At 72.9% G+C, this 56,948-nt stretch carries 49 protein-coding genes (2 of these 49 only partly in view); 15 read left to right on the top strand and 34 right to left on the bottom strand.

The annotated features are described in order from the left end of the window. From AC3IYI_RS30695 to AC3IYI_RS30685, 3 genes are all read left to right on the top strand, one after another. A protein-coding gene (locus tag AC3IYI_RS30695; protein ID WP_489406726.1) for a MarR family winged helix-turn-helix transcriptional regulator crosses the window boundary here: on the top strand, positions 1-210 show its final stretch. The gene continues 282 nt to the left of window position 1, outside the view; the window shows 210 of its 492 coding nt (coding positions 283-492); its start codon lies off the left edge, out of view; it ends in the stop codon at positions 208-210. Positions 211-277: 67 nt separating this feature from the next. Then, a complete protein-coding gene (locus tag AC3IYI_RS30690) occupies positions 278-1,807 on the top strand; it encodes a helix-turn-helix domain-containing protein (protein ID WP_243331486.1) in 1,530 nt (509 codons plus the stop codon). A gap of 245 nt (positions 1,808-2,052) precedes the next feature. Further along, a complete protein-coding gene (locus tag AC3IYI_RS30685) occupies positions 2,053-2,931 on the top strand; it encodes a trypsin-like serine protease (protein WP_489406725.1) in 879 nt (292 codons plus the stop codon). A 62-nt stretch (positions 2,932-2,993) separates the two neighbouring features. Here AC3IYI_RS30685 and AC3IYI_RS30680 read toward each other — a convergent pair whose 3' ends face one another. Further along, entirely contained in the window at positions 2,994-3,632 is a 639-nt protein-coding gene (locus AC3IYI_RS30680) for an ADP-ribosyltransferase (RefSeq protein ID WP_489406724.1), read from the bottom strand. A gap of 308 nt (positions 3,633-3,940) precedes the next feature. On the opposite strand from AC3IYI_RS30680, the gene AC3IYI_RS30675 reads away from it, so the two are divergent. Further along, complete coding sequence (locus AC3IYI_RS30675) at positions 3,941-4,516, top strand: excalibur calcium-binding domain-containing protein (RefSeq protein ID WP_489406723.1); 576 nt, start codon at positions 3,941-3,943, stop codon at positions 4,514-4,516. Positions 4,517-4,649: 133 nt separating this feature from the next. Then, complete coding sequence (locus AC3IYI_RS30670; protein WP_489406722.1) at positions 4,650-6,086, top strand: cytochrome P450; 1,437 nt, start codon at positions 4,650-4,652, stop codon at positions 6,084-6,086. 20 nt (positions 6,087-6,106) lie between these two features. On the opposite strand, the gene AC3IYI_RS30665 is transcribed toward AC3IYI_RS30670, so the two are convergent. Further along, positions 6,107-7,660 carry an MFS transporter gene (locus tag AC3IYI_RS30665; protein WP_489406721.1) on the bottom strand — a complete coding sequence of 518 codons (1,554 nt, stop codon included), beginning with the start codon at positions 7,658-7,660 and terminating at the stop codon, positions 6,107-6,109. A gap of 111 nt (positions 7,661-7,771) precedes the next feature. Between AC3IYI_RS30665 and AC3IYI_RS30660 the strand changes: the two genes are divergently transcribed. Further along, complete coding sequence (locus tag AC3IYI_RS30660) at positions 7,772-9,889, top strand: S9 family peptidase (protein ID WP_489406720.1); 2,118 nt, start codon at positions 7,772-7,774, stop codon at positions 9,887-9,889. A gap of 35 nt (positions 9,890-9,924) precedes the next feature. On the opposite strand, the gene AC3IYI_RS30655 is transcribed toward AC3IYI_RS30660, so the two are convergent. Together AC3IYI_RS30655 and AC3IYI_RS30650 are read right to left on the bottom strand one after the other, a co-directional pair. Beyond that, entirely contained in the window at positions 9,925-10,587 is a 663-nt protein-coding gene (locus AC3IYI_RS30655) for a response regulator (protein WP_489406719.1), read from the bottom strand. Next, entirely contained in the window at positions 10,584-11,732 is a 1,149-nt protein-coding gene (locus AC3IYI_RS30650; protein WP_489406718.1) for a sensor histidine kinase, read from the bottom strand. Before AC3IYI_RS30650 ends, AC3IYI_RS30655 begins: the two co-directional genes overlap by 4 nt. Positions 11,733-12,032: 300 nt before the next feature. On the opposite strand from AC3IYI_RS30650, the gene AC3IYI_RS30645 reads away from it, so the two are divergent. After that, positions 12,033-13,499, top strand: a complete 1,467-nt coding sequence (locus AC3IYI_RS30645; RefSeq protein ID WP_489406717.1) for an alpha/beta hydrolase family protein — start codon at positions 12,033-12,035, stop codon at positions 13,497-13,499. A 172-nt stretch (positions 13,500-13,671) separates the two neighbouring features. Here the strand turns inward: AC3IYI_RS30645 and AC3IYI_RS30640 are convergent, their stop codons facing one another. The 14 genes from AC3IYI_RS30640 to AC3IYI_RS30575 all read right to left on the bottom strand — a co-directional run bounded on the left by AC3IYI_RS30640 (position 13,672) and on the right by AC3IYI_RS30575 (position 30,493). After that, the gene (locus tag AC3IYI_RS30640; protein WP_489406716.1) at positions 13,672-14,697 is read right to left on the bottom strand and encodes an ABC transporter ATP-binding protein; all 1,026 of its coding nucleotides are present in this window, start codon (positions 14,695-14,697) and stop codon (positions 13,672-13,674) included. Next, positions 14,694-15,728: an ABC transporter ATP-binding protein gene (locus tag AC3IYI_RS30635; protein WP_489406715.1), complete on the bottom strand. Its 1,035-nt coding sequence runs from the start codon at positions 15,726-15,728 to the stop codon at positions 14,694-14,696. Before AC3IYI_RS30635 ends, AC3IYI_RS30640 begins: the two co-directional genes overlap by 4 nt. Continuing rightward, positions 15,728-16,714: an ABC transporter permease gene (locus tag AC3IYI_RS30630; RefSeq protein WP_243331502.1), complete on the bottom strand. Its 987-nt coding sequence runs from the start codon at positions 16,712-16,714 to the stop codon at positions 15,728-15,730. The genes AC3IYI_RS30635 and AC3IYI_RS30630 overlap by 1 nt, the downstream gene beginning before the upstream one ends. After that, the gene (locus AC3IYI_RS30625) at positions 16,711-17,682 is read right to left on the bottom strand and encodes an ABC transporter permease (protein WP_489406714.1); all 972 of its coding nucleotides are present in this window, start codon (positions 17,680-17,682) and stop codon (positions 16,711-16,713) included. Before AC3IYI_RS30625 ends, AC3IYI_RS30630 begins: the two co-directional genes overlap by 4 nt. 2 nt (positions 17,683-17,684) lie before the next feature. Next, positions 17,685-19,436 carry an ABC transporter substrate-binding protein gene (locus AC3IYI_RS30620; RefSeq protein WP_489406713.1) on the bottom strand — a complete coding sequence of 584 codons (1,752 nt, stop codon included), beginning with the start codon at positions 19,434-19,436 and terminating at the stop codon, positions 17,685-17,687. Between the two features lie 199 nt (positions 19,437-19,635). Then, on the bottom strand, positions 19,636-20,346 hold the full coding sequence (locus AC3IYI_RS30615) for a GntR family transcriptional regulator (protein ID WP_489406712.1): 711 nt from the start codon (positions 20,344-20,346) through the stop codon (positions 19,636-19,638). 74 nt (positions 20,347-20,420) lie between these two features. Then, on the bottom strand, positions 20,421-21,380 hold the full coding sequence (locus AC3IYI_RS30610) for an ornithine cyclodeaminase family protein (RefSeq protein WP_489411737.1): 960 nt from the start codon (positions 21,378-21,380) through the stop codon (positions 20,421-20,423). A gap of 23 nt (positions 21,381-21,403) precedes the next feature. Next, the gene (locus AC3IYI_RS30605) at positions 21,404-22,435 is read right to left on the bottom strand and encodes a proline racemase family protein (protein WP_489406711.1); all 1,032 of its coding nucleotides are present in this window, start codon (positions 22,433-22,435) and stop codon (positions 21,404-21,406) included. Next, positions 22,432-23,436, bottom strand: a complete 1,005-nt coding sequence (locus AC3IYI_RS30600) for a proline racemase family protein (RefSeq protein ID WP_489406710.1) — start codon at positions 23,434-23,436, stop codon at positions 22,432-22,434. The genes AC3IYI_RS30605 and AC3IYI_RS30600 overlap by 4 nt, the downstream gene beginning before the upstream one ends. A 20-nt stretch (positions 23,437-23,456) precedes the next feature. After that, a complete protein-coding gene (locus AC3IYI_RS30595; protein ID WP_489406709.1) occupies positions 23,457-24,386 on the bottom strand; it encodes a dihydrodipicolinate synthase family protein in 930 nt (309 codons plus the stop codon). A gap of 112 nt (positions 24,387-24,498) precedes the next feature. Continuing rightward, positions 24,499-25,893 (bottom strand): FAD/NAD(P)-dependent oxidoreductase, encoded by a 1,395-nt coding sequence (locus AC3IYI_RS30590; protein ID WP_489406708.1) that lies wholly within the window; start codon positions 25,891-25,893, stop codon positions 24,499-24,501. Further along, positions 25,874-26,209, bottom strand: a complete 336-nt coding sequence (locus tag AC3IYI_RS30585) for a (2Fe-2S)-binding protein (protein ID WP_489406707.1) — start codon at positions 26,207-26,209, stop codon at positions 25,874-25,876. The genes AC3IYI_RS30590 and AC3IYI_RS30585 overlap by 20 nt, the downstream gene beginning before the upstream one ends. A gap of 630 nt (positions 26,210-26,839) precedes the next feature. Then, complete coding sequence (locus AC3IYI_RS30580) at positions 26,840-27,988, bottom strand: NAD(P)/FAD-dependent oxidoreductase (protein ID WP_489406706.1); 1,149 nt, start codon at positions 27,986-27,988, stop codon at positions 26,840-26,842. A gap of 48 nt (positions 27,989-28,036) precedes the next feature. Then, positions 28,037-30,493 (bottom strand): collagenase, encoded by a 2,457-nt coding sequence (locus tag AC3IYI_RS30575; RefSeq protein WP_489406705.1) that lies wholly within the window; start codon positions 30,491-30,493, stop codon positions 28,037-28,039. A gap of 170 nt (positions 30,494-30,663) precedes the next feature. Between AC3IYI_RS30575 and AC3IYI_RS30570 the strand changes: the two genes are divergently transcribed. Further along, entirely contained in the window at positions 30,664-32,046 is a 1,383-nt protein-coding gene (locus AC3IYI_RS30570) for an aminopeptidase P family protein (protein ID WP_489406704.1), read from the top strand. 36 nt (positions 32,047-32,082) lie between these two features. Here AC3IYI_RS30570 and AC3IYI_RS30565 read toward each other — a convergent pair whose 3' ends face one another. From AC3IYI_RS30565 to AC3IYI_RS30555, 3 genes are all read right to left on the bottom strand, one after another. Next, the gene (locus AC3IYI_RS30565; RefSeq protein ID WP_489406703.1) at positions 32,083-32,454 is read right to left on the bottom strand and encodes a hypothetical protein; all 372 of its coding nucleotides are present in this window, start codon (positions 32,452-32,454) and stop codon (positions 32,083-32,085) included. Positions 32,455-32,626: 172 nt separating this feature from the next. Further along, on the bottom strand, positions 32,627-33,025 hold the full coding sequence (locus tag AC3IYI_RS30560; protein WP_489406702.1) for a RidA family protein: 399 nt from the start codon (positions 33,023-33,025) through the stop codon (positions 32,627-32,629). Further along, positions 33,022-34,236 carry an acyl-CoA dehydrogenase family protein gene (locus tag AC3IYI_RS30555; protein ID WP_489406701.1) on the bottom strand — a complete coding sequence of 405 codons (1,215 nt, stop codon included), beginning with the start codon at positions 34,234-34,236 and terminating at the stop codon, positions 33,022-33,024. Before AC3IYI_RS30555 ends, AC3IYI_RS30560 begins: the two co-directional genes overlap by 4 nt. 162 nt (positions 34,237-34,398) lie before the next feature. Between AC3IYI_RS30555 and AC3IYI_RS30550 the strand changes: the two genes are divergently transcribed. Genes AC3IYI_RS30550 through AC3IYI_RS30530 form a run of 5 tightly spaced genes read left to right on the top strand, consistent with a single transcriptional unit; the run spans position 34,399 to position 38,643 of the window. Then, the gene (locus AC3IYI_RS30550) at positions 34,399-36,060 is read left to right on the top strand and encodes an AMP-binding protein (protein WP_489406700.1); all 1,662 of its coding nucleotides are present in this window, start codon (positions 34,399-34,401) and stop codon (positions 36,058-36,060) included. 4 nt (positions 36,061-36,064) lie between these two features. Beyond that, positions 36,065-36,874, top strand: coding sequence for a PaaX family transcriptional regulator (locus AC3IYI_RS30545; RefSeq protein WP_489406699.1), 810 nt, complete (start codon positions 36,065-36,067; stop codon positions 36,872-36,874). Positions 36,875-36,900: 26 nt separating this feature from the next. Continuing rightward, positions 36,901-37,293: a hypothetical protein gene (locus tag AC3IYI_RS30540; RefSeq protein WP_489406698.1), complete on the top strand. Its 393-nt coding sequence runs from the start codon at positions 36,901-36,903 to the stop codon at positions 37,291-37,293. Positions 37,294-37,351: 58 nt separating this feature from the next. Next, the gene (locus AC3IYI_RS30535) at positions 37,352-38,191 is read left to right on the top strand and encodes a GNAT family N-acetyltransferase (RefSeq protein ID WP_489406697.1); all 840 of its coding nucleotides are present in this window, start codon (positions 37,352-37,354) and stop codon (positions 38,189-38,191) included. Continuing rightward, on the top strand, positions 38,188-38,643 hold the full coding sequence (locus AC3IYI_RS30530; RefSeq protein ID WP_489406696.1) for a hypothetical protein: 456 nt from the start codon (positions 38,188-38,190) through the stop codon (positions 38,641-38,643). The genes AC3IYI_RS30535 and AC3IYI_RS30530 overlap by 4 nt, the downstream gene beginning before the upstream one ends. A gap of 11 nt (positions 38,644-38,654) precedes the next feature. Here AC3IYI_RS30530 and AC3IYI_RS30525 read toward each other — a convergent pair whose 3' ends face one another. Then, positions 38,655-41,021, bottom strand: coding sequence for a bifunctional salicylyl-CoA 5-hydroxylase/oxidoreductase (locus tag AC3IYI_RS30525; protein ID WP_489406695.1), 2,367 nt, complete (start codon positions 41,019-41,021; stop codon positions 38,655-38,657). A 19-nt stretch (positions 41,022-41,040) separates the two neighbouring features. Continuing rightward, positions 41,041-41,868: an enoyl-CoA hydratase family protein gene (locus AC3IYI_RS30520; RefSeq protein WP_243331536.1), complete on the bottom strand. Its 828-nt coding sequence runs from the start codon at positions 41,866-41,868 to the stop codon at positions 41,041-41,043. 249 nt (positions 41,869-42,117) lie between these two features. Here AC3IYI_RS30520 and AC3IYI_RS30515 point away from each other — a divergent pair, with 249 nt between their 5' ends. Beyond that, entirely contained in the window at positions 42,118-42,537 is a 420-nt protein-coding gene (locus AC3IYI_RS30515; RefSeq protein WP_489406694.1) for an ATP-binding protein, read from the top strand. A gap of 38 nt (positions 42,538-42,575) precedes the next feature. Here the strand turns inward: AC3IYI_RS30515 and argF are convergent, their stop codons facing one another. The 10 genes from argF to AC3IYI_RS30465 form a co-directional block, all read right to left on the bottom strand. Next, positions 42,576-43,586 carry an ornithine carbamoyltransferase gene (argF, locus tag AC3IYI_RS30510; protein ID WP_489406693.1) on the bottom strand — a complete coding sequence of 337 codons (1,011 nt, stop codon included), beginning with the start codon at positions 43,584-43,586 and terminating at the stop codon, positions 42,576-42,578. A 174-nt stretch (positions 43,587-43,760) separates the two neighbouring features. Continuing rightward, positions 43,761-44,990 (bottom strand): arginine deiminase, encoded by a 1,230-nt coding sequence (locus AC3IYI_RS30505; RefSeq protein WP_489406692.1) that lies wholly within the window; start codon positions 44,988-44,990, stop codon positions 43,761-43,763. 106 nt (positions 44,991-45,096) lie between these two features. Then, complete coding sequence (locus AC3IYI_RS30500) at positions 45,097-45,594, bottom strand: hypothetical protein (protein ID WP_489406691.1); 498 nt, start codon at positions 45,592-45,594, stop codon at positions 45,097-45,099. A gap of 169 nt (positions 45,595-45,763) precedes the next feature. Next, a complete protein-coding gene (locus AC3IYI_RS30495; protein WP_489406690.1) occupies positions 45,764-48,358 on the bottom strand; it encodes a polynucleotide kinase-phosphatase in 2,595 nt (864 codons plus the stop codon). Further along, a complete protein-coding gene (locus AC3IYI_RS30490) occupies positions 48,355-49,869 on the bottom strand; it encodes a 3' terminal RNA ribose 2'-O-methyltransferase Hen1 (protein WP_489406689.1) in 1,515 nt (504 codons plus the stop codon). Before AC3IYI_RS30490 ends, AC3IYI_RS30495 begins: the two co-directional genes overlap by 4 nt. 57 nt (positions 49,870-49,926) lie before the next feature. Continuing rightward, positions 49,927-51,714, bottom strand: a complete 1,788-nt coding sequence (locus AC3IYI_RS30485; protein ID WP_489406688.1) for a hypothetical protein — start codon at positions 51,712-51,714, stop codon at positions 49,927-49,929. Next, entirely contained in the window at positions 51,707-51,937 is a 231-nt protein-coding gene (locus AC3IYI_RS30480; RefSeq protein ID WP_489406687.1) for a hypothetical protein, read from the bottom strand. Before AC3IYI_RS30480 ends, AC3IYI_RS30485 begins: the two co-directional genes overlap by 8 nt. A gap of 96 nt (positions 51,938-52,033) precedes the next feature. Beyond that, complete coding sequence (locus AC3IYI_RS30475; RefSeq protein ID WP_489406686.1) at positions 52,034-53,941, bottom strand: hypothetical protein; 1,908 nt, start codon at positions 53,939-53,941, stop codon at positions 52,034-52,036. Between the two features lie 124 nt (positions 53,942-54,065). After that, a complete protein-coding gene (gene mmuM / locus AC3IYI_RS30470; protein WP_489406685.1) occupies positions 54,066-54,989 on the bottom strand; it encodes a homocysteine S-methyltransferase in 924 nt (307 codons plus the stop codon). Between the two features lie 14 nt (positions 54,990-55,003). Then, the gene (locus AC3IYI_RS30465) at positions 55,004-55,927 is read right to left on the bottom strand and encodes an LLM class F420-dependent oxidoreductase (RefSeq protein ID WP_489406684.1); all 924 of its coding nucleotides are present in this window, start codon (positions 55,925-55,927) and stop codon (positions 55,004-55,006) included. A gap of 202 nt (positions 55,928-56,129) precedes the next feature. Here AC3IYI_RS30465 and AC3IYI_RS30460 point away from each other — a divergent pair, with 202 nt between their 5' ends. After that, the gene (locus AC3IYI_RS30460; RefSeq protein ID WP_489411910.1) at positions 56,130-56,417 is read left to right on the top strand and encodes a hypothetical protein; all 288 of its coding nucleotides are present in this window, start codon (positions 56,130-56,132) and stop codon (positions 56,415-56,417) included. Positions 56,418-56,567: 150 nt separating this feature from the next. On the opposite strand, the gene AC3IYI_RS30455 is transcribed toward AC3IYI_RS30460, so the two are convergent. After that, positions 56,568-56,948: the 3' portion of a DUF6099 family protein gene (locus AC3IYI_RS30455; protein ID WP_489406683.1), read on the bottom strand. Its footprint extends 105 nt past the window's final position; 381 of the gene's 486 nt are visible here — the last part of the coding sequence; the start codon falls outside the window, past its right edge; it ends in the stop codon at positions 56,568-56,570.

Genomic DNA, 56,948 nt, shown 5'->3' with positions numbered 1-56,948 from the left:
GACCCCGCCGACCGGCGGCGCAACGTCATCACCCTCACGGCCGCCGGCCGGCGCCGCCTGCGCAAGCTGGAGCAACTGCTCGCCACCGCCCAGGAGGAGCTTCTGTCCCCTTTGTCCGTACCGGAGCGCGAGCAGCTCGTCGGACTGCTCTCCCGCCTCGTCGAGCACCACGCCCACTCCGGCCCCACGATGGGAACTGACGACCGGTAACACGCGCCGCCACCCGTCTGCCACACCCACCGCGAGCAACATCTCATATCTGAGATACGGTGCATCCATGGCAGACGACTACCTCGTACGCATCGGCAAGCTCATCCGTGACGCCAGGCAGCACCGTGGCTGGACACAGAGTCAGCTCGCGGACGCTCTCGGCACCAGCCAGAGCGCCGTGAACCGGATCGAGCGCGGCAACCAGAACATCAGCCTTGAGATGATCGCCCGCATCGGGGAAGCCCTCGACAGCGAAATCGTCTCCCTGGGCTACGCCGGTCCGATGCACCTGCGCGTGGTCGGCGGCCGCCGTCTGTCCGGCGCGATCGACGTCAAGACGAGCAAGAACGCGTGCGTGGCCCTGCTCTGCGCCTCACTGCTCAACAAGGGCCGTACGGTCCTTCGCCGGGTCGCCCGCATCGAGGAGGTCTACCGCCTCCTGGAGGTCCTGAACTCCATCGGCGTCCGCACCCGCTGGATCAACGACGGCGTCGACCTGGAACTCGTACCGCCGGCCCGCCTCGACATGGACGCCATGGACGCGGACGCGGCCCGCCGCACCCGCAGCATCATCATGTTCCTCGGTCCCCTCCTCCACCGGATGGACCACTTCAAGCTGCCCTACGCGGGCGGCTGCGACCTCGGCACCCGCACCATCGAGCCGCACATGATCGCCCTGCGCCGCTTCGGCCTGGACATCACCGCGACCGAGGGCATCTACCACGCCCAGGTCGAGGCGGGGATCTCCCCGGACCGCCCGATCGTGCTGACCGAGCGCGGGGACACCGTCACCGAGAACGCGCTGCTGGCCGCCGCCCGGCACGACGGCACCACCGTCATCCGCAACGCCTCCTCCAACTACATGGTCCAGGACCTGTGTTTCTTCCTGGAGGCGCTGGGCGTCCGGGTCGACGGCGTCGGCACCACGACCCTGACCGTCCACGGCGTCCCGAACATCGACGTGGACGTGGACTACTCCCCCTCGGAGGACCCGGTCGAGGCGATGAGCCTGCTGGCCGCGGCGGTCGTCACGGAGTCCGAACTCACCATCCGCCGGGTCCCGATCGAGTTCATGGAGATCGAGCTCGCGGTCCTGGAGGAGATGGGCCTCGACCACGACCGCTCCCCCGAGTACACCGCCGACAACGGCCGCACCCGCCTGGTGGACCTCACCGTCCGCCCGTCGAAGCTCGAAGCGCCGATCGACAAGATCCACCCGATGCCCTTCCCCGGGCTGAACATCGACAACGTCCCCTTCTTCGCCGCCATCGCGGCCGTGGCCCAGGGCCAGACCCTGATCCACGACTGGGTGTACGACAACCGCGCCATCTACCTCACGGACCTCAACCGCCTCGGCGGCCGCCTCCAACTCCTGGACCCCCACCGCGTCCTGGTCGAGGGCCCCACCCGCTGGCGCGCGGCGGAGATGATGTGCCCGCCGGCCCTGCGCCCGGCGGTGGTCGTCCTCCTGGCGATGATGGCAGCGGAGGGCACCTCGGTCCTGCGCAACGTCTACGTCATCAACCGCGGCTACGAGGAACTGGCGGAGCGCCTCAACTCGGTGGGCGCACAGATCGAGATCTTCCGCGACATCTAGGACCTGAGCCGACCTGAGCCCCCGTCACTCCTTACAGGGAGCGGCGGGGGCTCGGGCGTGGGCCGCCTCCCCCAGGCGCTGCCGCAGAGCGGACCGCACATCCTCCCGACTTTCCGTCACCCAACAGGAGATGGGTCAAGCAACAGCCAAAAACCCCGGCACTCTTGCCGCCCGCCCGCCCACACGCTTCACTGTCGATCACCCCACAGGAGAACCCAAACCCCCACGACATCGAAGGGTTTCCCTTGACTGCCGTACCCATACGCCTGAGCGCCGTCACCGGCGCGGCCTGCGCGCTCGTCCTCGCCGCAGCCCTGCCGTCCTCGGCGATCAATACGTACAACGCGACGCCCGCGCCGGAACGCACCGAGGTCGGCGCCCTCGTCGCCACCTGGGACAACGACGACGACCCCGCGACCCCGGACCGGGTGGACTGGGTCTGCTCCGGCACCATGATCGACGCGGACACGTTCCTGACGGCCGCGCACTGCACCACCGACTGGCCGGCGAACGTGAAGTTCTACGTCTCGCTCGACCAGGACGTGCAGGTCGGTCTCGACAAGGCCGCCGCCGCGCACCCCGGGGACCCCGCCGCCGTGGCGAAGGCCGTCGCCGTACAGGGCGTCGCCCACAGCCACCCCGACTACCCGGGCCCGGCCTCCGACGGCCACGACATCTCGGTCATCGAGCTGCCCGCCGCCCAGGTGAAGGCCCGCTGGAGCTTCACCCCGGCCACCCTCCCCAAGGCCGGCGCACTCGACGCGCTGGGCCCGCGGGGGCTCAACGACACCTCGTTCTCCGTCACGGGGTACGGAACCGAGGAGGCCCTGCGCGGTCCGGGCGGCCACACCCACCCCGGCGGCGGCGTGCGGATGAAGGCCCCCGTCGGCTTCAACGCGCTCAACAACACCTGGGTGCGCCTGGCCATGACCGAGCCGCAGGGCAACGGCGGTGCTTGCTACGGAGACTCCGGCGGCCCGAACTTCGCCGTGCTGAACGGCAAGTTCACCCTGGTGGCCACCACCATCACGGGTGACGGCCCGTGCTACGCCACGAACGTCTCCTACCGCCTGGACGCTCCCGGCGCCCGCGCGTTCCTCTCCCCGTTCGCCAAGCTGCCGTAGCCCGAGCCGCTTCCACGTCGAGTGCCGTCGGGCTCCCCGCCCGGCGGCCCCGGCATGGGTGATCAGCCGGGGAAGTCGGTGCGCCAGGGTTCGTAGTGCGGGTTGTCCTGGCATTCCTCCATGATCTCGATCTTCTTCACCGTGTCCACCGGGCAGACGGCCACGATGAACGAGCGCGCGACGCCGCCGGGGAAGGCCACCTCCACCTGGGAGGCGTACTTGTGGGTGTCGCCGATGGTCTGGTTGACGTCCACCCCGCCCGGGGCGTCGATGTAGTAGTTCCAGCCACTCTTCCAGGACTTGTACAGGTCGTGGTTGTACGTGGTGGAGACGTACGGGGAGGGCTGGTTGACCAGGACGTAACTCTCGATGTCGTACTGGCCGTTCAGGGTGTCCTTGGGCAGGAAGCCCTCCTCGAAGACCACCGACGGCGGGCGGCCGTCCGAGCGGTAGAGCTGCTTGCAGTTGATCCGCCAGGACGGTGAGGGGGTGATGCGCTCCACCTCCACGCGTTCGTCGGCGGCTGCGAAGAGGTGGTCCTGGACCCGGGGGCAGGAGTTCGCGGGAGCGGCCGCGGCCGCGTGGAGCGATCCGGGGGTGGAGGCGGGGGCCGATGCGGAGGCCGAGGCCGGGGGGAGCAGGGCTGCGGCGAGGGCGGTCGCGAGCACGGCGGCGCGACGGCGCAGGGCGGGGATGATCATGCGCCCACCCTCGCGCTCCGGTGGCGGCCGCGCGGGCATCGTCACTCGATGGTGAGCGTGTCGGCGATCGCGCCGACTGCCTTGGCAGTCGGGCGAGTTGAGGCGTAACGATCCTTCGGCGGGCGGCCGTCCCGCGCACCCTCGATCCGCTGCGGGCCTGCCCCGGAGCGGAACCCCGAGACCCGGTTCCCGGTTCGGCCTACACACGCGGGGATGATCAACGTATTCTGCGGCGGTTCGCCTCAACAACGACCACGGGGGGTCATATGTTCCAGCGAAGCACGCACCACAGACGCAGGGGTGTCGCCATGACGGCGATGGCGGGCGCGGTCGTCCTGTCCCTCGCCGGCTGCGGGGGCACGGCCACGAAGAGTTCCGACAAGCCCGGCTCGACGCCCGTGATGCCCGCGCTCGTCGGCAAACCGGCCTTCGAGGCCGAGAACCTCGTCAACAAGCTGTTGACCAAGCCGGTCGAGGTCCGCAGCGCCTACTCCGACGTCGAGGTGCCCACCGTCCACTTGGTGTGGCGGGTCTGCTTCCAGACCCCGGCGGCAGGGGCCCCGCTGCCGCCCAGGAGCGCCGCCGAGATCTCGCTCACCGACTCGGTCACCCCGTGCCCGGAGAAGGCCGGAGCCGCCCTGAAGCCCGTCAGCACGCCGGCGCCGACCCAGACCCCGGGCTCCGGCAAGACCCCGGCCCCCGCCGCGACGGGCAAGGCGAAGCCGCCGGCGTCCTCCCCGACCCCGGCCCCCGCGCCCAAGGACGTCTACTACAAGAACTGCACCGAGGCCAAGGCCGCCGGCGCCGCCCCGATCCGGCGCGGCCAGCCCGGCTACGGCAAGCACCTCGACAGGGACAACGACGGCATCGCCTGCGACAAGTAGGAGGGGGAGGGAAAGGGCCGCGCCGCCGCCCCGCGCTGCGGCGATATTCGGCCTGGTGCCCCGGCAGCCCCTCGCCTCCGGTGGGCGGCCGCCCTCAGAATCGCCCTGTCGGCACAGTTCTGAGGGCGGAGCCATGGCAACAGCGCAAGCACCACGAGCAGGCAGCAGCGACCGTACGGGGATACCCCGGCTGGAGGGTGCCCCGCTGCTCGGGTCGCTCGCCGACCTTCAGTCGGATGCTCTCGGTACGTACCGGCGGGCGCAGCACCTGCACGGTGACGTCGTGCGGATCACGGCCGGTCCGCCGGGGCTGCGCACCGAGCTGCACTGTGTGTTCTCGGCGGAGGGGGCGCAGCAGGTCCTGGCCTCGCAGGCGGCCAACTTCCGCAAGGACAACGCCCTGTACCAGGAGATCCGCGACGCCCTCGGCAACGGTCTGCTCACCAGCCAGGACGAGGATTACCTGCGCCAGCGACGGCTGGTGCAGCCGCTGTTCACCAAGCGCCGGGTGGACGGGTACGCGGACGCCGTCGCGACCGAGACCGCTTCCACCCTCGCCGCCTGGGAGGCGGCGCCGGACGGGGTCGTCGACGTCTCGGACGCGATGATGGCCCTGGCACTGCGCGCCGTCGCCCGGATCCTCTTCGGCACCGACGTGGACGCCGCCGCAGATGTCGTGGACCTGTGCTTTCCGGTCATCACCGCCCATGTGATGCGCCGCGGCTACTCCCCCGTCAACGTCCCCCGCGACTGGCCCACTCCGGGCAACAAGCGGGCGGCCGCCGCGATGGACGAGCTGTACGCGGTGTGCGACGGGATCATCGCCGAGCGCCGCCGGAGCGCGGGGGCGGGTGAGCGGGCGGGCGAGGGGGCGGGCGAAGGGGCCGCCAAGGGAGCCGACGAGGATCTGCTGTCGCTGCTCGCCGCCGCGAGCAGCGCGGACGACGGGGAGTTCGACGCCACCGAACTGCGCGAACAGGTCCTGGTCTTCCTGCTCGCCGGGCACGAGACGACCGCCACCTCGCTCGCCTTCTCCCTCCACCTGCTGGCCCGCCATCCCGGGTTCCAGGACCGGGCCCGCGCCGAGATCGCCGCGGTCCTGGGCGACCGTACGCCCGGGGCCGCCGATCTCGACCGGCTCCCGTACCTCACCCAGGTGCTCAAGGAGGCCATGCGGCTCTACCCGGCGGCTCCCGTCCTCGGCCGCCGCTCGGTCGCCGCGGCCGAGGTCGACGGGTACACCATCCCGGCCGGCGCCGATGTGATCGTGGCGCCCTGGGTGACCCACCGCCACCCCGCCTACTGGCCGGACCCGGAGCGCTTCGATCCCGACCGGTTCACCCCGGAGGCGGAGGCGGGACGGCCGCGTTACGCCTGGCTGCCCTTCGGCGGCGGTCCGCGCGCCTGCATCGGACAGCACTTCTCCATGCTGGAGTCGGTGATCGCGCTGGCGATGCTGCTGCGGACCTACGAGTTCGAGGCGGTGGACACCGAGATTTCCGTCGCCGCCGGGATCACCCTGCGCACCACCAGTCCGGCGCGCTGCCGGATCCGTCGCGTGGATGCGTAGGAGAACCCGGGGTCCGCCTCTCAGACGGCCGTCGGTTTGTGGTTGCCCTGGAGGCGGGCCAGGTCCGAGGGGCGCACCTGGATGACGAACAGTGCGATCGCCGCACCCACCAGGGTGAACAGGGCCGCCACGATGAAGGCCGCGCTGATGCCCGAGGTGAGCACCTGGTCGCTCCAGGGTTTCGGGAACTGTCCGGTCTGCTCGAAGTACGCCTTCTGTTCGGGGTTGGCCGTGCGCAGGAAGTCCGGCACCTGGTCCTTGACCTCGTTGCGGCTGGCCGTACCGAAGACGGTCACCAGGATCGACAGACCGAGCGAACCGCCCACCTGCTGAGTCGTGTTGAGCAGTCCGGAGGCCGCGCCGGACTCCCGGTCGGGGACGTTGGACAGGGCCATCAGCGTCAGCGAGACGAACTGCAGGCCCATGCCGAGGCCGAAGATCAGCAGCGGGCCCAGGATGCTGCCCAGGTACGTCGAGTGGATGTCGGTCTGCGTCAGCCAGGCGAGTCCGGCCGCCGAGCACAGCGCGCCCCCGACCATGAACGGCTTGGGACCGTACTTGGGCAGCAGTTGCGAGGCGATTCCCGCGCCCACCGCGACCACCGCGCTCACCGGCAGGAAGGCGAGGCCCGCCCGCAGCGGGCTGAAGCCGAGCACGATCTGCACGAACAGCGTCAGGAAGAAGAACATTCCGAAGATCGCGCAGGCGAGGAACAGCATGATCCCGTACGTACCGGCCCGGTTGCGGTCGGCGAACATGTGCAGTGGGGTGATCGGCTGGGGCGAGCGCCGCTCGTTGAGGACGAACAGGGTCAGCAGGACCACGGCGGCGCCGAAGGAGGCGAGCGTCCACGGATCGCGCCAGCCCTCCTGGGCCGCGCGGATGAACCCGTAGACGAGCGCGACCATGCCGAGCGTGGACAGCAGCGCGCCCGCGAAGTCGAAGTGTCCCGGGTGGCGTTCGGACTCGCGGATGACCTTCGCGGCCAGCAGGGCGATGAGCGCGGCAATCGGGACGTTGACGAAGAACACCCAGCGCCAGTCGAGCCAGGTGACCAGCATGCCGCCCGCGAGGAGCCCGATCGCGCCGCCGCCGGCCGAGACCCCGGCGAACACCCCGAACGCCCGGTTGCGGGCGGGGCCTTCGTGGAAGATGGTCGTGATCAGCGCGAGGGAGGTCGGGGAGGCGATGGCGCCGCCGACGCCCTGGAGGGCCCGGGCGCCCATCAACTGGCCCTCGTTCTGGGCGAGTCCGCCGAGGAGGGAAGCCAGCCCGAAGAGCAGGATGCCGAAGATGAAGACCCGCTTGCGGCCGAGGATGTCGCCGGCGCGCCCGCCGAGCAGCAGCAGACCGCCGAAGGTGAGGGTGTAGGCGTTGACCACCCAGGACAGGCTCTCGGTGGAGAAGTCGAGCGCGGTCTGGATGTGCGGCAGCGCGATGTTCACGATGGTGATGTCGAGGACCACCATGAGTTGACAGGAGGCGATGACGAACAGGGCTAGCCCGTTCCCGCTCCCTCGGACCTTGCCGTCGGTCCCGGTGCTGGTACTGCTCGGCGTAGCGTTCGGGTCCACTTTTTCGACGCTAAACCTGTATCGGGAGTGTCACCACTCGAATGGCCTAGGCCATGTGGCATATGTTATGTGATATATACCGTGTAGTATTTCACATGACACACTGGTTCCATGGATCGCATGGATGACTTCCTCAGGCTCTCCGCGAGCACCGCCCGGTTCACCTACGGCGCCCCGCGCGCCTTCTCCTTCGGCGACGAAGGCCGGCTCCTCTGGTTCCTCCGCTCCACCGGCCCCACCGATCCCTTCGACGGCCTCTGGGTCCTGGACACCGCCACCGGCACCGAAACCCGGCTCGCCGACCCCCGCGAACTGTCCCCCGAGCCCGCGCCCCTCCCCGTAGTCGAGCGCCGGCTGCGCGAACGCTCGCGGCTCGTCGCCGCCGGGATCGGCTCGTACGCGCTCTCCGCCGACGGGCGCACGGCGGTCTTCGCGCTCTACGGGCGCCTGTACGAGGTCACCTTCGCGGCCGACGCCGGAGCGCCCGCGCAGCCCAAGGAGCTCCCCACCGCCGGGCCCGTCTTCGACCCGCGCCCGAACCCCGACGCCTCGCGCATCGCCTACGTCACCGACGACGCCCTGCACACCGTCCCCGGCGGCCGGGTCAGCCCCGACGACGGAGCCCGCTGGGGCGTCTCGGAGTTCGCCGCCGCCGAGGAACTCGACCGGCACCGGGGGCACTGGTGGTCCCCCGACGGGGACCGCCTGCTGGCCGCCCGCGTCGACGAATCCGCCCTCCAGCGGCGCTGGTTCGCCGACCCCGCGCATCCGGAGCTCCCGGCCGAGGACTTCGCGTACCCCGAGGCGGGCGGCCCCAACGCCGACGTGCAGCTCTGGGCGCTCGGACCGGGCCCGGACGCCGCCGTGCGGCTCGACTGGGACACCGAGACCTACCCGTACGTCTCCGACGCGCAGTGGCCCCCGGGTGACACCGCGCCCGCCGAGATCCTGCTCACCGTGCACGACCGGCTCCAGCAGAACGTCCTGCTGCTCTCCGCCGACCCGGACACCGGCCACACCCGGGAGCTGTCGCGCACCACGCACCCCCAGTGGGTGGACCCCATGCTCCCCGGTACCCCGGCGCGCCTGGCCGACGGCAGGATGCTCACCTCGGCCGACACCCCCGGCGGGGCGGCCCGCGCGCTCGCGCTGGACGGGGTACTCCTCACCGGGGACGGCCTCCAGGTCCGCAAGGTGGCCGGCACCCACGGGAACCGGCTGCTGATCGAGGCCGGGCAGCGCGACCCCGCCGAGCAGCAGGTGCTCCTGCTGGACCCGGACACGGGCGAGGTGACCCCGCTCGCGGACGGGCCCGGGGTGCACTCCGTCCTGGCGGCCTCCGCCGGGGCGCTGCTGCTGAGCTCCGCCGACGCGGACGGGATCCGGCGCGTCCTGCGGACCTCCGACGGGCGGGCCAGTGACCTCATGTCCAACTCCCCCGGCGACCTGTCGCAGCCGCTTCCGTACCGGGTGGTCCCGGTGCTGGAGCGGGTCACCGAGCACGGGGTGCCCACAGCGCTGGTGCTGCCGCGCGGGCACGTAACCGGCACCCGGCTGCCCGTCCTGATGGACAGCTACGGCGGCCCCGGCATGCAGGACGTCAGCGCCGAGCCGCGCCGCTGGCAGCACCGGCAGTGGTGGGCCGACCAGGGCTTCGCCGTGGTCACCGTCGACAACCGCGGCACCGCGTACGTCTCGCCGCGGTTCACCCACGCCATGTACCGGGGCTTCTCCGAGGTCACCCTGGAGGACCAGGTCGCGGCCCTGCAGGCGCTCGGGGCGCGCCACGGCGACCTCGACCTGACCCGGGTCGCAATCCGCGGTTGGTCGTACGGCGGGTACCTCTCCGCGATGGCGGTGCTGCGCCGCCCGGACGTCTTCCACGCGGCGGCGGCCGGAGCCGCGCCGACCGACTTCCGGCAGTACGACACGGCGTACACCGAGCGGTACCTGGGTCTGCCCCAGGAGCACCCGGAGGTCTACGAGCGGGACAGCCTGCTCTCCGACGCGGCGGGTCTGCGCCGGCCGCTGCTGCTGGTCACGGGGCTGGCCGACGACAACGTCCACCCCTCGCACACCCTGCGGCTCTCGCAGGCCCTGACCGACGCGGGCCGCCCGCACCAGCTCCTCGCACTGCCGGGCGTCACCCACATGACCCCGGGCGGGGCGCGGGAGAAGATCATGGCGCTGGAGCTGGAGTTCTTCCGCAAGGAGCTGGGTCTCGCCTGAGAACGTGTGGGGTGATTGATCAACTGCACACCTTCTCAGGCCGGGCGGACCAGGCGGTTGTCGTGGGCGAAGACCACCGCCTGGATCCGGTCGCGGAGTTCGAGCTTGTGCAGGATCCGCCCCAGATGGGACTTCACGGTCGCCTCCGCGAGGTACAGCGCGGCCGCGATCTCGGCGTTGGACAGGCCGCGGCCGACCTCGACGAGCACCTCGCGCTCACGGGCGCTCAGCCGGTCCAGCCGCTCGTCGCGGACGGCGGCGCCGCCGTCGGACAGGTGCAGACGGAAGTCCTCCAGCAAGCGCCGGGTGATCCGAGGGGAGAGCACCGCGTCGCCCGCCGCGACGTTGCGGATCGCGGTGAGCAGCTCCTGCGGCCTGGTGTTCTTCAGCAGGAAGCCCGAGGCTCCGGCGGCGAGACCGGCGAAGGCGTACGCGTCCAGGTCGAAGGTGGTCAGGATCAGCACTCTGCTCCGCGGGGAGACCTCGACGACCTGTCGGGTCGCCTCGATCCCGTCCGTCCCGGGCATCCGGACGTCCATGAGGACGACATCGGGCCGCAGCTCCCGGGCGAGGCGGACGGCCTGGGCGCCGTCCGCGGCCTCGCCGACCGGTGTCATGTCGGGCTGGGCCTCCAGGACCGTGCCGAAGGCCATCCGGAGCAGCGCCTCGTCGTCGGCGATCAGGATGCGGATCGTCATGCGCAGGCCGCCCCGCCGCCGTTGAGGAGGAGTCGGGTACGGACGGCCCAGCCGCCGCCCGGAAGGGGTCCGGCCCGCAGCGTCCCCCCGTAGGCGGCCGCGCGCTCGCGCATGCCGGGGATGCCGTGGCCGGGCGGTGCGGCGGCGGGCCGCGCCGGGCGGGGGCCGCTGTCGGTGACTTCCACGCCGACGGCCTGGGCCGAGCACTCGACCAGGACCGTCGCGCGGGTGCCGGCGGGTGTGTGCTTGAGGGTGTTGGTCAAGGCTTCCTGCACCAGACGGTAGACGGTGAGTTGTGCGGTGGCGGGGACGTGGGTGTGGCCGCCGCGGACCTCCAGGCGGGTCGGTAGCCCGGTGGCGCCCATCTGGTCGGCGAGGGCCTCCAACTGGGCGATGCCGGGCGGCGGGTGGCGCTCCGCGTCCCGCTCGCCGGTCCGCAGGACGCCCAGCGAACGTCGCATGTCGGTCAGCGCCTGCCGGCCCGTCTCGGAGATCTGCAGCATCGCGGCGGTGGCCCGGTCCGGGGACCTGTGCTGGGCGTAGACGGCGGCGTCGGTGAGCGCGACCATGACGGACAGGTTGTGGGTGACGATGTCGTGCATCTCGCGGGTGATCCGGGCCCGCTCCTCGGCGACGGCCAGCCGTGCCTGCTGCTCCTGGTGCAGCGCCAGCCGTTCGGCCCGTTCCTGCACGGCGGCGAGGTAGGCCCGGCCGGTCCGCACGTTCACCCCGAGGACGGTGGCGGCGACGACCGTCGCGGAGAGCGCGACGAAGGGGGTCGGGAACGCGCCGTCCGGTACCCAGCGCAGGCAGGCCAGCAGGGCTCCGCCCTCCACGACGGCACCGGCAAGGAGCGTGCCGCGCCGGCCCGTGTGCGCGGCCGCCGTGTAGAGGGCCACCAGCAGGGCGATGTCCGCGGGCAGTTGGACGTCCATCAGCCACTGGACGAAGGCCGCGGCCGCCACGGCGCCGAACACCGCGAGCGGGGCCCGGCGCCGCCACAGCAGGGGGAGCGCCAGGGCGGCGGTGAGCGCCGCGGCCACCGGCAGCTCCCGCGCCGGGTGGGCGGTCACGACGTTGAGGAGGAGAAGGATCGGCAGCGCCGCGTCCCACACCAGGGGCGGTACCCGGTCCCGGTGGCGCACCGTCACACCTCCCCGTCGATCGGTCGTCGTGGCGGCCCGACCGGGACGTCAGCGCGTACAGCCGGAGCCTAGGCCGCGGGGGCGGCGGCGCGCATGAGCCCACCGTCGGACCGCACCCTGCCGGGGTACGACCGCAGGAGGAGGCCCACCCCCTCCCCCGGTCGCAGAGCGGCCGCCGGACGGGCGTGAGCGGTTGCCACTCCGGTCGCACCGCGGCCCGCCCGGGTTGCGACCGGAGTGGCAACCGGCGGCGACCCGGGGCCGATGCGGCGGCGCGGACCCGGCGTCGAGCATGGCCGGGTGACCGAAACCATCACGGGGCTGTCGATGTCCCTTCCGGAAGTCCTCGTCCTGCTGGGTGCCCTCGCGCTGGTGGCGGCTCGCTGGCTCCCCCCGGCCGCCCGCCGGCCCGTCACGACCGGGGCGGCGGCGGTGCTCGTGGCGTCCGCGACCGTGCTGGGCGTGGTGGGGATCCGCTGGCAGCTGCTGCCGGTCCTGGGCGGCGCCGCCCTGGCGTCGGCGTTCGCCCTCCCGCCCCTGCTGCGACGCAGGTCCGGCCGACCGGCGTGGCGGGCCCGCTGGTGGCTGGCCCTGCCGGGATCGCTGGCCTGCGCCGGCCTGATCGCCATGGGCCCGGTGGCGGCCTGGGCCTTCCCCGTGCCCGAGTTCCCCGAGCCGTCGGGCGGCTTCGCGGTCGGCACCCGGGTGGTGCAGTGGACCGACCCGCTCCGCCCCGAGAGCTTCACCGCCGATCCGGACGACCGGCGCACGGTGGTGGCCCAGCTCTGGTACCCCGCGCAGAAGAGCCCCGCCGGCACCCGGCGGGCCCAGTACCTGGGACGCACGGAGCAGGAGGCGCGCACCGTCGCCGAGGCCCTCGCCGGCGGGGTCGGTCTGCCCGGCTTCCTGGTCGACGGCGTCCCGCGGGCTCGCAGCCGTGCGGTCGTCGACGCCCCGGTGGCCGGTGGGGGAGAACGGTTCCCGGTCGTCCTGTTCTCCCCGGGGTCGGGCGGGGTGCGGACCCAGAACACCGCCTGGGCGGAGGAGCTGGCCGGCCACGGCTACCTGGTCGCCGCCCTCGACCACCCGTACGACTCCGCCGTCGTCCTTCTCGCAGACGGCCGCACGATCCGCGCCACGACCGCCTCCAGCGGGGACCGGGACCGGGACGAGGAGCTGGCGGCGGGCTGGACCGCCGTCCGGGCCGCCGACCTCGGCTTCGTCCTCACCCAGCTGGAACGGCTGGACCGGGGCGAGAGTGCCGACCCGCTGACCGGACGCCTGGACACCGGCCGCGCCGCGGTGGCCGGCCACTCCCTGGGCGGTGCCGCCGCCCTGCAGGCGGCCCGGCAGGACCGCCGGTTCGGCGCCGTCGTCGACCTGGACGGCTACCCCCACGGCCCCACCGCGCCCGCCCTCGAGCAGCCGGCGCTCGCGCTCACCCAGGAGATCACCGCCGGCACCGACCCGCGCTACCTGCCCCGCCTCACCGACGCCCTCGAGCACAGCACCGCGACGAGCTACCGGCTTGCCGTCCCCGGCGCCGGGCACCTCACCTTCACGGACGGCCCGCTCTACCTGCCGCCGGTGCCCTCGATCGTCGGCACCCTGGGCCGCACCGAGAGCCCGCGCGTCGTCGCCGGAGCCACCCTCGCCTTCCTGGACGCCGTCCTGCGAGGCCGCCCCGGCGACCCGGCCGAAACCCTCCGGGCCTACGGGAAGGTCTACACGGTCTCCCCATCAGGGCGCGGGGAACTGCGAGGCTGACCCCGTGATGGGCCGCACACGCGCCTGGGACTTCCTCAGGCGGGCGTGGCGGTGGCCCGGCCCCCAAGCCGGGCCACCGCCACCGGAACGACGGGAGGGCCCCGGGGCGAGATCATCGCTCCGGGGCCCTCCCTGTGCCCGGGTTCCCCGCCGGTCCCCCGGGCGTCCGCGGCTACGCCATGTGGCAGGCCACCTCACGGGAGGCGACCGTCCGCAGCAGCGGCCGTTCGGTGCGGCAGATCTCCTGCGCCACGGGGCACCTGGGGTGGAAGGTGCAGCCGGGGGGCGGGGCGGCCGGACTCGGCGGATCGCCGAGCAGCACGATCCGCTCGCGCCGCCGCTCCGCCGCCGGGTCGGGCAGCGGTACGGCGGACAACAGCGCCCTGGTGTACGGGTGCTGGGGGTTCTCGTAGAGCGACTTCTTGTCGCCCATTTCCACGATCCGGCCGAGGTACATGACGGCGACCCGGTCGCTGACCCGTTTGACGACCGAGAGGTCGTGCGCGATGAACACGTAGGCCAGGCCCAGTTCGGCGCGCAGCCGCTCCATCAGGTTGACGATCTGCGCCTGGACGGAGACGTCGAGCGCCGAGACCGGTTCGTCGGCGATGATCAGCCGGGGACTGGTGGCGAGCGACCGGGCGATGCCGATGCGCTGCGCCTGGCCGCCGGAGAACTCGTGCGGATAGCGGTCGATGTGCTCCGGGATCAGTCCGACGAGCTCCATCAGCTCGGCGGCCCGGCGGCGGGCATCCGCCGCGCCCGAGCCCTGGACCAGCAGCGGGTCGGAGATGATCCGGGCCACCGTCTGGCGGGGGTTGAGGGAGGAGTGCGGGTCCTGAAAGACCATCTGCAGGTTCCGGCGCAGGGGACGCAGGGCTCTCTGGGAGAGCCGGCTGATGTCCTTGCCGTCGAACTCAACGCTCCCGGAGGTCGGTTCCAGCAGCCGGACCAGCATCCGCCCGGTGGTGGACTTGCCGCAGCCCGATTCCCCTACGAGGCCCAGGGTCCGGCCGGCCTCCAGGTCGAAGGAGACTCCGTCGACGGCACGCACGGGCGCCCCCCGGCGCCCGGTCGCGCTCCGCTTGCCGGGGAAGGACATCGTGAGGTCGCGGACCCGCAGCAGCGGGGGCGGGGTCTCGCCGCGGGCCGCCGGGACCCGGTCGGTGCGCGAGCCCGTCTCGTTCGTGGTGGTCATCGGGTCACCTCCCGGGCGGCGCCGGCGAAGTGGCAGGCGGACTCGCGGCCGGCGTCGCCGTACGGACGCAGTTCCGGCCGTACCGTGGCACAGCGCTCGCGTTCCGCGTCCTCGGCCGCGGCGGCCACGGGGCAGCGCGGGGCGAAGGCGCACCCCGGGGCCGGGGCGAGCAGGGAGGGCGGGGAGCCGGGGATGGCCCGCAGCGGCTCGTCGTCGGCGTCGTCCAGCCGGGGCAGGGAGTCCAGGAGCCCCCGGGTGTAGGGGTGCGCCGGGTCGGCGAACAGGTCGTCGACCGGGGCCTGTTCGGCGGCCCGGCCGCCGTACATGACGAGTACCTCGTGGGCGACCCGGGCGACCACGCCCAGATCGTGAGTGATCATCACGACGCCGAGTCCGCGCTCCTGCTGGAGCCCGGCGATCAGCTCCAGGATCTGCGCCTGCACGGTGACGTCGAGGGCGGTGGTGGGCTCGTCGGCGATGAGCAGGTCGGGTTCGCAGGCCAGCGCCATGGCGATCATCGCGCGCTGGCGCATGCCGCCGGAGAACTGGTGCGGGTACTCCCCCGCCCGGCGAGCGGGTTCGGGGATGCCGACCTCGCCGAGCATGTCGACGGCGCGCCGTTTCGCGGCGGCCCGGCCGGCCCGGAAGTGGACCCGGAAGTGCTCGGCGATCTGCTCGCCGACCGTGTAGTAGGGGTGCAGGCTGGACAGCGGGTCCTGGAAGATCATGGCCATCTTGCGGCCGCGCAGCTTGGAGAGCTCCTTCTCGGTCTTGGTGGTCAGCTCCTGTCCGTCCAGGGCGATGGAACCGCCGATCTCGGCGCCCCGGTGCAGGCCCATGACGGCGAGGGAGGTGACGGACTTGCCCGAGCCGGACTCGCCGACGATGCCGAGCGTGCGGCCGGCCTCGACGGTGAAGCCGAGGGAGTCGACGGCGCGTACGGTGCCGCGAGGGGTGGTGAACGTGACGTGCAGGTCCCGGACTTGGAGCAGGGGGGCCGTGGGGGCCGCGGCTTCGGGAGGAGGAGCCATCAGTACCTCACCCTCGGGTCGATGACGGCGTACAGGAGGTCGACGGCGAGGTTCGCGACGACGATGAAGAAGGCGGCCAGCAGGGTGACCCCGAGCACCACGGGCTGGTCCGAGCTGACCAGGGCCCCGTAGAACAGCCTCCCGATGCCCGGGAGTCCGAAGATGGACTCGGTGATGACGGCTCCGGCGAGCAGGCCGCCGAGGTCCATGCCGAAGATGGTGAGGATCGGGGTCATCCCGGAGCGCAGTCCGTGTTTGACCACGACGGTGCGCTCGGGCATTCCCTTGGCGCGGGCGGTGCGGATGTACGGCTCGGCCATCGCTTCGATCATCGAACCGCGGCTCTGGCGGGCGTACATGGCGGCGTAGAGCAGGGCGAGCGCGGTCCAGGGCAGCAGCAGGTTGCTCGCCCAGCCCAGGGGGTTGTCGGTGAAGGCCTGGTAGGTGGGGTAGGGCAGGAGCCCGGCGATCCGGATGACTCCGTAGATGAGCATCACGGAGGTGAAGTACACGGGCAGGGAGGCGGCGGCGACCGCGCCGACCATGAGGGCCTTGTCCGTGGCCGTGTCCTTGCGCAGGGCGGCGGTGACTCCCGCGCCGAGTCCGAGGACGAGCCAGAGGGCGGCGGCGCCGACGGCGAGGGAGGCGGAGACCGGGAGCCGGTCCATCAGCAGGTCCCACACGGGCAGGGAGTTCTCGTAGGAGTAGCCCAGGCAGGGGAAGTCGCACTGGACGGCGTACTGGCCGGTGCCGAGGGTGCGTCCGGTGAAGATCCCGGTGAGGAAGTCGCCGAACTGCCGCCACAACGGCTGGTCGAGGCCGAGGTACGCGCGTACGTCGGCCAGCCGCTCGGCGCTGCAGGTCTTGCCGCAGGCGGCCGCGGCCGGGTCGGAGGGGAGCACGTAGAAGATGAGGAAGGTGACGGCGGCGATGGCCAGGAGGACGCCGGCGAGGGCGAGCAGCCGGCGCGCGAGGTAGAGGATCACGTGCGGCCGCCCCTCGGGTCGAGGATGTCGCGCAGGGCGTCGCCGAGCAGGGTGAAGGCGAGGACCGCGAGGAAGAGGAAGAGGCTGGGGATGACGAAGTACATGGGGTCGGTCTCGTAGAAGGCCACGGACTCGGCGATCATCTGGCCCCAGGAGGGGGTGGGCGGGCGCACGCCCACGCCGAGGTAGCTGAGCGCGGCCTCGGTGCTGATCATGCCGGGGATGAGCAGGGTGGTGTAGGCGATGACCGGGCCGGAGACCCCCGGGAGGATGTCGCGGGTCAGGATCCGCCAGGCGCTCGCCCCGCCGACGCGGGCGGCGTCCACGTACTCGCGGTGTTTGAGCGAGAGGGCCTGGCCGCGGACGACGCGGGCGACACCGGGCCAGCCGAAGACGCCGATGACCGCGGTCATCAGGACGATGCGGTTGACGTCCTTGGCCACCGACAGCATCGCGATCATGAAGATGAGCGACGGGAAGGACATCGTCAGGTCCATCAGCCGGGACAGGACGGCGTCGGTGCGGCCGCCGAAGTAGCCGGCGGCGATTCCGGCGGCGGTGCCCGTCACGACCACGATGGCGGTGGCGGCGAACGCGATGAGGAGCGAGACCTGGGCGCCGTGGACGACGCGGGCGAACAGGTCGCGGCCGCTGACGGGTTCCACGCCGAGCCAGTGCTCGGAGCTGATCCCGCCGAAGGAGCCGAGCGGCTGGCCGCCGAGGTAGGGGTCGATGGCGGACTTGTCGAACTCGTCCGGGGACCAGCCGCCCAGCGCGCCCAGCCAGGGGGCGGTGACGGCCATCAGGACGAAGAGGAGGACGACACAGAGGCTGACGCGGACGGCGGGGCGGCGGCGGAGTTCCCGCCGGGCGAGCTGCCAGGGGCTGCTGCCCGGAGGGATCTCCTTGGCCGCCGCCGCGTCCGCCGCCTCCGGGGAGCCGGGGTCGGCGGCGAGGGCGGCGGTCATGATCAGCCCTGGCCCTGGCTCTTGGCCGGGTCCTTGAGGCCGATGGTGGCGTAGTCGAGCTGGCCGACCCAGACGGGGTGGCCGAAGGCGCCGGCGATGTTGGTGCCGACGAGCAGCGGCTTGCGCTCCAGCAGGACGGGGACGGCCGGGGACTTCTTCATGATCTCGGCGTCGAGGTCGATCCAGGCCTGGTTGGCCTGCTTGGGGTCGGCCATGGCGTTGATCTCGTCGATCCGCTTCATTGTGGCGTCGTCGCGGAACTGCGCGTAGTTGCCCGAGTTGCCCTTGGCCTTGATGGTGCGGCCGTCGAAGACGAAGGGCAGGAAGGTGGAGCCGGAGGGGTAGTCGGGGCACCAGCCGGACAGGACGAGGTCGGGGGCGGTGGTGGTGTCGCCGATGACGTCGTAGTAGGCGCCCGGGTCGACGGTGTCGATGACCACCTCGACGCCCGCGCGGGCCAGGCCCTGCTGGATGGCCTCCGCCTTGCCCTTGTCCCCGGTGGAGACGGCCAGGGAGACCTTCAGGGTCTCCTTGCCCGCGGCCTTGAGGAGCTCCTTGGCCTTGGCGGGGTCGCCGGCCGGCGCGATCTTCAGGGTGTCGGCCTGCTTGCCGCCGGAGAGGGCCGGCGGCAGGTAGGCGGTGGCGACCTCGTTGAGGGCCGGGCCGCCGCCCGCGGTGACCACGGCCTCCTTGTCGACGGCGTACTTCAGGGCCTCGCGGACCTTCGGGTCGTCGAAGGGGGCGCGGGAGTTGTTCATCTGGAGCATCTCGGTACAGCCCTGGGACTCGGCCAGCAGCCGCGACTTGATCTCCGGCTTGGGCAGCACCTTGGGGGCGCTCTCGGGCCGCATGTCGGACCACTGGACGGAGGAGGCGTCGGCGCCCTCCCCGGCGATGATCCGGTCGTCGATCTGGCCGCCCTTGAGGCCCATGACGACCACGAACTTGTCGGGGTAGGCCTTGCGGACGGTGTCGGTCTTGGCGTCCCAGTGCTCGTTGCGGACCAGGACCAGCTTCTTGTCGCGGTCGTACGACTCGATCTTGTACGGGCCGGAGGAGAACGGGCGGGCGTCGTACTGCGTGCCCTTCTCCTGCGACGCGGGGACCGGGGCGAAGGTGGGCAGGGTCGCGGTCGCGGAGAACTCGGCGACGGGCCGCTTCAGTTCGAAGACGATCGTGCGGTCGTCGGGGGTCTTGACGGAGTCGAGGTGCTTGCCCTGGAGCGGGCCCTTGTAGCCCTCGGCGCCGGCGAGGTACTGGGCCGCGTAGTCGGGGCCGCCGGTGAGGTCGGGGGCCATGGAGCGCTCGACGTTGTACTTGATGTCCTGCGCCTTGATGGGCGAGCCGTCCTCGTACTTGACGCCTTCCTTCAGGGTGAAGGTCCAGGTGCGGCCGCCGTTGGAGGCGGTGCCGAGGTCGGTGGCGAGGTCGGGGACGAGCTCGCTGCCGGCCTTGCCCGGTTCGGCCTTGAAGGTGACCAGGGTGCGGTAGAGGAGGCGGGTACCGAAGTCCATGGTCGGCATGACCCAGTTGCGGGCGGGGTCGAGGTGGGAGAAGTCCTGGTTGGACAGGACGGTGATCGTGCCGCCCTTGACGGGGGTCCCGCCGAGGATCTTCCCGTCGTTGGCGGAGGCCGGGTTGGAGGCCCCGGCGCCTGCGGCGGAGCCCTTCTTGGGGTCGGAGCAGCCCGAGGCGCCGAGTGCGAGTGCGGCCACCAGGGCGGTGGCGAGGGCGAGTTGGGTGCGCTTGGTCATGGGTCACTCCAGTGAAGGGCCGCGCTCTATGATGTGACCGGTAACATAGTAATGTGAAATTGTACTGACAAGGGTTTGGACCCACCGTTATCCAGCCGTGTCCAAATCGGGCCGGACGCAAGGGCGTTGGGGCATGCCGAAACACCGGGCGCGCTGCTGCGCTGCCCGGCGTCGAGGGGGCGGGTCCGGCGGCCCCGGGCTAGAGGCCCGAGCCCAGGCGGCCCTTGGTGCGGCCCACCGGTTCGTCGCGGCCCTGGGCCCAGAGGGAGCGGACGTGGCCCAGGTGACGGGTCATGCAGGCTTCGGCCGCCTCCGCGTCGCCGGTGAGCATCAGGTCCAGGAGCTCGATGTGCTCCTCGGCGGAGGAGACCAGCTTGCCGGCCTCGTCCAGGCCCGTCAGGCCGTACAGCCGGGAGCGCTTGCGCAGGTCGCCGACGGTTTCCACCAGGCGGTCGTTGCCCGAGAGGCCGAGGAGGGTGAGGTGGAAGCGGCGGTCGGCCTCCAGGTAGCCGATGAGGTTGTGCTCGCGCGCGCTGGTGACGATCTCCTGCGCGATGGGGCGCAGGGCCTCCAGCGCCTCGGGGCTGGCGATCTTCGTGATCCGGCCGATGGTCGGGACCTCGATCATCGTGCGCAGCTCGGTGTACTGGTCCAGATCGCGCTCGCTGACCTCCGTGATCCGGAAGCCCTTGTTGCGGACCGGTTCCACCAGGCCCTCGCGGGCCAGGTCGAGCATGGCCTCGCGCACCGGGGTGGCCGAGACGCCGAGCTCGGCTGCGAGGCCGGGGGCGGAGTAGACGCTCCCGGGGCGCAGTTCACCCGCTATCAGGGCTGCCCTCAGGGCGTGGCCGACCTGGTCGCGGAGCCGTTCCTGAGCCTTGATGAGACTGTGCTGCTTCAGGTCACCCATAGCATTTCCTCCGAGACCGCTCACACCATCGGCGTGCGGAGGAACAGCGTACAATGTCACGTTGCGCTCGCTCCTCAGTGGACGCCGTTCCCGGCGGCCTCGAACAGGGCCACCGCCACAGCGAGATCTTCCCAGGCCATGCCCACACTCTTGAAGAGCTGTGGACAACTCGGCACTCCCGCACCCGGCATCCGGCCCGCGACCAGGTCGGCCAGGGTGCCGCTGATATGACCGGCGCCGATCATCCCCCAGCTACCGCTGGGGGGACCCCCAGCCTCGGCCTCCGGCACCAGCAGGTCACCCGCCTCCCGCAGAGCCGCCGCACGCGACTCCACGTACACGGCCGCCCGCCGCACCAGCGCCGTGTCCACCTCGCGGGCCTCCGGCTCGTGCGAGCCGACCGCGACCACGGTGGCGCCCGGAGCGATCAGCCTCCCGTCGAAGAGGGGCTCGCGGGAGGTGGTGCAGCAGATCACCAGGTCGGCGTCGGCCACCTCCTGCGCCGCCCCCGGCCGGGCGGGGACGCCCAGCCCCCGCGCGTGCGCCGCCAGCTTCTCCGCGCCGGCGGCGCTGCCCGGTGACCCCGCACGGGCCACGACCACCACCTCCGCCAGCTGCCGCATCGCGTGCACCGCTTCGAGGTGCCCGTACGCCTGCGGTCCCGATCCGAAGACCAGCAGCCGCAGCGGCCGCCCGGCCGGGGCCAGGTGGCGCAGCGCGAGCGCCGAGACGGCCGGGGTGCGCAGGGTGGTCAGCGCCGCCCCGTCGAGCAGGGCGAGGGGGCGCAGGGTGGGCCCGTCGAGGAGGAGGTAGGACCCGGTGATCCGGGGCAGCCCGCGCGCCGGGTTCCCCGGGGCCACCCCGGCGATCTTCACGCCGGCGTAGGCCCCGGTGGCGGCCGGCATCAGCAGCAGCTCCCCGCCGCCCGGCACCGGCAGGGCGCTGCGCGGCGGGCAGGTCTCCGGGTCCAGCCCGGCCAGCAGTACGCCCGCCAGCGCGTCCGCGGCGGCGGCCGGGGTCAGCAGACCGGCCATGTCGGCGCCCGACAGCTGGGGGATCAAAGGAGGAACCCCGTGCCGAGCGCGTCCTGCGGGTCGACGCTGAAGAGGTGTTCGCCCGTGCGGTACGCCGTACCGGTGACCTCCGTGACCACGCCGTCGGCCACCCGCGCGGCGACGCGGCCCGTGAACACCGTGCCCACGACCGACTCGTGCAGCAGGTCGTCCCCCTCCCCCAGCCGCCCGTCCTCGGCCAGCAGCGCGAGCCGCGCCGAGGTGCCGGAGCCGCAGGGCGAGCGGTCGATCTGCCCGTCGGCGAAGACGGTGACGTTGCGCTGGTGCGGCCCGAAGGGGGTGTCGGGGAGGTCCTCGTACAGGGTCACCCCGTACACCCCGGACAGCAGGGGCCCGTCCGGGTGCCAGGTCCCGGGGTGGGTGGCGAGGGCGGCCCGGATCTCCTTCCCGGCGCGCACGAGCTCCGGCAGCGACGCCAGGGTCACGTCGAGGCCGAGGTCCCGGGCGGGCAGGGAGGCGTAGCAGGCCCCGGCGTGCGCGATGTCCACCTCGGCCATGCCGAGGGTGGTGGCGACGGGCACCTTGCGGGCGCTGGTGCGTGCCGGAACGTTGCGGAAGGTGACCCCGGTGGTGCGGCCCCCGGAGCGGTGCACGGTCGCGCCGACCCGCCCCGAGGGCACGTCGATCCGTACCTGGACGTCCCCGTCGTCCGGGGCGGCGACCCGGCCGGTGTCCACGGCCCAGGCGCCCAGCGCCATGGTGCCGTGGCCGCAGGCGGTCGAGTAGCCGTCCTTGTGCCAGAACAGCACCCCGAAGTGGGCCCCGTCGTCGTCGGGCGGGACCACGAAGCCCCCGTACATCCCGGCGTGCCCGCGCGGCTCCTGCACGAGGAGCCGCCGTACGTCGTCCAGGGCTCCGCGCCGGGGGGCCGTGCCCGATCCCCCCGGTCCGATGGCGGTGGCACAGCGCTCGGCGACGGTGTCCCCGGGCACGGGCGGGGCGCCCCCGGTGGTGAGATCGACGATGCGGAAGGGCTCGCCCGCGGTGTGGTAGTCCACGGTTCGTACGACGGTCACAGCAGGAACCCTCCGGGGAACGGGTCGGACGGGTCGAGGAAGTACTGGGCGGTGCCGGTGATCCAGGCCCGGCCGGTGACGGTGGGCACGAAGGCCGGGCGGCCGCCCACCGTGGTCTCCGCTACGAGACGGCCGGTGAACTCGGTGCCGATGAAGGACTCGTTGACGAAGTCCGTGTCCAGGGGCAGGAGTCCGCGTGCGTGCAGCTGCGCCATGCGCGCGCTGGTCCCCGTACCGCACGGCGAGCGGTCGAACCAGCCCGGGTGGATGGCCATCGCGTGCCGGGAGCGGCGGGCGTCGGAGCCGGGGGCCGCGAGGTAGACGTGCTTGACCCCGCCGAAGGAGGGGTTCTCGGGGTGGACGGGCCGGTCCGGGGAGGCGTTGATCGCCTCCATGACGGCCAGTCCGGCGGCGAGCAGGTCGTCCCCGCGCTCCCGGTCGAAGGGCAGGCCCAGCGCGTCGAGTTCGACGAAGGCGTAGAAGTTGCCGCCGTAGGCGAGGTCGTAGGTGACCGTGCCGTATCCGGGGACCTCGGCCTTGAGGTCGAGGCCGACGCAGAAGGCGGGGACGTTGGTGAAGGTGGCGGCGGTGGCCGCCCCGTCCTCGACGCGGACGTCGACCTTGACCAGCCCGGCCGGGGTGTCGAGCCGGACGGTGGTGACCGGCTCGACGACGGGCACCATGCCGGTCTCCACCAGGACGGTGGCGACCCCGATGGTGCCGTGCCCGCACATGGGGAGCAGGCCCGACACCTCGATGTAGAGCACGCCGAAGTCGGCGTCGGGACGGGTCGGGGGCTGCAGGATGGCGCCGCTCATCGCGGAGTGGCCGCGCGGCTCGTACATGAGCAGGGTCCGGAGGTGGTCCAGGTGCTCGATGAAGTGGAGCCGCTTGTCGGCCATGGTGGCGCCGGGGATCACCCCGACTCCCCCGGTGATCACCCGGGTGGGCATGCCCTCGGTGTGCGAGTCCACCGCGTGGTAGATGTTTCGGGTGCGCATCAAGTCCCCCTCGGACTGAGTTAGTTGAGACCCTCGGCGAGTGCCTTCTCGGTGGCGGCGCGGACGCCGGCCTCGATCTCGCCGGTGAGCGGGAAGCGGGGCGGGCGGGTGGGACCGCCGGGGCGGCCGGCCAGGTCCATGGAGAGCTTGATGGCCTGGACGAACTCGGTCTTGGAGTCCCAGCGCAGCAGCGAGTGAAGGGACTTGTAGAGCGGCAGGGCGGTGTCGAGGTCTCCCGCGACGGCGGCGCGGTAGAGGGTGGCGCAGGCCTGCGGGAGCGCGTTGGGGTAGCCGGCGATCCAGCCCACGGCTCCGGCCAGCGCCAGCTCGAGGAGGACGTCGTCGGCGCCGATCAGCAGATCCAGCCCCGGGGCGAGTTCGGCGATCTCGTAGGCGCGGCGCACGTCGCCACTGAACTCCTTGACGGCGACGATGGAGCCGTCGGCGTGCAGCCGGGCCAGCAGGGCCGGGACGAGGTCCACCTTGGTGTCGATGGGGTTGTTGTAGGCGACCACGGGCACGCCGGCGCGGGCGACCTCGGCGTAGTGGGCGCGTACGGTGTCCGCGTCGGCCCGGAAGGCGTTGGGCGGCAGCAGGAGTACGGATCCGGCGCCGGCCTCGGCGGCCTGCTCGGCCCAGCGGAGGGATTCGGCGCTGCCGTAGGCGGCGACTCCGGGCATCACGCGGGCGCCGTCACCGGCGGCCTCGACGGCGGTGCGGACGACGCGGGCGCGCTCCTCGTCGGTGAGGGTCTGGTACTCGCCGAGGGAGCCGTTGGGGACGACGCCGTCACAGCCGTTGGCGATCAGCCAGGCCACGTGTTCGGCGTAGGCGTCGTAGTCGACGCTCAGGTCCTCCCGCAGGGGCAGGGTGGTGGCGACCATGATGCCGTGCCAGGGGCGGGTGCGGGTGTCCGTGCCAGCGGGCGCGGGGGTGTGCGCGTGGGTCATGAGAGTGCTCCCTAGGGTGATGTGTGACATTTTACTAGTGGGTATGACGTGGCCACAAGAGGTGCGGCCGCCCTGTCGGCGATGCCGTCGGGGAAGTTCGCAGGGAAGCGCCTCAGTGAGGCGGTTCGGCGGGAAGCGCGGCGAGGTGGCGCAGGGGGACCGGGCAGGACAGCGGCCTGCGGTCGGGGGCGGGGTCGGTCCCCGCGAGTGCGGCCACGGCCGGGCCGCAAATCCGGCCCTGGCACCAGCCCATCCCGGCCCGGGTGAGGAGTTTGACCGTACGCGCGTCCCGTGCGCCCAGGTCTTCGACGGCCTCCCGGATCCGGCCCGCCGGGACCTCCTCGCAGCGGCACACGTCGGTGTCCTCGCGCAGCCAGCCGGTCCAGCCGGGGCCCGGACGGTGCGCGTCGGCCATCGCGGCGGCGAACGCGCGCAGCCTCGTACGGGTACGGACCAGGCGCGCCGGAACCGGCCGGCCCGCGACCGAATGGGCGGCGATCTCCCCTTCGGCCAGGGCCAGCTGGGCCCCCCCGATGCCGCCGGTCTCACCGGCGGACCAGACCCCGGGAACGGAGGTGCGCTGCTCCGCGTCCAGTTCCAAAACCACGGTGGCGTCCGGGCTCGGGCGGGTGGCGCAGCCGAGACCGGTGGCCAGCTCCAACTGGGGCACGAGCCCGTGGCCGACGGCCACGGCGTCGCAGGGGATGCGGCGGGCGGTGCCGGGAACCGGGCGCCAGTCGCGGTCGAGGCGGGCCACGGTGACGGCCTCGACCCGGTCGGTGCCGTGGGCCTCGGTGACGGCGTGCCGGGTGAGCAGGCGCACCCGGTGGCGGAGCAGGGCCCCGCCGTACGTGGCGCCTTCGGCGAGCTTGCCGGGGTTGCGGAGCAGGGCGGGGACGTGGCGCACGTAACCGCTGTAGGCGGCGGCCTCCACGACCACAGGCACCCGGGCTCCGGCGGAGGCCAGCGAGCCGGCCACGGCGAGCAGCAGGGGCCCGCTCCCGGCGACGACGACCCGGCTGCCCGGGAGCACGAGCCCGCCCTTGAGCATGGCCTGCGCCCCGCCGGCCCCGACGACCCCGGGCAGGGTCCAGCCAGGGAAGGGCAGCTGGCGCTCATAGGCGCCGGTGGCGAGCAGGACGGCGCCGGCCCGGACCGTGGCGGGGGCCTCGTCGGGCCCGGCGACGGCGTGCAGGGTCCATGCAGCACCAACGGGGTCCGGGGTGACGGTCCAGACGTGGTGGTAGGGCAGGTACGTGATCCGGCCGGCCGATACATGGGCGCGCAGGGCGGCTTCACGCTCGGCGAAGGCGGACCATCCGTGGTGCAGGGCCTCGGGGCGGGTCGCGCCGAGTCCGGGCGCGGGGTGGCGGTAGTACTGCCCGCCGGGGCGCTCCCCCGCGTCGAGCAGGGTGACGCGCAGGCCCAGGCCGGCGGCCGTGACCGCGGCGGCGAGGCCGGCGGGGCCGGCACCGACGATGGCGAGGTCAGACGGCGAGGTCGTCATGGCCGGTCCCTTCCTGGGTGGTGACGTGGTCGCCCGGGCGGGCGGGGACGAGGCACGCGCGCTGGTTCGGGCGGCCGTTGACGGTGACGAGGCAGTCGTAGCAGCTTCCGATCCCGCAGAACGCTCCGCGGGGGGTGGCGGTTTCGCGGGTGGTGCGCCAGGCGAGGATGCCGGCGGACCAGAGGACGGCGGCGATGCTCTGTCCGGCTTGGGCCGGGAGCTCGCGGTCGTCGAAGCGGAGGCTCCAGGTCTCCACCGGGGTCCCGCCCACCAGGTCGCGGGGCGACCTTCGCCGCCCCCTCGTAGCTTCGCTCATCGCTTCCGTCCTCCTCGATTCCTCTGACTCGGCACGTTCCGCACCGCGGTTGCTACCCCTGCGGGGCGAAGTCCCCTACCCGCCCTTCCACCATCCCCCAGACTCCGTCCGGGGGGACCCCCAGCCGGGCCGGCCCGGACCCGGTCCTCAAACGCCGGACGGGCTGGAGAGGGGTGCCGGGCTGCGCCCGGACCCCCTGGGGCTCCGCCCCAGACCCCGATCCTCAAACGCCGGACGGCTGAAAGACCAAACCCCGGGCGGCTGAAAAGCCCCACGGGCTCCGCGCCCCAAACGCCGGACGCCTGACACGCCCACCCGTCGGCGGGGCCGGGGGTCGGCCCGGGACGGGGACGGGGGCGGGGTGGGGTGTTGGCCGGGACGTAAAGCGTGATTTGTGGCGCAGGAGCACCCTGCGCCCTGTCAAGGCAGAGCAGAGGGCGCCTAAATCATGCAGTCCAGGCCGACACCCCACCCCGCCCCCGGCACCGGCCCCACCCGCAGCCCCAGCCCCAGCCCCACACACCGCCACGTACAGGCCGACGTCAGCCAAATCCAGCCCCGCCGGCGTTTGAGGCGCAGGGGTCCGGGCACCGGTCCCCGGCAACGGCGCCGCACATGGGCCCCCGGTCATCACCGGGGCTCCGCGAAGCGGGACGGGGTGAAGGGAGCCGGATCCAGCGCGGGGGCCGCACCCGTCAGGAACGACGCGATCAGCACACCCGTCGCCGGTGCCAGCCCGATGCCCGCCCCCTCGTGCCCACAGGCGTGGAACAACCCCGGGAGCCGGGCGTCCGGACCGATCGCCGGGAGGTGGTCCGGCAGGTACGGGCGGAAGCCGTGATAGGTCCGCAGGACCTTCACGTCCGCCAGGACCGGGAAGAGGGCCGCCGCCTGCGCCGCCAACCGGCGCAGCGCCTCCGTCGACAGCGAGCGGTCGAAGCCGACCCGTTCGCGGGTGGCGCCGATCAGGACCGGCCCCGCCGGGGTGCCCTCGACCACCCCGGAGGACTGGAGCGAAGCGGACCCGCTCGCCACGTCCGCGATGTAGTCCGCGGCGTAGACCTTGTGCCGCACCACCCTCGGCAGCGGCTCCGTCACCAGGACGAACCCCCGCCGGGGCAGCACCGGAAGGCTGGCTCCGGCCAGCGCCGCCACCGCCCCGCCCCAGGTGCCGGCGGCGTTGAGCACCGCCGGGGCGAGGAGGTCGCGGCGGGCCGTACGGACCCCGCGCAGCTCGCCCGCCGGGCCGCGGAGCAGCTCCGTGACCTCCTCCCCGAGGTGGAGCTCCACACCCGGCGCCGCGGCCAGCAGCCGCGCCGCCGCCTGGGCCGGCTGGACCTGGGCGTCCTGCGGGTAGAGGAAGCCGCCCGCCAGGTCCGGTGCGAGGTGGGGCTCCAGTTCGCCCAGCTCTCCCGGGCCCACCTCGACCGCGTCGACCCCCACCGCGCGCTGGCCGTCCGCGAAGCCCCGTAGGGCCTTCACGGTGGCCTCGTCCGCGGCGACGACCAGGCCGCCCTTGGACTCGTACTCGACCTCCCTCGGGAGTTCGAGCGCGAGCTCGCGCCAGAGCCGCGCCGAGAGCAGCGCGAGGTCCAGCTCGGGGCCGGCCTCCTTGTCGGAGACGAGCAGGTTGCCTTCGCCGGCGCCGGTGGTGCCGCCGGCGACCGGGCCGCGGTCGACGACGGCCACGCGGAGTCCGGCGCGCGCCGCGTAGTACGCGCAGGCGGCTCCGACGACGCCGGCGCCGATGATCACGAGGTCCGGTGATTGTCTGGGCACGACAGTAATATGTCACATTTCTTTGAGACGGAACAGGACCGGTCGAGGTCAGCCGCGCAGCGGGCCCTCGCAGCTGTAACTCGACGTACCCGCCACCCGGTTGGTCCAGACGTCCAGCGCGCCGAAGGAGCAGTTCATGTCGGCCAGGTTGTTCGAGGCCGCGCCCGCCCGGTCCAGGAGGAAGTAGTCGACCGTCTCGGACATGTCCTTGAAGTTCTGGTCGTCGCTGCGCCAGTCCTTCAGGTTCGCCGTGATCCTGCCGGTACAGGTGAACCGGCGCTTGCCCGGCTCGCCGTTCTCCACGCAGTCCGGGGTGTTGTACGTGGCCGTCGCGAAGGTGGACTTCACATCCGCGAGCGCCGCGTCGCGCAGTTGCGCGTTCGGGGTGAAGGAGGTGTTCGGCACGAACAGCTGGTCGACCTTGGCGATCTGGGCGTCCAGGAACCGGTCGTAGCCGGTCTGGACGGCCGCGTCCCGGCCCATCCGGCTGCGCCAGGCGTCGAAGCCCGCCGGGTCGTCGGCGCGCAGGTACCCGTACATCTCCCGCAGCTTCGAGGGCTGCTCGGTCCACAGGAACTCGAAGAAGGCGCCCGAGTAGCTGTAGAAGCGGAAGCCGTCGTTGGCGTACGTGGCGTGCAGGAGCTGGTCCACCGACATGCGCGGGCCGCCGCCCGCCGTGTCGTTGATGATGCTCTTGACCAGGGACTTGCGTACGGCGATGCCGTTGTCGCGGGTCGCGCCGTCGAAGAACTCGGCGGTGCCCTCGTCCATGGCGGTCGTACGGTCGCCCTGATACCAGGCGCCCTGGCCGAAGGTGCCGGGGACGGCGAAGCGGCCGTTGAGGTAGTGCGTGTACTCGTGGCGGAAGAGCTCTTCCAGGGTGAGCTGGGAGTCCTGCGGGACGCGGCGCTGGTAGGTGTAGAAGGTGGCGCCGTTCTCGATGTAGATGCCGCCGTTGTTGGTGCCGTAGCCGGTGAGGACCGGGTGGTAGTTCACGTAGTCGGCGCGGGAGGCGTAGAGCACGATGTTCAGGGTGGCGTTGGTGTCCCCGGCGATCGGCTGGTCGGTGCCCACCACCCGGTGGTAGTGGGTCTTGACCTGCTTGCTCGCGTAGTAGAGCTGGTCGACGGTGGCCCGGTCGAGGGCGGTGCGGACCTTGATGGCGCCGTTGTCGTACGTGTAGGTGTTCGGGAAGAGCTCCCGCTCGATGTCCTCCTTGCACACCCCGTACGGCTTGCACGCCTGGTAGAAGTTGAGCCAGGAGACGGCCTTCGCCCAGGGCTCGCTGCCGTCGCCGAAGGCGGCCCGGGCCGGGGCGAGGAGCGCGCCGAGGTCGGCGACGGTCCCGTCCCTCAGGCCCGCGATCTGGCCGAAGCGGCCGAACTCGGCGATGGCGTCGCGCGCCACCCAGGCGTTCGCGGTGCCCTTGAGGTGGGCGTACGTCGCGAAGTTCTTGAAGGCGGCGCGGTACGGGGCGTCGGCGGCCGCGGCCGCGTGGAACGCGGTGTCGTTGTTGGACACGCCGAGGTAGTTGACGGAGAGGGCGGCGAGCGCCGCGCCCGCCCAGCCGGTGTCCAGGTGCGTCGCGGTGCGCGACGGGTCCATGGTGGCCAGGACGTCCCCGATCAGGCCGAGCTGGTGGTGACGCAGGCCGGGGGCGGAGCCGGCGTAGAGGGCCTCGCGCAGGGTGCGGGCGTTGGAGGCGGTGGCGTCGAAGGTGCGGGCGGCGCCCGCGAAGGCGGCGATGGCCTGGCGCATGGCGTCGACGGTCGGGGCGTCGGTGACGTCGATCTCGGTGCGGGAGTGGTCGTGGTAGGCCACGGCGTGCAGGTAGGTGAACATCTCCTCCAAGTGGGAGGAGTTCAGGCCGTCGTGGGAGGCGGCCAGGCCGGATATCCGGCGGGAGACGGCCTGCACGTGGGCGTCCGACATGACGGGCGCCAGGCGGGCGTCCCAGGTCCAGATGAGGCCCGAGAGGCAGCCTCCCTTGGCGGCCGTGACGGCCGGATCGGCGAGGAAGTCGGCGAACTGCTCCGGGGTGAGCCCGGTGATCCCGTCGAGGGTGCAGGGGACTCCCGTGGCGACGCCCTGGGCGGACGCGGCGAGCCTGCCGCTCTTCGTGGCGGGCGCGGCGGCGGGCGCGGCGACGGTGGCCGGCTCGGCGACGGCGCCGGGCACCTTGCCGTCGGCGACGGCCCGGCCGCCCGGCGCCTGGCCGCCCGAGGCCTGGCCGCCGGGGGCCGGGGCGGGCGCGGGGGCGGCCGACCGCGCGTCGGCGAGGTGCTCGACCTCGTCGAAGGGGTTCACCCCGGCCTCGGCGCCCGGGGCTCCGCCGAGGGGAGCCGCGGCCGAGCCGGCGAAGGTGCCGGGCGCGGTGGCACCCGTGTCGTTGGCGCGGGCGCCGCTCTCGGCGGCCCGGGTCCCGGCCTGGCCCGCCGTGACGAGGAGGGTGACCGTGACGGCGGCGGAGAGGAGGGACGTGCGCACGACTCTGTGCTGGGACACCAAGAACTCCTGGCTGGGAGGGGCGGTGGGGGAAGGTGCGGAACTGCCCTGCTTCACGCGGTGTTTGACGAGGTTTAACGGGGCGCGGTGTGAGCTGTAACATAGTAATGTGAAATTGCACTGACAAGACCTGTGCGCCCACCAGTTCGCATCTTCTTGAGGGAGCCCCTGTGACCGACACCCCCTCCCGCCCCACCACCGGGCTCAACATCGGCAGTCACGACCTGCCGGTGTCAGCCGAGCTGTCCCGCTTCATGGCATCGGACTGGGCGGCCTCGCCGCTGCCGGACGCCACGCGCGTCCCCGCGTACGCCGTCACTCCGGCCCGCCGCGCACGCCTCTCCGCGCGCTTCCCCGGGGAACGCCTGATCATCCCCGCGGGCGAGCTGAAGGTCCGCAGCCACGACTGCGACTACCGCTTCCGCCCGCACAGCGCGTACGCCTGGCTGACCGGGCTCACCGGAGAGGACCAGGTCGGCCACGTCCTGGTCCTGGAACCGGCCGGCCCGCACGGGCACGAGGCCGTCCTCTACCTGCGCCCGCGCTCACCGCGCACCGGCGGCAACGAGGAGTTCTACCGCGACCGCCGCTACGGGGAGTTCTGGGTCGGCCGCCGCCCCGACCTCGCGGAGGCGGAGCGGCTCTCCGGCATCCGCTGCGCCCACCTGGACGCGCTGGGCTCCCCCTCGGGGCGCAACGCCGCCGCCGACCAGGAGCTCGCCGTCACCCTCTCCGAACTGCGCCTGGTCAAGGACGCGTGGGAGGTGGCCGAGCTGCAGCTCGCCGTCGACCACACCACCGCCGGGTTCGAGGACGTCGTACGGGACCTCCCGCGCGCCCTGGCCCACCCGCGCGGCGAGCGGTGGATCGAGGGGGTCTTCAACCGCCGCGCCCGGGCCGAGGGCAACGGCACCGGGTACGAGACGATCGCCGCGTCGGGCGCGCACGCCTGTGTGCTGCACTGGATCCGCAACGACGGCCGGCTGAACGCGAGCGACCTGCTCCTGATGGACGCGGGCGTGGAGACCGACGGCCTCTACACGGCGGACGTCACCCGCACCCTCCCGCTGTCGGGCCGGTTCTCCCCCGTCCAGCGCCAGGTGTACGAACTGGTCCTGGCCGCGCAGGACGCGGGCATGGCGGCGCTGCGGCCGGGCGCAAGCTTCCGCGACTTCCACCGGGCCGGGATGCGGGTGATCGCGGAGGGGCTCGCGGAGTGGGGGGTACTCAAGAACGCCGAGGGCGATCTGCACCGGCGCTACACCCTGTGCAGCAGCGGGCACATGCTCGGGCTGGACGTGCACGACTGCGCGCAGGCGCGCGCGGACACCTACCTGGACGGGGTCCTGGAAGAGGGTCAGGTCCTCACCGTGGAGCCGGGGCTCTACCTCCAGCCCGACGACGAGACCCTCCCGCCGGAGCTGCGCGGCATCGGCGTCCGCATCGAGGACGACCTCGTCATCACGGCCGAGGGCGCCCGGCTGATGTCGGGCGCCCTGCCGCGCACGGTGGCGGGCATCGAGGAATGGATGGGGAACCTGCTGGAGGGCTAGGACCGGTCGGCGGCGGCTACCGCGACCGGGGTGGAGTCAGTCGTTCCAGTTGCTCCAGTCGTGGTTGCCGTCGTTCCACCCGCCGTCATTACGGTTGTCGTGGTTCCAGTTGTCGTGGTTCCAGTCACCGTTACCGCCGCGCCCGCTGTCGTTCCAGTCGTCGTGGTTCCAGCCACCGTTACCGCCGCGCCCGCTGTCGTTCCAGTCATCGTGGTTCCAGTTGCTGTTCCAACTGTCGTGGTACCAGCCCCTGACGTCGTCCCAGCACCAGCTGGGGCGGTCGTTCCCACGGGAGGGATCGCAGCAGTCACGCCACCAGTCGGCCCCACGCCAGTCGTTCCCGCGCCAGTCCGCACACCGGTCGTACGTCTGTGGCAGACCCGAGGCAAAGGCACTGCTGACCGGCATCAGGCCGATCGTGATACCGGCGGCTCCTGCCACGGCCGCCGCAACGAACCCACGGCGCATAGTCATGCACCTCCGAGAATGAGAGGGTGAATTACCGCTGTTTCGGGGCATTTCCACCCTCCCCCCTCCCTGGCCCACTGTCAAAGGCACCCGCTCCCACCTGCACAAAGGCCTACGGAAGCACCGCCAGCCCGTCCACCTCGACCAGCGCCCCTTCGTCCCACAGCCGGACCACTCCCACGACCGCCATCGCCGGGTACTCCCGCCCCGCCAAACGCCGCCAGATCCGCCCGAGTTCGGGCGCGCAGGCACGGTAGTCCGCCACGTCCACGGCATAGACGGTGACCCGCGCCAGACCGGACGGCGAGCCGCCCGCCTCCGCCAGTGCGGCCAGCAGGTTCGCGAGCGCCCGCTCGAACTGCTGCGGCAGCGTCTCTCCCACCACCTTCCCCGCCCCGTCGAGCGCTGTCTGACCGGCCAGGAAGACCAGCCGGCCCCCGCTCGCGACGACGGCGTGCGAAAAGCCCGTCGCCGGGGACAGCTCCTCCGGGTTGATCCGCTCCAGGCTCACGCTTCCCCCACCTCTCGCCTCTCCTGCATCTCCCGCATCTCCTGCAACTCCCGCTCCTCCCGCGCTTCCCGCTCCTCCCGGTAGAGCTCCTTGGCGATGATCGTGCGCTGCACCTCGCTCGCCCCCTCGTAGATCCTCGGCGCCCGCACCTCCCGGTACAGGTGTTCCAGCAGGTGGCCCCGGCGCAGGGCGGCCGCCCCGTGCAGCTGTACCGCGTGGTCGACGACGTACTGGGCCGTCTCGGTGGCCAGCAGCTTCGCCATGGCCACCCGCCTCGGCACCTGCGGGGAACGCGCGTCCGCGTCGTAGGCCTCCGCCGCCGCGTACACGAGGAGCCGGGCCGCCTCGGTCCGGGTGGCCATCTCGGCCACCCGGTGCGCCACGGCCTGCAGGTCGCCCAGCACCCCGCCGAAGGCGGTACGGGCGGCCGTGTGCGCCACCGTCGCATCCAGGGCGGCGCCGGCCATCCCGACGGCGAAGGCGCCCACGCTGGGGCGGAAGAGGTTCAGGGTGTCCATGGCGACCCTGAAGCCCCGGCCCGGCTCCCCCAGCAGGTCGGCCGGACCCACCGGGACCCCGTCGAAGGCGAGCGCGCCGATCGGGTGCGGGGAGAGCATGTCCAGGGCCTCCCCCGAGAGCCCCGGCCGGTCCGCCGGGACCAGGAAGGCGCTGACCCCCTTGGCCCCGGGACCCTCGCCGGTGCGGGCGAAGACGGTGTAGAAATCGGCCTCGGGCGCGTTGGAGATCCAGCACTTCTCCCCGCTGAGCCGCCAGCCCCGGCCACCGCCCGCACCTTCCGCCGCCGCTTCGAGCGCCAGCGCCGCCGCGTCCGACCCGGCCCCCGGCTCGCTCAGCGCGAAGGCCGCCACCGTGCGCCCGGCCCGCACCCCGGACAGCCAGCGCTCGCGCTGCGCGTCGCTGCCCGAGCGCAGGACCGGGTAGGCGCCCAAGCCCTGGAGGGCGAGGGCCGTCTCCGCCTCCGTGCAGCCGTAGGCGAGGGATTCGCGCAGCAGGCACAGGTCCAGCGCGCCCGAGGTGAACACCCGCCCCAGCAGCCCTTCTTCGCCGAGTGCGGCGAGCAGCGGCCGGTTGACCCGGCCCGGCTCCCCCTTCTCCGCCAGCGGCCGCAGCCGCTCCGCGGCCAGTGCGCGCAGCCGCGCGCACCACTCCTGCTGGTCCGCCCCGAGCGCGAATCCCGTGAATCGGGTCATCCGTATGCCCCAGCCTCTATCGCGTCCTGTTGACTCCCGTCACCATGACGATACGCTCGTGCTGCGTTCGCACGGCCCGGCTCTTCCACTTCGGTCCACAGTCCATACGCAGGGTCCGGCCCCCACCCGGGGCGCGGACCGTCGCAAGGGGGCGAACCCGCCTTGGAGCTCAAGCCTTCCGCTCACCGAGACACCTTCGCGCGCGACCACCTGCCGCCCGCGCACGCCTGGCCGCGGCTCCTCTTCGAACTCCCCGCTCTGGCCTACCCCGACCGCCTCAACTGCGGCGTGGAGCTGCTCGACGCCACCATCGCCCGGCTGGGCCCCGACCGGCCCGCCTTCCGCGGCGCGGACGGCACGGTGTGGACGTACGGGGAGCTGCACGCCCGCGTGGACCGGCTCGCGCACGTCCTCACCTCCGACCTCGGCGTGGTCCCCGGCAACCGGGTGCTGCTGCGCGGCCCGACCGGCCCGTGGCTCGCCGCGTGCTGGCTGGCGGTGATGAAGGCGGGTGCGGTGGCCGTCACCGTGCTGGCCCAGCAGCGTGCGCAGGAGCTCGCCACGGTGTGCTCGATGGCCCGGGTGAGCCACGCCCTGTGCCAGGCGGAGGTGGTGGACGACCTGGTGAAGGCGGGGGTGCCGGGTCTGCGGATCACCGCGTACGGCGGCGCGGATCCGGGCGACCTGCTGCGGCTGGCCGAGGCGGAACGCCACGCGGAGCCCTTCCCGGCGGTGGAGACCTCCGCCGACGACGTGGCGCTGATCGCCTTCACCTCGGGCACCACCGGGCGCCCCAAGGGCTGCATGCACTTCCACCGCGATCTGCTCGCGGTGGCCGACACCTTCTCCCGGGAGGTGCTGCGCCCCCGCCCCGAGGACGTCTTCGCGGGCAGTCCGCCGCTCGGCTTCACCTTCGGTCTCGGCGGTCTGGTGGTCTTCCCGCTGCGGGCCGGCGCCTCGGCGCTGCTGCTGGCGGACGGCTCCCCGCGCCGGCTGCTGCCCGCGCTGGCCGAGCACCGGGTGTCGGTGCTCTTCACCGCGCCCACCGCCTACCGGTCGATGCTGGACACGCTGGGCCCGTACGACACGGGCGCCTACGACCTCTCCGCGCTGCGCCGCTGCGTCTCGGCGGGCGAGAACCTGCCGGCGGCCACCTGGCAGGCCTGGTACGAGCGCACGGGCCTGCGGATCATCAACGGGATCGGCGCCACCGAGCTGCTGCACATCTTCATCTCAGCGGCCGACGAGGACATCCGGCCCGGTACGACGGGCCGCGTGGTGCCGGGCTGGGAGGCCCGGGTGGTGGACGGGGCGGGGCTGCCGGTCGCGGACGAGGTGCCGGGGCTGCTGGCCGTACGGGGGCCGGTGGGCTGCCGCTACCTGGCGGACCCGCGGCAGGGCGAGTACGTACGGGACGGCTGGAACCTCACGGGCGACACCTACGTCCGTGACGCGGAGGGCTACTTCCGCTACGTGGCCCGGGCCGACGACATGATCATCTCGGCGGGGTACAACATCGCGGGCCCGGAGGTCGAGGAGGCCCTGCTGCGCCACCCCGACGTGCTGGAAGCGGCCGTGGTCGGCCGCCCGGACGAGCGGCGCGGGCAGATCGTGGTCGCGTACGCGGTCCCCCGGGAGGGCGCGGTCCTCACCGAGGACGCCCTGCGCACCTTCATGCGGACCGAGCTCGCCCCGCACAAATGCCCGCGCACCTTCGTCTTCCTGCCCGCCCTGCCCCGCACGGCGACGGGCAAGCTGCAGCGCTTCCGGCTGCGCGACCAGGAGGATCCGGATGATCCCGGTCAAGGACACGATCTAAAGTGAATCCGTGGTCGAGCAACACACCCCGCGATCTCTGATCGTCACGTTCTACGGTGCCTACGGGCGGGCCTTCCCGGGCCCCGTCCCGGTCTCCGCGCTGGTCCGCCTGCTGGGCGCGGCCGGCGTCGACGCTCCGTCCGTCCGCTCGTCGGTGTCCCGGCTGAAGCGGCGCGGCTTCCTGCTGCCCGCGCGGACCGGGGACCGCGCGGCGGGCTACGAGCTCTCCGAGGAGGCCCGCCGGCTGCTGGAGGACGGCGACCGGCGGATCTACGGGGCCGCCCGCCCGGCACAGTCCCAGGAGTGGCTGCTGGCCGTCTTCTCCGTCCCGGAGCAGGAGCGGGCGAAGCGGCACCTGCTGCGCTCCCGGCTCGCGGGGCTCGGCTTCGGCGCGGTGGCGCCGGGCGTGTGGATCGCCCCGGACCGGTGGGAGGGGGAGACCCGCCGCACCCTGGAGCGGCTGCACCTGACGGCGTACGTGGAGCTCTTCCGGGGCGCCCACCTGGGCTTCACCCCGACGGCGGAGTCGGTGGCCCGCTGGTGGGACCTGGCGGCGCTGGCCAAGCAGCACGAGGAGTTCCTCGACCTCCACGAGCCGTCGCTGCGCGCCCTGCAGACGGGGGCGGCCGTCCCCACCCCGGAGGCCGCCTACCGCGGCTACCTCCTCGCCCTGGACACCTGGCGCCGGCTGCCGTACGCCGACCCGGGCCTGCCGCGCGAGCTGCTCACCTCCGACTGGCCGGGAGACCGCTCGGCGGCGGTCTTCGCGGAGTTGCACGACCGGCTGCGGGACCTCGGGGCGGGCTTCGTGGAACCGTAGCGGCGACCGGGGCGTCACCTGCTCTCGTGACAGGAACCGAACAACCCCGCACGTGGCCCCACGTCGTCTCGATGGTCGCTTCCGGGCTGCTGGGCGCGGCCGCCGGGTGCCTGGCGATCTCCCTCGCGTCCCACTCGCGCGCCTACTGCGACGCGGGCTGGGACGCGGGCGGCGTGACCGAGCTGACCTTCCTGCTCCCGGTCCTGGTGGTGGGCTTCGCGTTCTGCGGGGTGATGGTCGCGATGCTCACGCCGCGTAGGCACCCGCTGCTGCGGATGGTGCCGGTCGTGCTCGCGCTGGGGGCGCTGGTGCTCTGGTTCTTCGCCGTCAGGGGCACCCTGGACGGGTATCCGGGGTACCCGGGCCGGTGCGGGCCCGACAACGTGCCGCCGTGGTGGCCGGGGTGGCTGCCGAGCTGACGCGGCAGCGGGGCGGAAAAGGGCTGTACCGCACGCCGGACGCGGGCGATCATGTGCCATGACGTGGACCTTCACCCTTGACCTGGCGGCCTGGCTGGCCGCCGTGCGCCCCTCCGTGGCGGCGCAGCCCGTGCCCAACACCCAGCTGGTCACGGTCATCGACGCGCTGGAGCGGCAGGGCCCGGACGCCTTCGGGTCCGAGCCGCCCTTCTTCGGTTCGTGGACCGGGGCCGACGGGCTGGTCGCGGGCGCCGTCGTCCAGTGCCCGCCGCACCCGCTGCTGATCGGCGCGCTGCCCGCCGCGGCCGTCCGGGAGCTGGGGGCCGCGCTCGGCGCCGAGCCGCTGCTCGCCGGGGTCGACGCGCTCAGCGCCCGCCGCGAGGACGCGAAGGAACTGGCCGCCTCCTGGGGGAAGCCGACCGAGGTCGTGGAGGAGAACCGCCTCTACCGGCTCGCCGGGCTCGTCGCCCCCGATCCCGCCCCGGCCGGGCGGGCCCGCCCCGCCGGGGAGGCGGACCTCCCGCTGCTCCTGGACTGGGTCACCGCCTTCAAGCAGGAGTCCGGCGAGGGCGGGGCCGCCTCCGAGGCAGCCCTGCGCGACCGGCTCTCGTACGGGGGCATGCTGCTCTGGGAGGACGCCGGGACACCGGTCTCGCTGGCCGGGTTCTTCCGCCCGATCGGCGCGGTGACCCGGATCGGCCCGGTCTACACCCCGCCGGAGCTGCGCGGCCGCGGGTACGCGGCCGGGGTGACGTACGCCGCGACCGAGGCGGCGCACGCGGCCGGAGCCGCGGAGGTGCTGCTCTTCACCGACCTGGCGAACCCCACCAGCAACGGCGTCTACCAGCGGCTGGGCTACACCCCGGTCGAGGACCGGGTGGAGGTGGCGCTGGCATGAGCGCCCCGGCGGACGGCGGGGAACCGCCCGAGCCGCTCGAACCCTTCTGGATGCTGGCCGCGAACGTGGTCCTGTGGCGCCGCTACGGCGAGGGCGGCCAGGGCCAGCGCCCGGGCACGAAGATGTTCAAGGGCGGGTCCAAGGTGTACGTCGGCGACACGCACAACGCCCTCCAGGACTGCGAGGTCGTCGGCCGGCCCCGAAACGGCCGCGGGTACCGGTGGTCCTACGTGGCCACCCGCCATCTGTACGGCTTCCGGCCCACGCTCGTCCGATCTCCTGCCGTACTGCGGGTCGCCGACGGGGGGTTCTGGGACGAGGCCTACGCGCGGGACCTCTCGGTGACCCTGGAGCGCCGCGCCTGGGAGCTGCGCTCCGGCGCCTGGCCCTACTGGCCGCACCCGGAGCCCTGCCACTGCCACGAGTGCCTGGCCCTGCGGCCACACCAGTAGACGGCGGGGCGCTACCCCCGCCCCGTCGGCGGCTTGCGGCTGCCCGCGCGGTAGGGGGCGGGCCAGGGCGCGGCCGGGCCGGTGTAGGACTGGTCGGCGGCCGCGTGCAGGGTCCAGTGCGGGTCGTAGAGGTGGGGGCGGCCGAGCGCGCAGAGGTCCGCCCGGCCGGCCAGCAGCAGGGAGTTGACGTCGTCCCAGGAGGAGATCGCGCCGACGGCGATCACGGGGACGTTCAGGGCGTTGCGGATCCGGTCGGCGTACGGGGTCTGGTACGCGCGCCCGTACTCGGGGGTCTCCTCCGCCACCACCTGGCCCGTCGAGACGTCGATGGCGTCCGCGCCGTGGGCCGCGAAGGCTCCGGCGATGGCCACCGCCTCCTCGGGCGAGGTGCCGCCGGGCGCCCAGTCGGTGGCCGAGAGGCGGACCGTCATCGGCCGGTCCGCGGGCCAGACGGCGCGGACCGCGTCGAAGACCTCCAGCGGGAAGCGGAGCCGGTTCTCCAGCGAACCGCCGTAGGCGTCGGTGCGATGGTTGGTCAGCGGAGAGAGGAAGCCGGAGAGCAGGTAGCCGTGCGCGCAGTGCAGTTCGAGCAGGTCGAAGCCGACGGCGGCGGCCCGGACGGCGGCGGCGGCGAAGTCGGAGCGGACGGCGGCGAGGTCGGCGGCGCCCATGGCCCGGGGCACGGCCGAGACCCCGGGGCGGTAGGGCAGCGCGGAGGCGGCCACGAGCGGCCAGTTCCCCTCGGGGAGCGGGGCGTCCATGCCCTCCCACATGACCCGGGTCGAGCCCTTGCGGCCCGAGTGGCCGAGCTGGACGCCGAGCGCGGTGCCGGGCGCCGAGGTGTGCACGAAGTCGGCGATCCGCGCCCAGGCGGCCGCCTGCTCCGCGGTGTAGAGGCCCGTGCAGCCCGGGGTGATCCGGCCCTCGGCGCTGACGCAGACCATCTCGGTCATCACCAGGGCGGCCCCGCCCAGCGCCCGCGCGCCGAGGTGCACCAGGTGGAAGTCGCCCGGCACGCCGTCGCCGTCCACCGCCGAAGCCGAAGCCCCTCCACCTGCCGAAGCCCCTCCCCCCGCCGAAGCCCCTCCCCCCGCCGAATACATGTCCATCGGGGAGACCACGACCCGGTTGCGCAGGGTCAGCCCCCGCAGGGTGAACGGCGTGAACATCGGCGGGGTTCCCGCCTCGTCCGGCCCGCCGTCCGCGGCCTCGGGGCAGCCGAAGTCACGCTCCACCGCGCCGGTGAAGCGCGGATCGCGCAGCCGCAGGTTGCCGTGGGTGACCCGCAGGCTGCGCGTGAGCAGGTTGAAGGCGAACTGCCGGGCGGGCTGCTCCACGTACCCGGCGAGCCCCTCGAACCACCGCATGCTGGCGGCCGCCGCCCGCTGGGTGGAGGCCACCGCCGGCCGCCGTGCGGCCTCGTACGCGGCCAGCGCGGCCGGGACGTCCGGCTCTGCCTCCACCGCCCGCGCCAGCGCGAGCGCGTCCTCCACCGCCAGTTTGGTGCCGGAGCCGATCGAGAAGTGCGCGGTGTGCGCGGCGTCGCCGATGAGCACCGTGTTGCCGTGCGACCAGCGCGCGTTGACCACCGTACGGAACTGCGTCCACGCGGAGCCGTTGCCGCGCAGCGGCCTTCCCCGCAGCGCCTCGCCGAAGATCTTCGCGCAGCGCGCCGCCGATTCCGCCTCGTCGCAGAGGTCGAAGCCGGCTGCGTGCCAGACCTCCTCGCGCATCTCGACGATCACGGTGGAGGAGTCTGCCGAGTACGGGTAGGCGTGCAGCTGCATCACCCCGTGCTCGGTCTCCGCGATCTCGAACCGGAAGGCCTCGAAGGGGAAGTCGGCGGCGAGCCAGATGTAGCGGCACCGCCCGCCCGTGATCGTGGGCCCGTAGTGCTCCGCCGCGGCCTCCCGGGTCGGGCTGTGCACCCCGTCGGCCGCGACCACCAGGTCGTACGAGGCTGCGAGCGCCCCGGGCTCGGGCGCCCGGGTGCGGAAGCGGAGCCGGACGCCGAGGCCCGCGCAGCGCTCGTGCAGGATCTCCAGGAGCCGGCGCCGCCCGAGCGCGGCGAAGCCGTGACCGCCGGAGGTCAGCAGCCGGCCCCGGTGCACGATGTCGATGTCGTCCCAGCGGACGAACTCGGCGCTCAGGGCCGCGTAGACCACGGCGTCGGCCGCTTCGATCCCGCCGAGGGTCTCGTCGGAGAGGACCACCCCGAAGCCGAAGGTGTCGTCGGGGGCGTTCTTCTCCCACACGTCCACCGCGTGCCCCTGCCGGGCCAGCAGTGCGGCGGCGTACAGCCCGCCCGGGCCCCCGCCGACCACGGCGACCCGCAGGGCGGCGGGCGTCCGGCCGGTGCTCATCGCGCCGGTGCTCATCGAACCGGTGCTCAATGAACTACCTGCCCTTCCACTGGGGCGGCCGCTTCCCGGTGAAGGCCGCGTGGAACTCCCGGTAGTCCTCGCCGTTCATCAGCAGCGCCTGGGTGTTCGCGTCGAGTTCCACCGAGGCGGCGAGCGGCATGTCCAGCTCGGCGGTCAGCAGTGCCTTGGTCTGCGCGTACGCGAGGGCCGGGCCGGCGGCGAGGTGCGCGGCGAGCTCCGCCGCCCGTACGGAGGCCTTGCCCTCCTCGGTGACTTCGCTGAGCAGCCCGATCCGCTCGGCCTCCGGCGCCCTGACCTGCTCCCCCAGCATCAGCAGCCGGGTGGCGTGCCCGAGCCCGACGACGCGGGGCAGCAGGTACGCGGCGCCCATGTCCCCGCCGGAGAGGCCGACCCGGGTGAAGAGGAAGGCGAAGCGGGCGGTGGGGTCGGCGATGCGGAAGTCGGCGGCGAGCGCGATGACGGCCCCGGCGCCGGCGGCGACGCCGTGGACGGCGGCGATGACCGGGAAGGGGCATTCGCGCAGGGCGCGCACGACCTGGCCGGTCATCCGGTTGAAGTCGAGGAGCTGGGCGGTGTCCATCGCGAGGGTGGCGCCGATGATCTCGTCGACGTCGCCGCCGGAGCAGAAGCCGCGCCCTTCGCCGCCGAGCACGAGGGCGCGTACGGACCGCTCCCGGGACAGTTCGGCGAGCAGGTCGCGCAGGTCGGCGTAGGCGCCGAAGGTGAGCGCGTTGAGCTTCTCGGGGCGGTCGAGGGTGACGGTGGCGACGCCGTCCCGCCGGTCCACCCGGAGGTGGTTCCAGCGTTCGGTCGCGGGTGTGGAACCGAGGAAGGGACTCACCTTCCCGAAGGTATCACTGGTCCATGACTGTCGTCAGGGAAGCGCGATAACTATGGATCCGCGTCCGGACCGGGGCGCCACACGCACCGAAGGTCCCTACCCGGTGTGCCCGACGTCCCTTGCGATCACGTCGGGGTGCCCTACGGCAGGACATTTCCACTTCGTATCGTTGAAAGCAGGATTTCCCCGCCACACCTCGTACGAACCCGTACGAGCCCCCTGCGACCCCACGGAACGGACGGTCCCGCCTTGCCCGACGCCTCCGCCTGGCGGATAGCCCTGCCGCACACGACAGCGGCCGTACCCCTCGCCCGCGCCCTCGTCCGTACGGCCCTCGCCGACATCGACGCACCCGCCGACAGCGACACCGCCGAACTCCTCACCGCCGAACTGGTCGCCAACGCCGTGGAGCACACCCCCGGCGACGCCCCCATCGAGCTCGTCGTGGAACTGCTGGCGAACGGCTGCCAGGTCGAGGTCCACGACGGGGATCCGCAGCCCCCCGCCGACCTGACCGCACCCGGCCGGGACGACGCCCACCCCGACCCCTGGCAGGAGCACGGCCGCGGCCTGCTGCTGATCCGGACCCTGAGCTCGGCCTGCGGCCACCGCGCCACCGCGCACGGCAAGGCCGTGTGGTTCACGCTGCCGTCGCGGCCGGCGCTCTAGGCCCAGCCCTCCGGCCCCCCGACCCCCCCGGCGCATGACTATGCGGCCGGGTCCCCCAGGGCCGCGACGAGCACGGCCTTGATGGTGTGCAGCCGGTTCTCGGCCTCGTCGAAGACGACCGAGTGCGGCGACTCGAACACCTCGTCCGTGACCTCCAGCGAATCCAGCCCGTGCCGCTCGTGGATCTCGCGGGCCACTTTGGTGCCGAGGTCATGGAACGCCGGCAGGCAGTGCATGAACTTCACGTCCGGGTTCCCGGTGGCGCGCAGCACGTCCATGGTGACGGCGTACGGGCTCAGCGCCTCGATCCGCTCGTCCCAGACCTCCTTGGGCTCGCCCATGGACACCCAGATGTCGGTCACCACGAAATCGGCCTGCCCGACGCCCTCCGCGAGGTCCTCGGTGAGCGTGATCCGGGCGCCGCTGGCGGCCGCCAGCTCGCGCGCCGCGGCCACCACGGGCTCGGCCGGCCAGTAGTGCCGCGGCGCGACGATCCGTACGTCCATGCCCAGCAGCGCGCCGGTCACCAGGTAGGAGTTGCCCATGTTGAAGCGGGCGTCACCGAGGTAGGCAAAGGCGATCCGCTCCAGCGGCTTGGCGCAGTGCTCGGTCATCGTGAGCACGTCGGCCAGCATCTGGGTGGGGTGCCAGTCGTCGGTGAGGCCGTTGAAGACGGGCACGCCGGCGTGGGCGGCGAGCTGCTCGACGGTGTCCTGCGCGTCACCCCGGTACTGGATGCCGTCGAACATCCGGCCCAGCACCCGCGCGGTGTCCTTGACCGATTCCTTGTGGCCCATCTGGGAGCCGGAGGGATCGAGGTACGTGGTGTGGGCGCCCTGGTCGGCGGCGGCGACCTCGAAGGCGCAGCGGGTGCGCGTGGAGGTCTTCTCGAAGATCAGGGCGATGCTCTTGCCCTGGAGGCGGCGCCGCTCGGTCCCGGCCTTCTTGGCCGCCTTGAGTTCGGCGGCGAGCTCGACGAGGCCGCGGAACTCGGCGGCGGTGAAGTCGAGCTCCTTGAGGAAACTGCGGCCGACAAGATCGGTGGCCATGGGGGCGCTCCAGAGTCACGGTGACAGGGGATGCTGGAAGTCTATACGACCGGATGCATTGATATACAGAGCCTTCGCGTACGGACCCGGGTCCCGGCCTCCCCTGCCGCGGCCTCCCCTGCCCACGCCTCCCCTCCCCTGCTTCCCCTGCCCCGCCCCCGCACCCCCGGCCGGCTAGGCCACCGCGTCGCGCTCCACCGGACAGCTCATGCAGCGCGGCCCTCCCCTTCCCCGCCCCAGCTCGCTGCCCGGGATCTCGATCACCTCGATGCCCTGCTTGCGCAGGTGGGTGTTGGTCGTGACGTTCCGCTCGTACGCGACGACCACGCCCGGCTCCACGGCGAGCACGTTGCAGCCGTCGTCCCACTGCTCGCGCTCGGCGGCGTGCACGTCCTGGGTCGCCGTGAGCACCCGGATCGCGTCCAGCCCGAGGGCGGCGGCGATGGCCCGGTGCATGTGCTCCGGCGGATGGTCGGTCACCTTCAGCTCGCTCGGGCCGCCGCCGGGCTCGATCGTGTAGGAGCGCAGCATGCCCAGGCCCGCGTACTGGGTGAACGTATCCCCGTCGACCATCGTCATCACCGTGTCCAGGTGCATGAACGCCCGCCGCTTGGGCATGTCGAGCGCCACGATCGTCGTCGCCGACCCGGCGGCGAACAGCCCGCGCGCCAGCATCTCCACGGCCTGCGGGGTGGTCCGCTCGCTCATCCCGATCAGCACGGCGCCGTTGCCGATGACCAGGACGTCGCCGCCCTCGATGGTGGACGGGTAGTCGGCCTGCCCCTGCGACCAGGTATGGAAGGGGCCTGAGCCGGTGAAGAGCGGATGGTGCTTGTAGATGGCCTCGAAGTGCACGGTCTCGCGCTGCCGGGCCGGCCAGCGCATCGCGTTGATGGACACCCCGTCGTAGATCCAGGCGGAGGTGTCCCGGGTGAAGAGGTGGTTGGGCAGCGGCCCCAGCAGGAAGCCGTCCAGGTCCAGGGCGTGGAAGCGGACCGACACCGGCTCCGCGTGCCGCTCCAGGAACTCCCGCTTGGTCATCCCCCCGATCAGCGACTCGGCCAGGTCCGCCGAGGACAGGCCGTCGAAGACCGACCGCAGGTGGTCGGTGGCGAGCGGACCGTACTCCTTCTCGTCGAAGACCCGGTCCAGGACGAGGTGTCTCGCCTCCGGGATGTCCAGGGCCTCGATCAGCAGGTCACCGAAGAGGTGGACCTCCACGCCCCGGTCGCGCAGTACGTCGGCGAAGCCGTCGTGCTCCTGGCGGGCCCTGCGCACCCACAGCACGTCGTCGAAGAGCAACGCGTCCTTGTTGCTCGGTGTGAGCCGCTTCAGCTCCAGGTCGGGCCGGTGGAGGATGACGCGGCGAAGCCGCCCGGTCTCGGAATCGACATGGAATCCCATGCCGTACACGTTCGCAGACCGGGCGGCTTTTTGACGTGGCGTCGGCCCAGGGCGTCTCCAGCGGGTCCGTCCCGCCGGATCCGACGGCGGTCGGGGGCCCGCCGGTTCAGCGCAGGCCGAGCAGGGCCTCCGGGGTACCGGTGAGGTCAGGGGCGATGACGCCCAGCGCGGGGACGGTCACGTTCGGCAGCCCGTAGTTGGACGCGTCGGGCATGGTCAGCGGGGAGCCGACGAGCAGTCCCGGGGTCCGGGTGCGCACGGTGGTCGCGGGTGCGTCCAGCGAGCCCTCGCCGTCCGTCTCGGGCTTTCCGGCCAGGTTCGGCACCGGGGAGGTGAGGAGGGTGTTCCCGAGCTCGGTGCCGATCGGCACCGCCGGCAGCAGCGGGGTCGGCAGCATGTCGCCCTTGTGGAAGCGGGGCGCCTCGGGCGCTCCGACCACGGGCACCGGGACTCCGGTGGCCAGGTGCGGGACGTCCACGCCGAGCGTGGTCCGCACCGCGTCCAGGGGGACTCCCACCGGCACCGCGTCGGCCATGGCCGGGGTGGCCGCGCCTGCCGCGGCCATACAGGTCATGAGTGCCGCAATGCTTCCGCGCGCGGTCATCTTCATAGGTGACGTTCCGTCCTTCCAGGGTCGCGGACATTCCGCTGCCCTGGATGAACGATCCCGCCGGTGGTTTTCCCGGAGTTCTCCGCGAAAGTTCCCCCATACGACCTAATGAGCGGCCGTACGGGGGCCCTTCCTTGACGCCTGGCGTTGCGGCCGGGAGCCGTCAGAGCCGCGGGTCCACCGGCTCCGACTCCAGCGCGAGGACGGCGAAGACCGCCTCGTGGACCCGCCACAGCGGCTCCCCCGCCGCCAGCCGGTCCACGGCCTCCAGGCCGAGCGCGTACTCGCGCAGGGCGAGCGAGCGCTTGTGCCCGAGGTGGCGTCCGCGCAGCCGCTCCAGGTGGTCCGGACGCGTGTACTCGGGACCGTAGATGATCCGCAGGTACTCGCGTCCGCGCACCTTCACGCCCGGCTGCACGAGCCGGCCCTTGCCGTCCTTGGCGTACGCCTGGAGCGGTTTGACGACCATGCCCTCGCCGCCGGCGGCCGTCAGCTCCAGCCACCAGTCGGTGCCCGCCCGTACCGAGGCCCCGTCCGCGGTGTCCACCAGGATCCGGCCGGTGCGGCGCAGCAGTCCGGTTCCGGCGGCCTCGTCGGCGGCGACGAGCCGGTCCAGCCAGAAGAGCTGCTCGTCGTGGGGTACGGCCGCCAGCGAGCGGCCCGCCGCCGCCAGCAGCTGGAACGGGGCGAACCGTACGCCGTCCAGCCCGTCGGTGCTCCAGCAGTAACGCCGGTACGCCTCGGTGAACTTCGCCGCGTCCGCGGCCCGACCGCGCTGGCGCTCCAGGAGCTCGCCGGTGTCGACGCCCCGGGCCGAGGCCGCCTCCAGGGCGGCGACGGCGTCCGGGAACACGGCGCCGGAGGCCGCGCCCACGGCGGCGTACTGGTTGCGCAGGAGGCCGGCCGACTTCAGCGACCAGGGCAGCAGTTCGCCGTCGATGAGCAGCCAGTCCCCCGCGCCGGAGGCGCTGTCGGACACAGTCAGCTCCTCCCACAGGCCCGCGTCGGTGACCGCCGAGCGGAGCCGGGTGAGGACCTCCTCGGTGACCTCGGGGTCCTTGAAGAAGGGCCGTCCGGTGCGGGTGTACACGGACCCGGTGGGGCCGTCGACCCCGAACCGCTCGCGGGCCGCGTCGGCGTCCTTGCAGAGCAGCACGGTGGCCCGGGAGCCCATGTGCTTCTCCTCGCAGACGACCTGCGCGATGCCGTCCTTGCGGTACTGCGCGAAGGCCTCGGCGGGGTGCTCCAAATAGCCGTCCTCGTGCGAGGTCGCCGTCGGGGCCATGGTGGGCGGGAGGTACGGCACCAGGCGCGGGTCCACGGCGAAGCGGCTCATCACCTCCAGGGCGGCGGCCGCGTTCTCCTCGCGGACGTTGACGTTGCCCAGGTGCCGGGTCTCCACGATCCGGCGGCCGTGCACGTCGGCCAGGTCGAGCGGACGGCCGTCGTGCCCGCCGGGCACCTCGGTGACGAGCGGCTTGACCGGCTCGTACCAGACCTTCTCGGCCGGTACGTCGACCAGTTCGCGCTCGGGCCAGCGCAGGGCGGTCATCCTCCCGCCGAAGACGGCTCCGGTGTCGAGGCAGATGGTGTTGTTGATCCAGGCGGTGTCCGGGACCGGCGTGTGTCCGTAGACCACGACGGCCTTGCCCCGGTAGTCCTCGGCCCACGGGTAGCGCACGGGCAGCCCGAACTCGTCGGTCTCGCCGGTGGTCTCCCCGTACAGGGCGTGCGAGCGCACCCGGCCGGAGGTGCGGCCGTGGTACTTCTCGGGCAGCCCGGCGTGGCAGACCACGAGCTTGCCGCCGTCGAGGACGTAGTGGCTGACCAGGCCCTGGATGAAGGCGCGGACCTCCCGGACGAACTCCTCCGGCTCCCCTTCGAGCTGCGCGATGGTCTCGGCGAGGCCGTGGGTCTGCTGGACCTTGGATCCCTTGAGGTAACGGCCGAGCTTGTTCTCGTGGTTCCCGGGGACGCACAGGGCGTTGCCGGAGCCGACCATCCCCATCACCCGGCGCAGGACGCCCGGGCTGTCCGGGCCGCGGTCGACGAGGTCGCCGACGAACACGGCGGTGCGGCCCTCGGGGTGGGCGCCGTCCTCGTAGCCGAGCTTTCCGAGCAGGGTCTCCAGCTCGGAGGCGCAGCCGTGGATGTCGCCGATGATGTCGAAGGGGCCGGTGCGGTGGGTGAGGTCGTTGAAGCGCTTCTCCAGGACCACCTCGGCCGACTCGACCTCCTCGGGCGTGCGCAGCACGTGCACCTTGCGGAAGCCCTCGCGCTCCAGGCCGCGCAGCGAGCGCCGCAGGTCGCGGCGGTGGCGCTGGATGACGGCGCGCGGCAGCCCGGCCCGCTCCGGGCGGGCCGCGTTGCGCTCGGCGCAGACCTCTTCGGGCAGGTCGAGGACGATCGCGATGGGCAGGACGTCGTACTCCCGGGCGAGCTGGACCAGCTGCCGGCGGGACTCGGCCTGGACGCTGGTGGCGTCGACCACGGTGAGGCGGCCGGCGGCGAGCCGCTTGCCCGCGATGTAGTGCAGGACCTCGAAGGCGTCCTTGCTCGCGCTCTGGTCGTTCTCGTCGTCGGCGACCAGGCCCCGGCAGTAGTCGGAGGAGATGACCTCGGTGGGCTTGAAGTGCGTACGGGCGAAGGTGGACTTGCCCGAGCCGGTGGCCCCGATCAGGACGACGAGGGACAGGTCGGTGACGGGAAGTACGCGCTTGCGGTCGGTGGTGGCCCTGGTGTCGGTGTCGGTGGTCATGCTGCCTCGCCCTCCTTCGGGGTGTCGGTGCCGGTGTTGTCCGTGGTGCCGGTGGTGCCGGTGGTCAGGGTGAAGACGGCCATCTGGGTCGGCGGCCCCACCTCGGGGTCGTCGTCCCCGACGGGCAGGTATGCGACGGAGTAACCGTGCCGGGAGGCGACGCCTCCGGCCCAGGCCCGGAACTCCTCCCGGGTCCACTCGAAGCGGTGGTCGCCGTGCCGGACGTGCCCGGCGGGCAGGGTCTCCCAGCGGACGTTGTACTCGACGTTCGGAGTGGTCACGAGGACCGTGCGGGGGCGGGCCGAGCCGAACACCGCGTACTCCAGGGCGGGCAGCCGCTCGAGGTCCAGGTGCTCGATGACCTCGCTGAGCACGGCCGCGTCGTAGCCCACGAGCCGCTTGTCGGTGTACGCGAGCGAGCCCTGCGTCAGGCGGACGCGGGAGCTCTGCCGCTCCCCCATCCGCTCCAGCCGCAGCCGCTTCGCGGCGATGTTCAGCGCCCGGACGGACACGTCCACACCCACGATCTCGGTGTATGCCGGATCCTTGAGCAGCGCCTGCACCAACTGCCCCTGGCCGCAGCCCAGGTCGAGGACGCGGGCCGCACCGGCCGCTCCCAGCGCGGCGAGGATCGCCTCGCGGCGCAGCACCGCGAGCGGTACGGGCTTCTCCTCCGTGTCGCTCGCCTCGTCGACCGCGTTGTCGAGCTCCTCCACCTCGCTGCCGTCGGCCTCGGCGAGGCGGACCAGCTCCAGCCTCTCCAGGGCGTCCTGGGTCAGCCGCTTGTGGCGGGCCAGGTAGCGGGAGGTGATCAGCCCGCTCTCCGGGTGTTCGGCGAGCCAGCCGTCTCCGGCGCGCAGCAGCTTGTCCACCTCGTCGGAGGCGATCCAGTAGTGCTTGGAGTCGTCGAGGACGGGCAGCAGGACGTACAGGCCGCGCAGCGCGTCGGAAAGCCGCAGCTCGCCCTCCAGGACGAGGCGTACGTACCGGGAGTCGCCCCACTCCGGGAAGGTCTCGTCGAGCGCGACCGGGGTGGCCGTGACCGACTCCCAGCCGAGCGGGCCGAACAGCCGGCGCACGAGCTCGGCGCCGCCCCGGGCGGGCAGCACCGGGATCTCGATCCGCAGCGGGCGCACCTCGTCCGGCAGCTCGGGCCGGGCCGCGCACTGCCCCTTCAGCGCATTGCGGAACACGCCGCTCAGCGCGACGGCCAGCAGCGAGGAGGCGGCGTAGGGGCGGTCGTTGACGTACTGCGCGAGCGCGGCGTCCGGCGTGCCGCCCTGCCCCTTGCCCTGACCCTTGCCCTGACCACGCCGCACGAGCGCGACGGGATCCACCTCCAGCAGCAGGCCCGCCGTGCACCGCTCGTCCGTGGCGTCGGGGTAGAAGACGTGGGCGGTGCCGTGGGAGGTGGAGAACGCCTGCGTCTTGCCGGGATGCTTGTGCAGCAGGAAGCCCAGGTCGGTGGCGGGTCGTTCAGCCGTGCCGGTCGTGGAGATCGTCAGGAACATACGAGCGATTGTGGCTGGTCAGCGCCCCCGCCCGCCTCTTGTTTTCGGGTGGCCGCGTCACCGGGGCAACGGCGACACCCGGGGCATGACGGATATCCCCGGGTTGCAGTCGCCGAAGGTCACGCGCCGGCCGCCGGAGGCGGTGTCCACCAGGACGAGGCCGGTCGGAGGCAGGGCTTGCAGCTGCGTCGGTTCGACCGTGAACTCGTAGAGACGCGAAGTGGTCTCGCCGGTCGTGAGCGACGTGGCGATCGAGCTGTTCACGCTCTCCTGCCAACTGCGGGAGAGCGAGGTCCCGTACGAGTTCGTGGAACCGCCGTGGGTGGAGGACTCCCCGACCTGTTCGCCGTAGCCGCCACCGCGCCCCGTCGTGAAGGTCTCGCCGGCCTGCCTGGTCAGCTGGTTGACGACGAAGGTGTGCTCCCGCCCGATGAACTCCGCGGCCGCCTTCGCCTCCTCCCCGTTGCCCATGCGCATGAACACGGTCGCGCTGCCCGAGCCGCCGGCGAGCTGCAGCGTGCCCTCCCTCAGGTGCTCCAGGAGCAGCACGAGGCGCACTCCGGCGGTGCGGGCCTGGCGGGCCAGGGTTTCGAGGGCGTCACGCCCCAGGTGATCCGCCCCCGCGACGACCAGGGTGCCCGTCCCGGACGCGAAGGCCCGGGTGCGCAGGGCATGGAGCACCCGGAAGAACACGATCCGGTCGGCCAGGTCCTTGCGCTGGGGGCCGAGGCCGTCGGTGGCGAGGACGGTGAGCTGCCCCGGGCGCCACCACTGGGCGGCCGGCCGGTCCGCCACGTCACCCGGCGGGGCTTCGGCGGCGAGGGAGGCGAGCTGCTCCTGCACGTAGTGCAGCTCGTTCTGACGGCGTTCGCCCCGGCCGACCGAGTCGACGGCCTCGGTGAGCAGGGCCACCTCGTGGGGTGCCAGCGGACCGGATCCGTCGGGACCCGGTTCGTACAGGCGCAGCAGTACGGACAGACCCGCGGCGAGACGGCCGTAGGTGAGCGGGGCGTCGAGGTGGCGGGCGACGGTGCGGATCACCGCGGTGTCAACGCTCTGCAGGTCGGCATCGGTCCCGGGCGGCCGCACGGTGGCGAGTGCCGCGGCGAGGGACTCGGCCAGGTCCCCGGGGCCGAACTCCTCGCCCAGATCGGTACGGAGCGCGGCGGCCGGGAACGGAACGTGCGCGACGGGAACTGCGCGCCGAGCGGCGAAGCCCGCGAGCTCCAGCGCGACGGCCTGCTCCGTCATGTCGACGACGAGGAGCGCCTGCCCGCCCGCGACCACCGCACCGCCGAAAGTGGCCAGCAGGCTGGCCCAGCCGTCACCCGTGCCGCCGACGACGTCGATGCGCGCGGGCTTCGAGGCGAGCGCGAGCGGGAACCAGGTGTCGGCGGCGGCCCACCGGCTCCGCTCGGCCAGCTCGTGCTCACGGAGCATCGACTGCCAGGCGGCCAGCCTCCCCTGGTGCGTCTCCCACAGACGCCGCCGCTCCTCGAGGGCCTGCTCCCGCGCCTGGTCCCGGCGGCGGCTCGGATTGACGGCCACCACGATGACGACGAACCCGATGGCCGCCACCACGGAGAGGAAACCGACCACGAGCAGCCCGCCGACCGCGATGGCGAGCGCCACACCCACGATCCGCCCCGGACTCATCCGCCCGGCAACCTCCTGCTCGAGCCGCGCGAGCTCCGGAAAGTACGGCTCGACCCACGTCGGCGGATTCCCCGCCTCAGCATGCACCACGGGCCCGGCCGGCACGACAAACTCCCACCCCCACCGCTCCGGCCCGTGGAACACCCCGTCCGCCAGACCGCTCCCGCCCTGACGCCCCCCGTCACTCACGTCTGCTCCTCCTGCTCCTCTTCCGAACGGCGACCTGCTCGTGCTCGACCTTGCGGATGATCCCGAGGCGAGCGCCGACTCGGGCCGGGCTGCGCCCGACCAGCACGCGTACGTTCCACACTCCGGTGGCGAGCGCCCGCGTCAGCTCGCGGTAGCGGGCCTCGGCCCGCTCCGCCGCCACCCGGTCGGCTGCGGAGTTCTCGCGCCGGCGCAGCCGGGGCAACTGGACCGAGAGCGCGGAGCGCTCCTGCTCCAGCCGCTCCTACGGGACGGGCTCGGAGTGCGGTGGGTAGGGCCGAGGAAAGCCCGCCCCCCGTGTTCACGTCAGGCTCGCGCGAGGTCGTGTCGAGAGCCGGGGCAGGAAGTTGATCCCGGGACTGCAGTCTCCGAACACCACACGGCGGCCGCCGGGTCCGGCTTCGACGAGCACCAGTCCGGTCACAGGGAGGGCCTGCAGCTGGGTGGGTTCCACCGCGAACTCGTAGACGCGGGTGAGGTTTTCGCCGGTCGTGGTCGAGCGGGCGGTGGAGGTGTTGGTCGAGTCCTGCCAACTGCGGGAGAGCGAGGTCGAGACGGAGCTGGAACTCCCCCAGTTACTGCCCCCTCGGCCACCACCCCGGTTGAAGCTGTCCGAATCCGAGAAGCCCCGCTGGAAGCTGTAGCTGCTGCCGCGGCCCTCGGTGAGGGTTTCCCCGACCTGCCGGGTCAGCTGGTTCACGAGGAATTTGTGATCCTGCCCGATGAACTGGGCGGCGGCCTTGGCCTCTTCGCCGTTGCCCATCCGCATGAACACGGTGGCGCTGTCCGACCCGCCGGCGACCTCGACGGCGGCCTCCCGCAGATGTTCCAGGAGGAAGACGAGCCGGACTCCGGCGCTCCGCGCCTCGCGCGCCATGGATTCCAGTGCCTCCCGGCCCAGGTGGTCCGCGCCGGCGACGACGAGCGTGCCGGTTCCGGGGGCGACGGCGCGCTTACGCAGTGCGTGGAGGAGCCGGAAGAACACGAAGCGGTCCGTCAGGTCCTTGCGCCGGCGGACGGGGTCTTCGGTCGTGACGACGGTTAGGCCGCCGGGCCGCCACCAGTCGGCGGTGCGGGCGTCGGCGACGGCGCCCGGCGCCGCTTTGGCGAGCAGTTCCGTCTGGGCCCGTACGTAGCGCAGCTCGTTCTGGAGGCGTTCGCCCTGGCCCACCAGGTCGATGGCCCGGGTGATCGACTCGACCTCGGAGGGACTGAGCGCCCCGGCCGCCTCCGGGTCGGTGTCGTAGACCCGGAGCAGGACGCGCAGACCGGAGGCCAGGCGGGCGAAGGTGACCGGCCCTTCGAGCAGGTCGGCGACGGTCTGCACGACGTCCACGTCGATGGTGTGGAGATCGACGTCCGCACCGGGCGGGCGCATGGTGCCCAGCGCTTCCGCAAGCGCCTCGGCCAGTTCCTCGGGAGTGAACTCCTCGCTCAGGTCGACGTCGAGCAGGGCTCCGGGCATGGGCACGTGGGTGATGGCGACGTCACGCCGGGCGGCGAGTCCGGCCAGCTCCAGTGCCACCGCCTGCTGGGTGAGGTCCAGGACGACGAACGACTGGCCTGCGCCCAGGAGCGGGCCGCCGACCGTGGCGAGCAGGCTCGCCCAGCCGTTGCCCGTGCCGCCGAAGACGTCGATCCGGCTGGGCCCGGAGGTGAGGGAGAGCGGGAACCAGGTGTCCAGCTTCTCGTTCTGGCGCAGGTGGTCCGCACGGTGTGCGGCGATCCGGTTCTGCCAGGCCTGCCGGCGCTCCTCGTAGTCGCGCCGGGCGCGGTCGCGGTCGGACTCCAGGCGCCGCCGGGCGGCACGCAGCCTGGCGCTCGGTGAACTGAGGATCAGCAGGGTGACGACGAGGACGACGACGACCACCGCTGCGGCCAGCCCTCCGGCCGCCAGGGCGACGCCGCCCAGCAGAATGGTGATGCAGCCGGAGCCCTTGGCCTTCCCTCCGATCAGGACCCGCTCCTCCATGGCGCGGACCTCGTCGCGGGAGGGCTCCTGGTACACGGGCGGGTTCTTGGCGTCCCGGTGCGCGGGGGGCTCGGGCGGTTGTACGAACTCCCAGCCCCAGCGTTCCTCGCCGGTGAAGACGCGCAACGCCAGCTCCGCTCCGGCATCCGCTTGGCCCTGCTCCGGGCCCTGGCCCCGCTCCGGGCCCTGATCCTGGCTCAGGACTTCGCCCCCGGAACCGCTCTCGACAGCACTCATCAAGCCCCCCGTTCGATGTTGGAGCATCGTGGCCCCTATGGGTGACTCCTGTCAGCTGCCTCGACACACAGGGAGGCTCATTTCGACGAGAAGTCGCCTACAAATGACCGGAGTTGACGCCTCGTCACGCGCCCTCAGCGTGACGCTCGGCCGCCAGTCGCGCGATGCGGTCGGGGCCGATGCGGCAGCACCCACCGATGAGGCGGGCTCCGGTGCGGCGCCAGGCGGCCGTGGGCCAGGGGGCGGGGGTGGCCGGGGCCTGCCAGGTCTGGGTCGCGGCGTCCCAGACCGAGCCGTCGTTGGGGTACGCCAGCAGCGGTTTGGCGGTGACGCCGGCGGCCGCTTCCAGGGCGGGCAGGACTTCAGCCGGGTCGCAGCAGTTCACGCCGACGGCGATGATCTGCGGGGACCCGGCGGCGAGGGCGAAGGCCTCGGGCAGCGGCTGACCGGCCCGGGTGCGGCCGCCCTCCACCGTGTAGCTCAGCCAGGCCCGGGCGCCGGTCTCCGCGAGGACGGTGAGCAGGGCTTCGGCCTCGACGGCGTCCGGGACCGTCTCCAGGGCCAGGACGTCGGGGCCCTGGGCCAGCAGCGCCGCGATCCGGGGCCGGTGGAAGCCGGCCAGCTCGCGCACGCTCAGGCCGTACCGGCCCCGGTACTCGGAGCCGTCCGCCAGCACCGCCCCGTACGGGCCCACGGACGCGGCGACCCACACCCCGCGCTCCGCCGCCCGGGCCGCCCCGTCGGCCAGCCGCACGCTGCGCCGCAGCAAGGCGGTCGTGCGCTCGGGGCCGTAGCCGCGTCGGGCGAAGGCGGCGTACCCCACCTGGTAGCTCGCGGTGATCAGCACCTCGGCGCCGGCTCGCGCGTAGGCGGTGTGGGCGGCCGTCACCTGCTCCGGCCGCTCGGCGAGGACCCGGCCCGTCCAGAGGCCGCCGGACAGGTCGCAGCCCTGGTCGGCGAGCTGGTTGCTCAGCCCGCCGTCCAGGAGCACGGTCCGCCCGCCGGGGCCGGCCAAGGCCTCGGCGAGCGGGCGGGACGCGCGGGGCACGGTCGCCGCTCCCGTCAGCCGAGCTGGGACTGGACCCGCGAGGAGATCAGCTCCAGGTGGTCCAGATCGCCGAGGTCGAGCAGCTGGAGGTAGAGACGGGACGAGCCGACCGCCTCGTAGGCTCCGATCCGGTCGACGACCTCGGCCGGGGAGCCTGCCAGGCCGTTGGCCTTGAGCTCCGCGACGTCCCGGCCGATGGCGGCGGCCCGCCGGGCCACCTCGGCGTCGTCCTTGCCCACGCACACGACGAGGGCATTGGAATAGACGAGGTCGCCGGGCTTGCGGCCGGCCTCCTCGACGGCCGAGCGGACCCGGCCGAACTGCCGCTCGCTGTCCGCGATCGAGGCGAAGGGCATGTTGAACTCGTCCGCGTACCGGGCGGCCAGGCGTGGGGTGCGCTTCGCGCCGTGGCCGCCGATCAGGACCGGGATCTTGTCCTGGGCCGGCTTGGGCAGCGCCGGGGAGTTCTCCACCTGGTAGTGGACACCCGCGTAGTCGAAGGTGGCGCCGGGCTCGGTGGCCCACAGGCCGGTGACGATCTCCAGCTGCTCCTCCAGCCTCGCGAGGCGCTCGGCCGGGAAGGGAATGCCGTACGCCTTGTGTTCCTCCTCGAACCAGCCGGCACCCAGGCCGAGTTCGATCCGGCCGCCCGACATCTGGTCGACCTGCGCGACCTGGATGGCGAGCACGCCGGGGAGCCGGAAGGTGCCGGCCGTCATCAGCGTGCCCAGCCGGATCCGCTTGGTCTCGCGGGCCAGGCCCGCCAGGGTGATCCATGCGTCGGTGGGACCGGGCAGACCGTCGGCCGCACCCATGCGCAGGTAGTGGTCCGAGCGGAAGAAGGCGTCGAAGCCCAGGTCCTCGGTGGCCTTGGCGACGCTCAGGAGGGTGTCGTAGCTCGCGCCCTGCTGGGGCTCGGTGAAGATACGGAGATCCATGTCTCCATCCTGCCCTTTCGGCCCCGGCCGGGTGAATCTGAGTCAACCGGGTGCTCCCCGCCGCCCGCGCCAGTGACCAGCCCGGATGGGGATCGTTGGCTCGGACGGAGCCGGACCGCCCGGCCCGCGCGCCGGCGGCCTTCGCCGGTGCGTCCACCGCCCCCTTCCACCTCCCGGAAGGGCCAGGGCCGAGGAGGCCGCCATGTCCCAGGAGTCCGCGCCGGAGACCCACCGGCAATCCCGTCAGGACTGTCAGACCGGGCAGGCAGCGCACGACCACGCACGCCAGGAGTCCGCGGTACCCGCCCAGGGCGGCGCACCGAAGGGCCTGCTGCAGCAGATGGAAGAGCTGATGGCAGCGCTGAACGCCGACCTCTCGCAGCTCGACGCCGACCTCCAGTCCTCCACCGACCGCAGCCCCGGCACTGCGCTGCCCCAGGGCGGCCGCACCCCGGAGAGCGAAGACCGCCCGTCCTACCGCTCCTCCTGACCGCCCGGGTCCCGTCGCGCGCGGCGGGACCCCACCGAAACACCCAGACACCGAGATACCCCGGATACCGCAGCGCCCCGGATACCGAAGCGCCCCGGATACCGAAGCGCCTCGGATACCGAAGCGCCTCGGATACCGAAGCGCCTCGGATCAGGCCACGCCGGAGGCGGATCCCCGTTCTCGCACCGTCATCCGCCGCAGGATCGCGCGGACCCGGTCGCTCGACTCGTCGGCCGCGTCTATCGACTCTATGCACTGCCAGTACAGACCCTCGTCGTCCGTCCCGCAGGCCACCCCCACCAACGCTATGCCCACTTCGCCGAGCAGCGCCTGGAGCCCGAGCAACGCCTGCCGGGCGTCCGTCACCTCGGTCAACTGCGCCGCCCGGGGCGGGAGATCGGGCGCATAGCCCTCTCCGCGCAGAGCCGCCCGGTCGAGCACCCCACAGCCCCTGCCCCCCGCTTCACCCAGCCCCCGTGCCTCCGCTCTCAGCTCCGGCGGCCCGGTGACCGCCAGCCAGCTCCCTATCCC

Source organism: Streptomyces sp. GL_148, from assembly GCF_057834205.1.
Note: the sequence above shows the minus strand (reverse complement) of the source record. Positions and strands in the feature narration are given on the sequence as shown.

Coding starts and splice junctions, on each gene's coding strand:
- AC3IYI_RS30490 (WP_489406689.1), bottom strand. CDS start 49,869: ATGTTCCTGACGATCTCCACGACCGGCACGGCTGAACGACCCGCCACC.
- AC3IYI_RS30595 (WP_489406709.1), bottom strand. CDS start 24,386: ATGACCCACGCGCACACCCCCGCGCCCGCTGGCACGGACACCCGCACC.
- AC3IYI_RS30640 (WP_489406716.1), bottom strand. CDS start 14,697: ATGACCACCACGAACGAGACGGGCTCGCGCACCGACCGGGTCCCGGCG.
- AC3IYI_RS30500 (WP_489406691.1), bottom strand. CDS start 45,594: ATGACCGCGCGCGGAAGCATTGCGGCACTCATGACCTGTATGGCCGCG.
- AC3IYI_RS30600 (WP_489406710.1), bottom strand. CDS start 23,436: ATGCGCACCCGAAACATCTACCACGCGGTGGACTCGCACACCGAGGGC.
- AC3IYI_RS30465 (WP_489406684.1), bottom strand. CDS start 55,927: ATGGATCTCCGTATCTTCACCGAGCCCCAGCAGGGCGCGAGCTACGAC.
- AC3IYI_RS30525 (WP_489406695.1), bottom strand. CDS start 41,021: ATGAGCACCGGCGCGATGAGCACCGGCCGGACGCCCGCCGCCCTGCGG.
- AC3IYI_RS30625 (WP_489406714.1), bottom strand. CDS start 17,682: ATGACCGCCGCCCTCGCCGCCGACCCCGGCTCCCCGGAGGCGGCGGAC.
- AC3IYI_RS30495 (WP_489406690.1), bottom strand. CDS start 48,358: ATGACCACCGACACCGACACCAGGGCCACCACCGACCGCAAGCGCGTA.
- AC3IYI_RS30610 (WP_489411737.1), bottom strand. CDS start 21,380: ATGGCCGGTCTGCTGACCCCGGCCGCCGCCGCGGACGCGCTGGCGGGC.
- AC3IYI_RS30680 (WP_489406724.1), bottom strand. CDS start 3,632: ATGATCATCCCCGCCCTGCGCCGTCGCGCCGCCGTGCTCGCGACCGCC.
- AC3IYI_RS30660 (WP_489406720.1), top strand. CDS start 7,772: ATGGATCGCATGGATGACTTCCTCAGGCTCTCCGCGAGCACCGCCCGG.
- AC3IYI_RS30535 (WP_489406697.1), top strand. CDS start 37,352: ATGACGTGGACCTTCACCCTTGACCTGGCGGCCTGGCTGGCCGCCGTG.
- AC3IYI_RS30555 (WP_489406701.1), bottom strand. CDS start 34,236: ATGACCCGATTCACGGGATTCGCGCTCGGGGCGGACCAGCAGGAGTGG.
- AC3IYI_RS30655 (WP_489406719.1), bottom strand. CDS start 10,587: ATGACGATCCGCATCCTGATCGCCGACGACGAGGCGCTGCTCCGGATG.
- AC3IYI_RS30585 (WP_489406707.1), bottom strand. CDS start 26,209: ATGAGCGAAGCTACGAGGGGGCGGCGAAGGTCGCCCCGCGACCTGGTG.
- argF (WP_489406693.1), bottom strand. CDS start 43,586: ATGGCCACCGATCTTGTCGGCCGCAGTTTCCTCAAGGAGCTCGACTTC.
- AC3IYI_RS30565 (WP_489406703.1), bottom strand. CDS start 32,454: ATGCCGGTCAGCAGTGCCTTTGCCTCGGGTCTGCCACAGACGTACGAC.
- AC3IYI_RS30620 (WP_489406713.1), bottom strand. CDS start 19,436: ATGACCAAGCGCACCCAACTCGCCCTCGCCACCGCCCTGGTGGCCGCA.
- AC3IYI_RS30675 (WP_489406723.1), top strand. CDS start 3,941: ATGACGGCGATGGCGGGCGCGGTCGTCCTGTCCCTCGCCGGCTGCGGG.
- AC3IYI_RS30460 (WP_489411910.1), top strand. CDS start 56,130: ATGTCCCAGGAGTCCGCGCCGGAGACCCACCGGCAATCCCGTCAGGAC.
- AC3IYI_RS30530 (WP_489406696.1), top strand. CDS start 38,188: ATGAGCGCCCCGGCGGACGGCGGGGAACCGCCCGAGCCGCTCGAACCC.
- AC3IYI_RS30615 (WP_489406712.1), bottom strand. CDS start 20,346: ATGGGTGACCTGAAGCAGCACAGTCTCATCAAGGCTCAGGAACGGCTC.
- AC3IYI_RS30690 (WP_243331486.1), top strand. CDS start 278: ATGGCAGACGACTACCTCGTACGCATCGGCAAGCTCATCCGTGACGCC.
- AC3IYI_RS30670 (WP_489406722.1), top strand. CDS start 4,650: ATGGCAACAGCGCAAGCACCACGAGCAGGCAGCAGCGACCGTACGGGG.
- AC3IYI_RS30635 (WP_489406715.1), bottom strand. CDS start 15,728: ATGGCTCCTCCTCCCGAAGCCGCGGCCCCCACGGCCCCCCTGCTCCAA.
- AC3IYI_RS30590 (WP_489406708.1), bottom strand. CDS start 25,893: ATGACGACCTCGCCGTCTGACCTCGCCATCGTCGGTGCCGGCCCCGCC.
- AC3IYI_RS30475 (WP_489406686.1), bottom strand. CDS start 53,941: ATGAGTGCTGTCGAGAGCGGTTCCGGGGGCGAAGTCCTGAGCCAGGAT.
- AC3IYI_RS30505 (WP_489406692.1), bottom strand. CDS start 44,990: ATGGGATTCCATGTCGATTCCGAGACCGGGCGGCTTCGCCGCGTCATC.